Origin of the sequence: Georgenia yuyongxinii (assembly GCF_006352065.1) — a bacterium.
In the GTDB taxonomy this organism is placed as follows: domain Bacteria; phylum Actinomycetota; class Actinomycetes; order Actinomycetales; family Actinomycetaceae; genus Georgenia; species Georgenia yuyongxinii.
In genome coordinates, this window is sequence record NZ_CP040915.1 from 3,082,357 (window position 1) to 3,140,027 (window position 57,671).

44 protein-coding genes (2 of these 44 only partly in view) are annotated in these 57,671 nt (G+C 72.5%); 18 read left to right on the top strand and 26 right to left on the bottom strand.

Annotation, left to right across the window (positions count from 1 at the left end; translation table 11 throughout):
- Positions 1-324, top strand: the 3' portion of a protein-coding gene (locus tag FE374_RS14020; protein ID WP_139929813.1) for a hypothetical protein. It extends 636 nt beyond the left edge of the window; 324 of the gene's 960 nt are visible here — the last part of the coding sequence; its start codon lies beyond the left edge, outside the window; it ends in the stop codon at positions 322-324.
- Between the two features lie 859 nt (positions 325-1,183).
- Here FE374_RS14020 and FE374_RS14025 read toward each other — a convergent pair.
- From FE374_RS14025 to FE374_RS14035, 3 genes are all read right to left on the bottom strand, one after another.
- Positions 1,184-2,158 (bottom strand): cation diffusion facilitator family transporter, encoded by a 975-nt coding sequence (locus tag FE374_RS14025; protein WP_139929815.1) that lies wholly within the window; start codon positions 2,156-2,158, stop codon positions 1,184-1,186.
- Positions 2,159-2,234: 76 nt separating this feature from the next.
- Positions 2,235-2,468 (bottom strand): Trm112 family protein, encoded by a 234-nt coding sequence (locus FE374_RS14030; RefSeq protein ID WP_139929818.1) that lies wholly within the window; start codon positions 2,466-2,468, stop codon positions 2,235-2,237.
- Between the two features lie 97 nt (positions 2,469-2,565).
- A complete protein-coding gene (locus FE374_RS14035) occupies positions 2,566-2,979 on the bottom strand; it encodes a DUF3499 domain-containing protein (RefSeq protein WP_139929820.1) in 414 nt (137 codons plus the stop codon).
- A gap of 184 nt (positions 2,980-3,163) precedes the next feature.
- Between FE374_RS14035 and FE374_RS14040 the strand changes: the two genes are divergently transcribed.
- The 4 genes from FE374_RS14040 to FE374_RS14055 all read left to right on the top strand — a co-directional run bounded on the left by FE374_RS14040 (position 3,164) and on the right by FE374_RS14055 (position 6,720).
- Entirely contained in the window at positions 3,164-3,628 is a 465-nt protein-coding gene (locus FE374_RS14040; protein ID WP_139929822.1) for a metallopeptidase family protein, read from the top strand.
- Between the two features lie 175 nt (positions 3,629-3,803).
- Positions 3,804-4,454: an alpha/beta hydrolase gene (locus FE374_RS14045; RefSeq protein ID WP_139929824.1), complete on the top strand. Its 651-nt coding sequence runs from the start codon at positions 3,804-3,806 to the stop codon at positions 4,452-4,454.
- Between the two features lie 106 nt (positions 4,455-4,560).
- Positions 4,561-5,346, top strand: a complete 786-nt coding sequence (locus FE374_RS14050) for a hypothetical protein (RefSeq protein WP_139929826.1) — start codon at positions 4,561-4,563, stop codon at positions 5,344-5,346.
- A 93-nt stretch (positions 5,347-5,439) separates the two neighbouring features.
- On the top strand, positions 5,440-6,720 hold the full coding sequence (locus FE374_RS14055) for an alkaline phosphatase (RefSeq protein WP_139929828.1): 1,281 nt from the start codon (positions 5,440-5,442) through the stop codon (positions 6,718-6,720).
- A 47-nt stretch (positions 6,721-6,767) separates the two neighbouring features.
- Here the strand turns inward: FE374_RS14055 and FE374_RS19250 are convergent, their stop codons facing one another.
- From FE374_RS19250 to FE374_RS14065, 3 genes are read right to left on the bottom strand one after another with little or no spacing between them, the layout of a single operon-like run.
- Positions 6,768-8,441, bottom strand: a complete 1,674-nt coding sequence (locus FE374_RS19250) for a DUF5719 family protein (protein ID WP_168205692.1) — start codon at positions 8,439-8,441, stop codon at positions 6,768-6,770.
- Positions 8,438-12,094 (bottom strand): glycosyltransferase family 2 protein, encoded by a 3,657-nt coding sequence (locus FE374_RS14060; RefSeq protein ID WP_139929829.1) that lies wholly within the window; start codon positions 12,092-12,094, stop codon positions 8,438-8,440. Before FE374_RS14060 ends, FE374_RS19250 begins: the two co-directional genes overlap by 4 nt.
- 11 nt (positions 12,095-12,105) lie before the next feature.
- Positions 12,106-12,426: a WhiB family transcriptional regulator gene (locus tag FE374_RS14065; RefSeq protein ID WP_139929830.1), complete on the bottom strand. Its 321-nt coding sequence runs from the start codon at positions 12,424-12,426 to the stop codon at positions 12,106-12,108.
- Between the two features lie 340 nt (positions 12,427-12,766).
- Between FE374_RS14065 and FE374_RS14070 the strand changes: the two genes are divergently transcribed.
- Positions 12,767-13,582: a TIGR03089 family protein gene (locus tag FE374_RS14070; protein ID WP_139929831.1), complete on the top strand. Its 816-nt coding sequence runs from the start codon at positions 12,767-12,769 to the stop codon at positions 13,580-13,582.
- On the opposite strand, the gene FE374_RS14075 is transcribed toward FE374_RS14070, so the two are convergent.
- The 3 genes from FE374_RS14075 to manA form a co-directional block, all read right to left on the bottom strand.
- Positions 13,583-14,779 carry a glycosyltransferase gene (locus FE374_RS14075; RefSeq protein ID WP_139929832.1) on the bottom strand — a complete coding sequence of 399 codons (1,197 nt, stop codon included), beginning with the start codon at positions 14,777-14,779 and terminating at the stop codon, positions 13,583-13,585.
- 43 nt (positions 14,780-14,822) lie between these two features.
- Positions 14,823-16,901, bottom strand: a complete 2,079-nt coding sequence (locus tag FE374_RS14080; protein WP_139929833.1) for a S8 family peptidase — start codon at positions 16,899-16,901, stop codon at positions 14,823-14,825.
- A 120-nt stretch (positions 16,902-17,021) separates the two neighbouring features.
- Positions 17,022-18,224 carry a mannose-6-phosphate isomerase, class I gene (gene manA / locus FE374_RS14085; RefSeq protein WP_139929834.1) on the bottom strand — a complete coding sequence of 401 codons (1,203 nt, stop codon included), beginning with the start codon at positions 18,222-18,224 and terminating at the stop codon, positions 17,022-17,024.
- Positions 18,225-18,286: 62 nt separating this feature from the next.
- Between manA and rfbA the strand changes: the two genes are divergently transcribed.
- Complete coding sequence (rfbA, locus tag FE374_RS14090) at positions 18,287-19,156, top strand: glucose-1-phosphate thymidylyltransferase RfbA (protein WP_139929835.1); 870 nt, start codon at positions 18,287-18,289, stop codon at positions 19,154-19,156.
- Between the two features lie 28 nt (positions 19,157-19,184).
- Here rfbA and rfbD read toward each other — a convergent pair whose 3' ends face one another.
- Positions 19,185-20,033 carry a dTDP-4-dehydrorhamnose reductase gene (gene rfbD, locus FE374_RS14095; RefSeq protein WP_139929836.1) on the bottom strand — a complete coding sequence of 283 codons (849 nt, stop codon included), beginning with the start codon at positions 20,031-20,033 and terminating at the stop codon, positions 19,185-19,187.
- 347 nt (positions 20,034-20,380) lie between these two features.
- Between rfbD and FE374_RS14100 the strand changes: the two genes are divergently transcribed.
- From FE374_RS14100 to FE374_RS14115, 4 genes are all read left to right on the top strand, one after another.
- On the top strand, positions 20,381-22,315 hold the full coding sequence (locus FE374_RS14100) for a SpoIID/LytB domain-containing protein (protein ID WP_168205693.1): 1,935 nt from the start codon (positions 20,381-20,383) through the stop codon (positions 22,313-22,315).
- A 105-nt stretch (positions 22,316-22,420) separates the two neighbouring features.
- On the top strand, positions 22,421-23,038 hold the full coding sequence (locus tag FE374_RS14105) for a dTDP-4-dehydrorhamnose 3,5-epimerase family protein (protein WP_139929838.1): 618 nt from the start codon (positions 22,421-22,423) through the stop codon (positions 23,036-23,038).
- The gene (locus FE374_RS14110) at positions 23,035-23,946 is read left to right on the top strand and encodes a glycosyltransferase family 2 protein (protein ID WP_139929839.1); all 912 of its coding nucleotides are present in this window, start codon (positions 23,035-23,037) and stop codon (positions 23,944-23,946) included. Before FE374_RS14105 ends, FE374_RS14110 begins: the two co-directional genes overlap by 4 nt.
- Before the next feature lie 209 nt (positions 23,947-24,155).
- On the top strand, positions 24,156-25,544 hold the full coding sequence (locus FE374_RS14115; protein ID WP_230978324.1) for a polysaccharide deacetylase family protein: 1,389 nt from the start codon (positions 24,156-24,158) through the stop codon (positions 25,542-25,544).
- 4 nt (positions 25,545-25,548) lie between these two features.
- Here FE374_RS14115 and FE374_RS14120 read toward each other — a convergent pair whose 3' ends face one another.
- The 6 genes from FE374_RS14120 to FE374_RS14145 all read right to left on the bottom strand — a co-directional run bounded on the left by FE374_RS14120 (position 25,549) and on the right by FE374_RS14145 (position 32,896).
- Positions 25,549-26,751, bottom strand: coding sequence for a M15 family metallopeptidase (locus tag FE374_RS14120; protein WP_168205694.1), 1,203 nt, complete (start codon positions 26,749-26,751; stop codon positions 25,549-25,551).
- 287 nt (positions 26,752-27,038) lie between these two features.
- Positions 27,039-28,022 (bottom strand): excalibur calcium-binding domain-containing protein, encoded by a 984-nt coding sequence (locus FE374_RS19580; protein ID WP_223173546.1) that lies wholly within the window; start codon positions 28,020-28,022, stop codon positions 27,039-27,041.
- Positions 28,023-28,169: 147 nt separating this feature from the next.
- Entirely contained in the window at positions 28,170-29,348 is a 1,179-nt protein-coding gene (locus FE374_RS14130; protein ID WP_168205695.1) for a CAP domain-containing protein, read from the bottom strand.
- A 205-nt stretch (positions 29,349-29,553) separates the two neighbouring features.
- Positions 29,554-30,576, bottom strand: coding sequence for a lysylphosphatidylglycerol synthase domain-containing protein (locus FE374_RS14135; RefSeq protein WP_139929842.1), 1,023 nt, complete (start codon positions 30,574-30,576; stop codon positions 29,554-29,556).
- Positions 30,576-31,754, bottom strand: coding sequence for a glycosyltransferase (locus FE374_RS14140; RefSeq protein ID WP_139929843.1), 1,179 nt, complete (start codon positions 31,752-31,754; stop codon positions 30,576-30,578). The genes FE374_RS14135 and FE374_RS14140 overlap by 1 nt, the downstream gene beginning before the upstream one ends.
- The gene (locus tag FE374_RS14145) at positions 31,751-32,896 is read right to left on the bottom strand and encodes a glycosyltransferase family 2 protein (protein WP_139929844.1); all 1,146 of its coding nucleotides are present in this window, start codon (positions 32,894-32,896) and stop codon (positions 31,751-31,753) included. The genes FE374_RS14140 and FE374_RS14145 overlap by 4 nt, the downstream gene beginning before the upstream one ends.
- A 218-nt stretch (positions 32,897-33,114) precedes the next feature.
- Here FE374_RS14145 and FE374_RS14155 point away from each other — a divergent pair, with 218 nt between their 5' ends.
- Entirely contained in the window at positions 33,115-34,635 is a 1,521-nt protein-coding gene (locus FE374_RS14155) for a hypothetical protein (RefSeq protein ID WP_179957321.1), read from the top strand.
- On the opposite strand, the gene FE374_RS14160 is transcribed toward FE374_RS14155, so the two are convergent.
- Positions 34,632-37,481 carry a YfhO family protein gene (locus FE374_RS14160; RefSeq protein WP_139929846.1) on the bottom strand — a complete coding sequence of 950 codons (2,850 nt, stop codon included), beginning with the start codon at positions 37,479-37,481 and terminating at the stop codon, positions 34,632-34,634. The genes FE374_RS14155 and FE374_RS14160 overlap by 4 nt on opposite strands.
- Positions 37,482-40,070: a glycosyltransferase gene (locus FE374_RS14165; protein WP_139929847.1), complete on the bottom strand. Its 2,589-nt coding sequence runs from the start codon at positions 40,068-40,070 to the stop codon at positions 37,482-37,484.
- Positions 40,071-40,192: 122 nt separating this feature from the next.
- Between FE374_RS14165 and FE374_RS14170 the strand changes: the two genes are divergently transcribed.
- Together FE374_RS14170 and FE374_RS14175 are read left to right on the top strand one after the other, a co-directional pair.
- On the top strand, positions 40,193-40,552 hold the full coding sequence (locus FE374_RS14170; protein ID WP_139929848.1) for a hypothetical protein: 360 nt from the start codon (positions 40,193-40,195) through the stop codon (positions 40,550-40,552).
- The gene (locus FE374_RS14175) at positions 40,549-42,057 is read left to right on the top strand and encodes a glycosyltransferase family 2 protein (protein WP_139929849.1); all 1,509 of its coding nucleotides are present in this window, start codon (positions 40,549-40,551) and stop codon (positions 42,055-42,057) included. The genes FE374_RS14170 and FE374_RS14175 overlap by 4 nt, the downstream gene beginning before the upstream one ends.
- Positions 42,058-42,182: 125 nt before the next feature.
- Here the strand turns inward: FE374_RS14175 and FE374_RS14180 are convergent, their stop codons facing one another.
- From FE374_RS14180 to FE374_RS14205, 6 genes are all read right to left on the bottom strand, one after another.
- Positions 42,183-42,758, bottom strand: coding sequence for a hypothetical protein (locus FE374_RS14180; RefSeq protein WP_139929850.1), 576 nt, complete (start codon positions 42,756-42,758; stop codon positions 42,183-42,185).
- A gap of 827 nt (positions 42,759-43,585) precedes the next feature.
- Entirely contained in the window at positions 43,586-45,028 is a 1,443-nt protein-coding gene (locus FE374_RS14185; protein WP_230978325.1) for a glycosyltransferase, read from the bottom strand.
- Positions 45,028-46,230 (bottom strand): ABC transporter ATP-binding protein, encoded by a 1,203-nt coding sequence (locus tag FE374_RS14190; RefSeq protein WP_230978326.1) that lies wholly within the window; start codon positions 46,228-46,230, stop codon positions 45,028-45,030. The genes FE374_RS14185 and FE374_RS14190 overlap by 1 nt, the downstream gene beginning before the upstream one ends.
- The gene (locus FE374_RS14195; protein WP_230978587.1) at positions 46,227-47,051 is read right to left on the bottom strand and encodes an ABC transporter permease; all 825 of its coding nucleotides are present in this window, start codon (positions 47,049-47,051) and stop codon (positions 46,227-46,229) included. Before FE374_RS14195 ends, FE374_RS14190 begins: the two co-directional genes overlap by 4 nt.
- A gap of 124 nt (positions 47,052-47,175) precedes the next feature.
- Positions 47,176-49,152, bottom strand: a complete 1,977-nt coding sequence (locus FE374_RS14200; RefSeq protein ID WP_139929852.1) for a DUF6541 family protein — start codon at positions 49,150-49,152, stop codon at positions 47,176-47,178.
- Positions 49,153-49,269: 117 nt separating this feature from the next.
- Positions 49,270-51,489: a peptidoglycan recognition protein family protein gene (locus tag FE374_RS14205; RefSeq protein WP_139929853.1), complete on the bottom strand. Its 2,220-nt coding sequence runs from the start codon at positions 51,487-51,489 to the stop codon at positions 49,270-49,272.
- 187 nt (positions 51,490-51,676) lie between these two features.
- Between FE374_RS14205 and FE374_RS14210 the strand changes: the two genes are divergently transcribed.
- From FE374_RS14210 to FE374_RS14225, 4 genes are all read left to right on the top strand, one after another.
- A complete protein-coding gene (locus FE374_RS14210; protein WP_139929854.1) occupies positions 51,677-53,005 on the top strand; it encodes a UDP-glucose dehydrogenase family protein in 1,329 nt (442 codons plus the stop codon).
- 177 nt (positions 53,006-53,182) lie between these two features.
- Positions 53,183-54,178 (top strand): dTDP-glucose 4,6-dehydratase, encoded by a 996-nt coding sequence (gene rfbB / locus FE374_RS14215; RefSeq protein WP_139929855.1) that lies wholly within the window; start codon positions 53,183-53,185, stop codon positions 54,176-54,178.
- Between the two features lie 584 nt (positions 54,179-54,762).
- Positions 54,763-55,095, top strand: coding sequence for a hypothetical protein (locus FE374_RS14220; protein WP_139929856.1), 333 nt, complete (start codon positions 54,763-54,765; stop codon positions 55,093-55,095).
- A 126-nt stretch (positions 55,096-55,221) separates the two neighbouring features.
- On the top strand, positions 55,222-56,217 hold the full coding sequence (locus tag FE374_RS14225) for a cell wall-binding repeat-containing protein (protein ID WP_168205696.1): 996 nt from the start codon (positions 55,222-55,224) through the stop codon (positions 56,215-56,217).
- A gap of 121 nt (positions 56,218-56,338) precedes the next feature.
- Here the strand turns inward: FE374_RS14225 and FE374_RS14230 are convergent, their stop codons facing one another.
- Entirely contained in the window at positions 56,339-57,205 is an 867-nt protein-coding gene (locus tag FE374_RS14230; RefSeq protein ID WP_139929858.1) for a glycosyltransferase family 2 protein, read from the bottom strand.
- Positions 57,206-57,277: 72 nt separating this feature from the next.
- Positions 57,278-57,671, bottom strand: the 3' portion of a protein-coding gene (locus FE374_RS14235) for a DUF6541 family protein (protein WP_139929859.1). The gene runs 1,682 nt beyond the window's last position; 394 of the gene's 2,076 nt are visible here — the last part of the coding sequence; its start codon lies off the right edge, out of view; the stop codon is at positions 57,278-57,280.

A 57,671-nucleotide genomic window follows, 5' to 3' on the forward strand; every position in this document is an offset into this window, starting at 1 on the left:
CTCCCTCGGTCGCAGCTTCAGAGCAGGGAGGTGCTGGACGGGCACTGGCTGCGTGCAGACTGCCGCTACGTGAAGTACGGCGTTCGCGTCGAGCTCGATGGCCAGCTCGCGCACCCCTTCGGGCGCACGGACCGCGACGTCTGGCGGGACAACGCCGCCCTCATCCTCGCGAGCGAGCTGACCCTGCGGTACCGGTGGCGCCACGTGGTCATCACGCCGTGCCACGTGGCCCGGCAGGTGGCGATCGCCCTGCGCTCTCGCGGATGGTCAGGCACGCCGCGACCGTGCGGTCCGGGGTGTGCGGTCGTGGGCATTTTCCGCTGACGAGACACGGGAGCGCAAGCCAGCGAGCGGCTGTGGTGGCCGGACATTGTCTGCCCGGGCAGGCGCACCTTCATGACGAAGCCATGGCGCGGTTGTCGGGGCTCTCGGCTCGCTTCGGCGACCGCAGCGGCGCGTGCTCGCGGCCCCACGCGCATGACGCCGACGCGGATGTCGGAACGCCGACCCGGATGTCGGAACGCCGACCCGGATGTCGGAACGCCGACCCGGATGTCGGAACGCCGACCCGACAGCCTGGTAGTACATCGCTAAGGCACAGCCTGAGGAAAGTACTACCAGCCTCGCCAGAAGCGCCCACCCGCCAGGCGGGGACGGGTCCTGGCGCTTGGCACGTCCCGGCGCCGGCGGCGGGCCAGCGTCTACGGCTGCCGAAGGCCGACCCTGAGCGTCGGCACCGCGAACGACCGCGAAGCTCCGGAGCTCCGTGCCGAGCAACGCGTCACGGCGGCTCCACGAAGCTGCCGGACGCCGAGGCCGGACAGCCTGGTAGTACTTTCCTCAGGCATAGCCTGAGAAAAGTACTAGCAGCCCTCAGAGGGACGCCGGCAGCACACGCCCGAGCCCGGACGCCGGCAGCCGCTCACGCCCCAACCCCCGGCAGCCGCTCACGCCCAACCCCCGGCAGCCGCTCACGCCCCACCCCCGGCAGCCGCTCACGCCCCAATCGCCGGCAGCCGTCCGGCCGGAGCCCCGGCAGCCGCTCACGCCCAAGCCCCGGCAGCCGCTCACGCCCAACCCCACCGGACCTCCCGGAAGGGTGCGCGAATGACGTCCCACCCAGATGCACGAATTTACGGAGCGGCGGCCCGGAGGAATAGCGGTCGGCCGTGCGAAACGCCCGTCAGTGCCCGGCTGCATCCTTGGGCGCAGCCGCTTCCTCGGTTGCGTCGGCCGTCTGTGCCCGCGCGGCGTCGTACAGGTCCGGCTCGAGGTAGATCTGCGCCTTGAGCGGCACCGCGGCACGCACCCGCTTCTCGGCCGCGTCGATCGCGGTGGCGATCTGCTCGGCGGTGGCGCCGGCGGGCACGGCAACCTTGGCGGCCACCAGCACATCGTCGGGACCCAGGTGCATCGTGCGCATGTGGATGACCCGCTCCACGCCGTCGCCCGGGATGGCCTCCTCGATGGCGCGGTGGTGCTCCGGCGCGGCGGACTCCCCGATCAGCATCGAGTACATCTCGATGGCCAGGAAGATCGCGATGACAACGAGCAGCAGCCCGATGGCCGCCGACCCGACGGCGTCCCACCGGCCGTCGCCCGTCGCGAGCGTCATGCTCACGCCGAACAAGCCGAAGACCAGGCCGACGAGGGCGCCGAAGTCCTCCAGGAGGATGACGGGGATCTCCGGGGCACGGGACGCCTTGACGAACTCCATGAGCGAGTGTTTCCCGCGCACGGCGTTCGCTTCCTGGATCGCCACCCAGAACGACCGGGTCTCCAGCCCGATCGCGACCACCAGCACGGTGACCGGCACCCACTGCCACGCGGTGATGGGGTGCGGCTCTGCGAACTTGTGCCACGCCTCGTACAGCGCGAACAGGCCACCGACGGTAAACAGCACGATCGAGACGATGAAGGCGTAGACGTACCGGGCCCGCCCGTAGCCGAACTGGTGCACGTCAGACGCCCGGCGGGCGGCACGGCGACCGCCCACGAGGAGCAGCACCTGGTTGCCCGAGTCCGCCACCGAGTGGATCGCCTCGGCCAGCATCGAGCTCGACCCGGTCAGCAGGTACGCGACGAACTTCGAGATCGCGATCCCGACGTTGGCGGTCAGCGCCGCGATGATCGCCCGGGTGCCACCACTGGCAGACATGAACCACTCCCCTCGACGCGGACCGTCAAGGCCCGGGGCTCAGGCTAGTGGCACGGCGGGGAGTCGGCGCCTTGCGTCAGTCCTCGCTGGGGACCCGCTCGGCGTGGCGGGCCTCGGACTCGAGCAGGATCGGCACGCCGTCACGCACGGGGTAGGCCAGCGGGTTCACCTCGCTGGTGGAGACGAGCTCCGGCTGACCGTCGGGGCCGACGCCGTCGACCAGCTCCGCACCGGTGACCGGGCAGCGCAGGATCTGCCGCACCCACGGGTCGATCGCGAGGGTCTCGGTGTGGGCGACGTGCTCGTTCATGCCGGTCTCTCCTGCGGTCGGGGACCTCGCACAGGTTGAGGCGACGGTCGCGGTGCGGGACGAGCCTACCGTCCGGGGCGCCGCGAGCCGGAAGCCGTTACTCGGCCTCGCCCTGCAGCACCCGCAGGTGTCCACGGCGGGCGATCTCGCCGTCGGCCAGGGGCTCGGGCAGGTGGTGTGTGACCGGGGCGGGGGCGGCGGAGCCCGGCCGCTTAGCGGGCACGGCGGGCTGCGGCCTGGCCCGGGAGGCCTCGCGGACGGCGTCGGCCAGGGCGACCAGATCGTCGTTGGAGGGGCTGGCGGGCTTGAACTCGGTGGCCAGCCGCACGACGTCCCAGCCGCGCGGCACGGTCAGGCGCTCGGCGTGCACGTCGCACAGGTCGTACGCGTGCGGCTCGACCGTGGTCGAGAGCGGGCCGAGGACCACCGTGGAATCGGCGTAGACGTACGTGAGGGTGGCCACGGCGGCTCGATCGCAGGCGGACCTGCTGCACTGGCGGACGGCTCTCACGACAGTCGACGCTACATCGTTCCGCGCCCCGTCCGGCGCACCCACGCCGTGAGAGCCGTTACCCCGGACGGTGGTCGTCGGCAACCGGAGCGTCGACGGTGCCGTCGCCAGGACGCGGGTCCCGGCCCCGCCCTCACCCGGGATGCGGCGCGATGCGAACGGCCGCGTCGATTAGCCTCGGGGGATGCCCGACGCCGACCCACCCTTGCCCGCACTGCCCGTGCGGCGTCCGGCGCGCCGGCGTGACCGGCACGGCCGGGGCCTGCGGGGCCCGCTCATCCCGCCCTCGCTCCCGGGCTGGCGCACCCGCGCAGACCGGTTCGACGACGTCGTGCTGCGCGCCGTACGGCGGCTCGAGCGCCGGTGGGCGAAGCAGCTCGACGGGGTGGAGTTCGCCGTCGAGGAGGTTCCGCCGTCGGACCCGGCGCCGTGGGAGCACCGCACGGTGGTGCTGGGGCGCTACTTCCCCGCCGACCCGGCCGCCGGGCTGGCGCACCGGATCGTCGTGTACCGCCGGCCCGTGCTGGCGCGCTGCGAGGACGAGGAGGACGTCGAGGGGCTCGTGCGCGTCGTGCTCGTGGAGCAGGTTGCGGGCATGCTGGGTCGGGCACCTGAGGACGTCGACCCTGAGTACCCCGTCGAGGACTGACAGCCAGAACGAATAGCCAAGGTCGACCCATCGGTGGTCATCAGCGGCTAATATCGGGCACACCTTTCGTGCAGAAGGCGTCCTAATCACGCGCAGCCGCCGATCGGGACAAGGAGCTGTTCTCGGACGGAAATCCGGGGTCAGCCATGCCTACGCAACAGCCCGGGGAGGCGACATGACGGACCGCCCGTCGCAGCCCGCGATCGAGCGGTGGGGCGCCCCCCTCAATCTGGCGACGACGGCGGTGCTCGCCATGCACGGCCGCGGCCAGAGCGTTGCGGACATGCGTCGGTTCACCCAGCGCGTCGCCGAGCCGCGCGCGGCCTACTTCGCGCCGGTCGCGCCGGAGGGCTTCTGGTTCCCGGGCGCGCTCACCGACCCGATCGAGCTCAACCAGCCCGACCTGGACGACGCGCTGGAGATGGTCGAGCTCGCGCTGACCCAGATCACCCGCTCAGGTTTCGCGCCGGCGCGCACGGTCATGCTCGGCTTCTGTCAAGGGGCGAGCGTGCTCGCCCACCACCTCGTCGCGGCGCGGTTCTCCTACGCCGGGGCCGTGCTGCTCGCCGGCGGCTACCTCGGCCCGCGCGGCACCATGGCGCCCGCCGAGGGCCGCTGGGACGACCGGCCCGTGTTCCTGGGGCTGGCCGAGGACGACCCGACGGTGCCCATGCACCGCGCGGAGGAGACCGCCGACGCGCTGTGGATGCGCGGCGCGGACGTCGAGCTGCGGGTCTACCCCGGCGACGAGCACACGATCAACGAGGACGAGACCATCGCGACCCGGCAGCTGCTCGCGCGGGTGCGCGGGGACCTGGCGGCGTAGGCCCGCGGGTGCGCGGGGACCTGGCGGCGTAGCGGCGCGCCGGCGGCTAGGTGCCTCACGGCAAGGTGCGTAGCCGCGCCGACCGGCACGGGAGCACAATGCCGGTATGACGGCGGACGCGGCCGGGCACGCCTGGCCTCCCGACGACGCCTCCCGGCTCACCGACGCGCAGAAGTCCCTGCGGGCGCAGATGCTCGCGACCGAGCACTGGAGCCTTCTGGCCTCTCGCAGCACCACGCAGAGCGAGGTGCTCACTCGTATCGCGATCTTCCTGACCCTCGTCTCCGCGGGGCTCGTGACGCTCGGCGTGCTCGGCAACGCCACGCAGTTTCGCGGCTGGTTCGGCGGTGCCGCGCTCGGCGTGCTGCTCCTGCTCGTGCTGCTCGGGCTCATCACGCTGCTCCGCGTCTACAACGTCGCGACCGAGGACCTGATGTACGTCCTCGCCATGAATCGTCTCCGGGGCGCCTATCTCGACCTCGACCCGGGGCTCGAGCGGTACTTCCTGATGTCCGCGGACGACGACCGGCTGGGCGCCGAGCGCACGTACCACTACTTCTTCAGCCGCGGCGCGAGTCACATGTTCGCGAGCTCGATGATGGTCATCACGGTCGTGACCGCCGTGGTCACCGGGCTGTTCGCCGGCAGCCTGGCGGTCGCGCTCGGCGGCGCGGTGGTGGTTGCCCTGGCGATCGGCACCATCGCCGGAGTGGTCTTGTTCGTGGGATTCCTGATGCGCGGGTACCGCCTGTATCTCCGGTCGTACGCGTCGCACGTCCCGCTTCGGCAGACCCGGCCCCCAGCCCGGCATGAGCAAGCCGACGAGCCGACCAACCAGCCGCCCCCTCCGCCTGACCGCCGGCCCTTCTCTTCCAGCTCGACCACGGCGTAGCCTCGACGGCGTCCGCACCCGGCTCGACCGGAAGGACCCGGCTCGACCGCACGGACCGACCCCTGACCACAGCAGCTCATCGGGACGGCAACCATGGCACTAAGAGGAACCTCGCGCACCGGCCTGCTATACGCCGGAGCCGTCGTCGGCGCCGTCGCGCTCGGGCTCGCCGGCACCGGCGGCTCATCCGGGGACGACGAACACGGTGGCGGCCACCACCACGACCGCGCGCGCAACGTCATCTTCATCCAGGGCGACGGCATGGGGATCGCCCACCGCGAGCTGATCCGGCTGGCCACGCTCGGCAAGGACGGGCAGCTGGCGATGGACTCTCTGCGCTTCGCGGGGTGGACGCACACCGACTCGGTCGACCCCGAGGAGGCCGTGACCGACTCGGCCGCCGGCGCCACGGCATTCGCCACCGGTGTGCGCACCTACAACGGTGCCATCGGGGTGGACGCGGACGGCCACCCGGTCCCAACGCTCCTCGAGCACGCCCGCGACCTGGGCAAGGCGACCGGCCTCGTGACGACGGCGCAGGTCACCGATGCGACGCCCGCGGCCTTCGGCGCCCATGTCCCCGACCGCGGCGACCACAGCGAGATCGCCCGGCAGTACATCGAGGAGTCCCGCCCCGACGTCATCCTCGGCGGCGGCGAGGACTGGTGGTTCCCGGCCGGCGACCCGGGCGCCTGGCCGGACCACCCGGACGAGGACGCCACCGAGGAGAGCCGGAGCACGCACGGCAACCTCGTCGAACAGGCCCAGCACAAAGGCTATGAGTACGTCAGCACCGCCGAGGAGCTCAAGAAGGCCGACGGCGACCGGCTGCTCGGGCTCTTCGCCAACCAGGAGATGTTCCAGCAGGCCAACGAGGGCGAGGGTGACGTGTACGCCCCGCCCGTGCCGCTGATGGACATGGCTGCGAAGGCGCTCGACGTCCTCTCCGAGGACCGCGACGGGTTCTTCCTCCTCATCGAGGAGGAGGCCATCGACGAGATGGCGCACAACAGCAACACCGCGCTGACCATCAAGTCCGGGCAGGCGCTGGACGAGACGGTCGCGATGGTTCTGGACTTCGCCAAGCACCACCGCGGCACCCTCGTGCTCGTCGTCGGCGACCACGAGACCGGCGGCCTCGCGATCGAGAACGTCGACGCCGAGGACGAGTCCGGCGAGGGTCAGAGCGCCGAGGACGGGCCGTTCCCGCTCGCGGGCAGCGACCTGGAGTTCACGGTGGACTGGACCAGCGGCGCGCACACCGGCGCGGCCACCCCGCTCACCGCGGAAGGCCCGCACGCCGTCGAGCTGGCAAGGTCCCAACCCAACACCGCGGTCTTCGACGTGCTGCTGGAGGCGATGCGCGGGCACTGAGCCCGATCAGTGGTGGCGGCCGCGGGGCCGTCTGCGTCGTCTGCGGGTCAGCGCACGTCCACCCGCACCGCCCGCTCGGCGTGCGGGTCGGCCACCGTGGGCAGCACGGAGATCAGCTCACCGTCGGGCGCCTGGACGGTGAGGACGACGGCGGCCACCACACCGTCGGCGGCGCTGAGCTGGACGGCGGCGACGGCGCCGCCCAGGTCCCCCACCGGCGTCGCGACCGTGGCCTCGGCCGGGACCGTCACGGTCACCGGCTCGCCGCGCGCGCCGGCCCGGGTGGTGGGCACGAGCTCGACGTCGACCGGTACCTCGGCGGGGTTGCTCAGCGTCACCGTGGCCGTCTCGACGAGCTCGCCCAGAGCCGGCACGGGCAGGATCCCGGTGGTGCGCGGCTCCGCGGCGGCCGTCCAGGCCCGGTCCACCGGGGCGACGTCCGGGTCCAGCTCGCCCGGCGTGCCGGTGCGGGCGAGCACGACCGCGCCGGTGACCGGCCGGTCGGCCTCGATGCTGACGGCGTAGGCGCCCGGCGCGATCCCGGCCAGGGACAGGTCGAGGACGACGCCCGGGTCGAGAGCGACCGCCTCGGCGCCGGGCAGCTCCGTCGCGCCGTCGGGCCCGAGGAGCCGGACCTTGGCGGTGGCGACCTCCTCGCCGGGGTTGACGAGCCGCACGGCGGAGGTGGCGGCGTCGTCGAGGTTGGTCTCGCCGAGCAGCACCCCGGGGATGGTCAGGGCGAGGGCGGGCGCGGTGGCGGGCGCGACGACGTCGACCCCGGCGGGCACGAAGCCTTTGAGCCGGAGGTCCTGGACCGCGGCGGTCACCTCGCCGCCGGCGGCGTCCACGCGCAGGGCGAGGCGGGGGTCGCCGGTCAGGGCGCCTTCGAGGAGGACGGCGGTCTGCGCGCCGGGCGCGATCACGATGCCGGTGAGCAGGGGTGCCTGGGCGACCCCGAGGGAGGTCCACGCGGTCACGTTGACGGTGGCGGGGGTGCGGCCGGGGTTGGTGAGGACGAGCTGGGCGCTGGCGCCGGGCTCGGTGGCGCCGCCGACGAGCCAGGTAGTAGTCGCGGGGGTCTGGCAGGCGGTGGCGCTCAGGCCGCGCAGGTCACCGCCGGTGGTGCGGGCGAGGGTGGCGCCGGCGAGCAGGGCGCTGGTCTCGCCGGCGGGCTGGGCCTGGACGATCGCGCTGCCGGTCGCGTCGGTGCGCAGCACGCGGGAGTCCCCGGCGGGCTGGAGCTCCTGGGACGCGCCACCCAGGGGTATGTACGCGGCCTCGGCGGCGGGTGCGTCGCCGCGCGGCAGGGTGAGCAGCTCGGTGCGGGTGGTGGGGGTGACGTCGGCCTGGCCCAGGGTGGGGTCGACCGCCATGCCGTGCCCGCTCGTGGGCGTGGGCGGCCCGGCGCAGACCACGGTGACGGGACCGGCGGGCACATCGACGAGCGGGGCGGGCACGGCGGTGGCGTCGGCGGGGGCGTAGTACTGCCCGGCGACGACGGCGCCCGCGGCGGCGGCGAGGAGCAGGACCGCGGAGGTGGTGGTGCCGATGCGCCGCAGGGCCCTCGTGCTGCGCTTGGGGCGCGAGCCCGTAGTGGGCCGCGAGATGTCATCTTCTCCGCGGGCGCTCTCCCGCGAGATGTCATCTTCTCCGCCAGATGTCATGACATCTCGCGGAGAAGATGACATCTCGCCACCCTTGTTGGAGTTGGGGTTGGTCACTCGGCCTCCCGCCGGCGTCGCAGGGGCAGGGCGAGCAGCACGGTCAGGCCGAGCACGACACCCTGCACCCACGTCCACGCCGCCCCCTGCGGGCTCTCGTGCGTGACGGTCAGCGTGCCCGTGTGCGGGGGCAGCTCGAACGCCTGCCGCCAGCCCTCGGTGGTGGCGCGCAGCGGGCGGCCGTCGTACCAGGCGCGCCAGCCGGGGTCGGACCGCTCGGCCAGCACGAGCGTGCGGCCCTCAGGCCCGCGCGGCAGCACCGTGCGGATGTCCACCGCCCTGGCGTCGAGGTCATGCACCCACGCGCCGTCGGCCACCACACGCGCCCGCGCCACTGACTTCGTGGCCCCCTCACCGTCGCCGCGGGCCACGCGCCAGATGACCCCAGAGGCGTTCTCGGTGATCCGCTCGAGCCCGTCCGTGGCGTCCAGCCGCGCGATGAGGTCGGTGCGCTCGGCGGTGGTCGGCTCGGTGCCGGCCGGCACGTGCACCGGCTCGGGCGGGACGACGACGATGCCGACGGCGTGCGCGCCGAGCCGGACCGCAACGTCTCCAGCGCCGCCCACGGTCAGGGCTGCGACGAGGTTGGCGAGCTCGGCGTCGGCGGCGTCGGTGCGCTCGGTGACCTCCGCCGTGGGAGCGCCGCTGAGGTCCAGGGCGGCCGCGACGGTGGCCGTCTCGGTCACCTGGGCGCCGTGGCCGCGCCAGATCTCGGCGCGCACGGTGTCCCCGGCGGGCCTGAGCGCGAGCACCCGCGAGCGCAGCACGGAGGACTGCATCTCGGCGGCCACGGCGGGCACGGGGGCGCCGGCGCGGCCGTGGACGGCGAGGACCGTGGTCGGCGCGTCGGAGGTACGGACCGCGGCCAGCCAGCCGCCGGCGGTGAGCAGTGGCCCGGCGAATGCCAGGACGCTCAGCACGCCGGCACCCACCTGGGCCCAGCCGAAGCTGCGGGTGGCCAGGGCGGCCCTGGCCCCGTCGCCGGCGCTGACGGCCGCGACGAGCAGGCCGAGGACGGCCAGGCTCAGGCCCGACCCCGCCCAGCCGCGCACGATCTCGGCGGCCCCGGTCGTCCCGGTGCCGAGGGCGACGTCGGTGCGGGCGCTTGCGAGGGCAGCGACCAGGCCGACGACGGCGACCAGCCAGCCCGCCCGGACCGCCCGCACGCGGCCGCTCCCCCGCAGCAGCGCGGCGAGGGCGGCGAGCAGCAGGCTGACGCCGCCGGCGACCAGGGCCCACTGGCCGATCACGCCAAGCGCACCGTTCGCGTCGGCCAGACCCGGGAAGCCCGGCGGCTCAACCGGCCAGCCCAGCACGCTCAGCCACGCGGCGCCGGGCACGGCGGCGTAGGCGGCGCCCGGGTCGGCGAGGAGCAGCCGCCAGCTGCCGGCGTCGACGTCGACGTCGGAGAGTGCCGCCACGAGCACCGGCCCGAGCAGCGCCAGCGCGGGGACCGGGACGAACAGCACCCAGCGGCGGCGGCGCGGGACCACCAGCGCGAGCAGGACGGCGAGCACGATGCCGGCGGGCAGCAGCACGGGCGCCCCGGCGGCGGCGACGGCGAAGGCCAGGGCGGCGGCACCGGCTGCGGTGACGGAGCCGGCGCGGTGCCGGTCCGGCTGGGCGGCGGGGTCGGTGGAGGGCGTGGCCGGCTCGGCGGCGGGGTCGGAGGAGGTCGTCGTGGCGGGGACCCGCACCCGCTGGGCGCCCACCAGCCCCGAGAGGATGACGTCACGACGCTCGGCCCCGACGGTGCGCGCCACGCCCAGCGCCACCCAGGGCAGGGCCAGGTGAGCGAGCACGGCTCCGAGCCGCCCCTGCCCGGTGGCCAGGAGCAGCGTCGGAGCGAGTGCCCACACCAGCGCCGCCCACCCGCGCAGGGCCACCGAGCGGGTGGCCGCGCCGGCGGCGAACCAGGCGCCCAGGCCGGCGAGCGGGACCGCGACCAGCACCAGGGCGGTGATGAGCGCGTTGGCGTTCGCGCCAAACGGGGCCACCAGCAGCATGGCGACGGCGAGGACCTGCTGGAAGGGGTCGGCCGGGCCGGGGTGGCCATCGCCTGTGGGGATCCAGCTGGCGCGGGCGACGGCCCACACCTCGGTGAACGTGGCATCGGCAGGCAGCAGGGCACCGCCGGTGAGCGCGCCGGCGAGGACCGTCGGGAGGTACGCGACCAGCGCGGTCACGGTGAGCAGGAGCGTGACGAGCGTCAGGGTGACCCGGCGACGCCGGGCCAGGGCCGCCTTCTCGGCGATCTCGAGCTCGCTGGGCGCCTCGGTGACGTGGCGTGTGGTGCTGAGCAGGCGGCGGGCGTCGCGCTTGGCGGCGCGGATCTCCCGGCCCGTGGTCAGGAGCGGGCGCAGCGCCCGCGCGGGGATGCGGCGGGTACGGCGGATCTGCCGGCGGGCGCGCCAGAGCGCGCCGGGGCGGGCGAGGACGGCGAGGACTGCGGCGATCTCGGGTCCGGCGAGGGCGAGCTCCTTGGTCGCCACACGGCCGAGCGCGCGCAGCGGGGCGAGCACCAGGAGCACCACAGCAAGCAGCGGCACGAGCGGGCCGGGCGCGGCCAGCAGGGCGTTGTAGACCTGGGCGCGGCGGCGCGGGTGGAACGAGCGGCGCACGTCCACGGCGGGCGGGGCGGGCACGGCGACGGCACCGGTCGAGCCTGCGGCGCCGCCCGGACCGCGCGCGGGGCCGACCGGGTCCGGCGCGCCGCCCTCGCTGCGCAGCCCCAGGTAAGAGGCCCGCGCGTGGTGCACGATCGCCGTCGGGACGACGACCACCCGGTACCCCGCCAGGCGCGCACGGCGGCACAGGTCCAGGCCGTCGCCGAACGGGCCGAGCACGGGGTCCGTGCCGCCCAGCTCCGTCCACACGTCCAGGCGCACCAGCGCCCCGGCGGTGCCGACGGCGAGGACGTCCTCGCGGTGGTCGTGCTGGCCCTGGTCGATCTCACCGGGCTCGATGTCCGCGACGCGGCGCCCGGTGCGGGTGGTGCGCAGCCCGACCTCGAGCAGCCGGTCCGGCTCGTACCAGTCACGCTGCTTGGCGCCGGCGACGGCCACGGACCGGCCGGACTCGGCGGCGTGCAGGAGCTGGTCGAGGGCGGCGGGGGCGGGCGCGGAGTCGTCGTGGAGCAGCCACAGCCACTCCGCCCGGGCCTCGCGGTCCGGCTCCCCGCCGTGGGCGCCGACGGCGCGCATCTCCCCGGTGGTGACCGGGCTGAGCTCGCCCGTCACACCCGACCAGGCGCGCGAGCCGGTGACGCCGACGAGCGAGCGGGACGCCGTCGCGCCGACGAACCCGCGCCGGGCCGCCTTGGCCGCGGCCCGCTCGACGAGCGTGGCGTACTCAACCAGTCCTTGGCGGACGGCGTCGCCGAATGTGCTCGCGGTCGGGGCGTGCACGACGCGGACCCGGGTGACGCCGTCGAGCCCGGCGTCGGTGACCGCCTCGTGGAGCGGGATGCCGGTGCCGAGCTCGCGGCCGGGAGCGCCGACGTCGACGACGAGGACGACGTCGGGAACGTGGGTCTGCCCCGCGATCCCGGCGAGGGTGCGGGGCAGGTAGGTGGAGACGCCGGGGCTGACCACCACGGCGAGCGTGGCCGGCCGGGCCGGGTGGTGGGACGAGGGGAAGAGCGGTGCCGCCATGCTGGCGGGCGTCAGACCGCGCGGCGCTTGAGCTTGCGACGCTCCCGCTCGGACAGGCCGCCCCAGATGCCGAACCGCTCGTCGTTGGCGAGCGCGTAGTCGAGGCACTCCGCGCGCACCTCGCAGGAGGTGCACACCCGCTTGGCCTCGCGGGTGGAGCCGCCCTTCTCGGGGAAGAACGCCTCCGGGTCGGTCTGCGCGCACAGCGCCCGGTCCTGCCAGCCGAGGACGCCGTCGTCCTCGTCCTGGAGCAGGTGGAGGACGTCGCCCCCGACCCGGTCCGGCGCCTGCAGTCCCGAGGTCAGCGGACCATCACCGAGAATGTTCCACATAATTTCTAGTTCCCCTCGTACCGCGACCGAATCTCTCATCAAGCTCTCACCGAATTACACGCGTGTCATCCGTTCCCGTCAAGCGGTTCGGTGCTATCGGGGGCCGGCAATTTGTGCTCAAGCCCGAGGAATGCGGCGTGTCGCCCGCGTGTCGCTGCCGCGGTGACCGAATTGTTATGGACAGGTGACGACGTGTTCCGGAAATGCGCACGCTGCCAGGAAGATCTCGCACGCGGCCAGGAGGGATGTGACGAGGATATCGGCCGGTCGCGTTCCCACACCTTGGACGGCGGGCACGAGGGCCCGGGACGGGCTCGGACGAGCCCTTAGGCTGGCGGGCATGAGCTTTCCCGAGACGCTTCCTGGCCAGCTGCTCACCTCGTTCACCGGTGGGGACACGACCAGCCCGCGCCTGACCTGGTACGGCGCCGACGGCGAGCGGACCGAGCTCTCCGGCCGCGTGCTGGCCAACTGGGTCACCAAGGCCTCGAACCTCCTGGTCGAGGAGGCCGACGCCGAGCCGGGCACCAAGGTCGTGCTCGACCTGCCCGTGCACTGGCGGGCGCTGGTGTGGGCGCTGGCCTCGTGGACCTGCGGCGCGCAGCTCCTGCTGCCCGGCGCGGAGGACGTCGTGGAGGACAGCGAGGAGGGCCCCGACGTCGTCGTCACCCACCGCCCCGGCGAGGCGCCGGGCGAGGACCACGCCGACCTCGTGCTGGCCGTCGCGCTGCCGGCGTTGGCGCGGGAGTGGGACGGCGAGGAGCTGCCCTCGGGTGTGGTTGACGCCGCCGCCGAGGTCATGACGTTCGGGGACGTCCTCGGGTACGTCAGCGAGCCCGAGGACGACGACGTCGCCCTGGTGGGTGACGACCTCGAGGCCACCTTCGGCGAGCTCGCCACGTGGGCCGCCGGGACCGGCGAGCTCGCACCCGGCGCGTCCGACGGCGAGGACGACGAGGAGGACGAGCCCGACGAGCACGGCGACGTCCGGCGCGCGGTGCGGGTGCTCGTCTCTCCCCGCGGGATGGAGCAGCTGCTCGAGCAGGCGCTGGCGGTGTGGCAGGCGGGCGGGTCGCTCGTGCTCGCCGAGCCGGGCACGCCGGCGGACAAGCTGGCGCGGATCGCGGACGAGGAGCGGGTGGAGCTGCGCTGGTAGCTACCGGCCGCCACCTCCGGCGAGGCGCAGGAGGATGTCCCGGTACCGGGCCCCGACGGCGGTGATGGAGTACTCGCGGGCGCGCTCCGCGGCCGCCTCACCCAGGCGCCCGCGGACGGTGGGATCGCCTGCCAGGCGCGCGATGGCCTGCCGGAGGCGGTCCTCGTCGCCCGGCGGCACGAGGAGGCCGGAGTCGCCGTCGGCAACAGCCTCGTTCAGCCCCGGCAGGTTCGACGCGATGACCGGCAGGCCGGTGCTCATCGCCTCCAGGAGCACGACCGGCAGGCCGTCCTGGTCTCCGGAGGCGGCCGGCACCGACGGCACCACGACGACGTCCGCCGCGGCGTAGGCGGCACGGACCTGCGTGCGGCCGAGCTGCCCGGCGAAGGTCACCGGCAGGCCGGTCGCCTGCCGCTCGAGCGGGGCACGCAACGGCCCGTCCCCCACGATCGTCAGCGTGACCGTCCCGGGCGCCATGGCGCGCAGCGCGTCCAGCAGGACGCCCACGCCCTTCTTCTCCACGAGCCGGCCCACGAACAGCAGGCGGCACGGCCCGTCGGCCGTCGCGGGCTCGCGGGGCGTCCCTGGGGGCAGCGCCGCCCCCATCGGCTCGACGCTCACGGGGAGGTGGTCACCTGCGAGCGCGCGGACGGTCTCGGCCATCTGCTCGTTGACGACGGTGATGTGGCCGGCGCGGCCTGCCACCCACGCCTTCAGCCTTCGCAGGACGGAGGTGTCGAGCGCGTACAGGTCGCCGCCATGGGTGGTCACCAGCCGGGGCACCGCCTGGCCGACCAGCGTCGCCACCAGCCCCTGCGGCACGATCCAGTGCGCGTGGACCACGTCGGGCCGGAAGCGGCGCACGGCTCGCCGGGCCGCGAGAGCCTCGGCCAGCACGAAGGCGGGTACCTGAATCCACCGCGACCGTCGGGCCCGCAAGTTCTCGATGATGGCACCGACGGCGAGATCCTCCCACCGGCGCGGGAAGTAGGGGAACCGCAGCACGCGCACACCTGAGACCACCTCACGGGTGGGAGCACCCGGCACGCGCGGGACGAGGACGAGGGTGTCGAACACCTCGGCCATCTCCACGGCGAGGTCGCGCACGAAGGCCGGGGTGCCGTCGTCGTCGCATCCAGGAAAGGTCGAGGCGAGGACGAGCAGGCGCGGTCGCGTCGCTGCGTCAGGCGGGTTCATGGCCGCACTCTCCCACGGGCCTTCGGCGCCGTTGGACGGTTCGCTAGCTGCGGCGGACACCGAGGGTGTCCTTGCCGTCCGCGTCCCAGTCCCCCACCAGCACCTCGTCCCCGGCGCGGCCGTACGCGACGGTCACGTCGGCGGCGCCGGACGTCATGGAGTTGCGCAGGTGATACCAGATGCCGCGGCGCACCCCGACCGTGTCGGCCCCAACGCCGTCCCAGTCACCGACGATGAGAATGTCGCCGCTCCGCCCGTACGCGACGATCTTGTCCGCCGGGCCGGAGGTCATGGTGTCGCGCACATGCACCAGCGGGCCGCGGCGCACGGCAAGAGTGTCGGTGCCGTTTCCGTCCCAGTCCCCCACCAGCACCTGGTCCTCGGGCCGTCCGTAGAGCACCACCTCGTCCGCGGCGCCCGGGGTGAGCGAGTTCCTGATGAAGTAGTGCGCGCCGCGACGCACGGCAAGAGTGTCGGTGCCGTCACCGTCCCAGTCCCCCACCAGGACCACATCGCCGGGTCGTCCGTACATGACCACGCGGTCGGCGCCGCCCGTGGAGTTGGCGTTGCGCAGGTGGTACGCCTTGCCGCGGCGCGCGGCCATGGTGTCGGCGCCGTCGCCGTCCCAGTCACCGACGAGCACCTCGTCGTCCGCCCGCCCGAAGTCGAACCGAACATCCGCGGTTCCCGTGAAGGCGTTGTTGAGCAGGAAGTCCGCGGGCTCGTCGGGACGTCGGGATCTGCTCGGCGGCGCCGTGCCGCCGGCCGCGGATGCGGGTGCGGCGTAGAGCAGCCGCTTGGGGTCCCCCGCCCACCCGGGGCCGGGGTCTACCGCGGTGGCGCCGGCCATGATCGCGGCGGCCACCTGCGCCGGGGTCAGCTGCGCCGCCGCACCGAGGAGGCGCGCCGCCACGCCGGCGACATGCGGGGCCGCCATCGACGTGCCGGTGCCGTGGGCCGCGGCCGTGTCGGAGCCGGCGAACGCCGAGAGGATGTGGTCTCCCGGCGCGTAGATGTCAGCGCAGCCGCCGTGGTTGGACACGGCCAGGCGCCGGTCGTCCCGCGTCGAGGCGATGACGGTGAGGGCCTGAGGGGCGCGGGCGGGGCTGACCTGGCAGGCGGGCACACCGTCGTTCCCGCCGGCGGTCACCACCGTGATGTTGTCCGCGACCATCGCGTTGACAGCGGCGTCCAGCGCGCTGCTCGGCTCGCCGGCGATGCTCATGTTGACGACGGCGGGCCTGGCGGCGTCGTGGTCCGCCACGATCCACCGCGTGGCCTCGATGACCGCGGAGTCGGTGCCCTCGCCGGCACAGTCCAGCACCCGCACGGGCACCAACGTGACGGCCTTCGCCACACCGTACGCGTCGCCGCCGACGATGCCGGACACGTGGGTGCCGTGCCCGTTGCAGTCCGACGTGCCGCGCCCGTCCGCGATCGCGGTGTACCCCCGGCCCACCCGACCCGCGAACGCGGTGTGGGTGGCGCGGATGCCGGTGTCCATGACATAGACGGTCACGCCCGCGCCCGTGGTGTCGAACGAGTAGCTGCCGTCCAGGCCTCGCCGCTGGTCAATGCGGTCGAGGCCCCACGGCGCACCTTCCTGACGGCCGCTTGCCCGGACGTCGCCGGCCGTGACGAACGCGTCGTCGTGCGTGGGCACCGACACGGTGCGGTCGGGCTCGGCCCACTTCACGTGCGGTGAGCTCGCGAGCTGCGCGGCGATCTCCTCGGCCGCCTCACGGCTCACCGGCTCGCCGAGCTCGACCGTGCGCAGCCCGAGGCCGAGCTCGTCGCCGGGCACCAGCTCCGTGTCGGGCACCTCCGCCGCTCCCGTGGCCACGCCGGGTGCCTCGGTCAGCGCCACGCCGGGCTCATAGGCGACGATGAGGTCCGTCACCTCGCCCGCGCCCGACGGCGGAGCCCCGGTGGAGTCGGTGGCGACGGCTGCGCCAGGGACCGCCAGGCCGTCGGCTGCGCCGGCGGGCACCACTGCCGCACCGGCAGGCACGGCGCCCGCCGCGGTGAGCAGCATGGAGGCCACCAGTCCGGCAGCGACGACGGCGCGGCGCACCCGCCGAGGAAGCCGCTCCGGCTGCCGGCGGTCGTCGGCCGCGGCCATGCGCTCATCCCTTCAGCAGGTGGAGGCGCCGGAAGGTGGAGGCGCCGGGCGCCTCGAGGTGCCCAGGACCTCGCCAGGCTAACCGGAGCGATGGCGTCCGAAGATGAGCGACACCCGCTCTCAGGGGACGTCCGCCTGGACGAGCGTGCCGGTGCCATGGACGCTTACAGGGCCCTCGTCCGAGCGGACGAATATCGCCTCACCGCGCTCGAGCACCGTGCGTTCACCATCGGCGCCCACATCCACCCGGCCGTCGAGGCACAGGAGGATGCGCGGGCCCCGCCCGGGCAACGGGTGCGGCGAAGCATCCGGCAGGTCGGCGAGGTCGGTGACCGACAGCTCGAAGTCGTCCACCGGGGCGTAGTACACGCGGGTCGCGCCGTGGAACACCTCGGGAGCGGGCCGGATCGGCGGGGCGGCCACGTAGTCCACGCACTCGAGCATCTCCGGGACGTCGATGTGCTTCGAGGTCAGGCCGGCACGCAGGACGTTGTCCGAGGACGCCATGATCTCCACGCCCAGCCCCGACAGGTAGGCGTGCACGCCGCCGGCGGGCACGAACAGCGCGTCGCCTGGCTGCAGGGTCACCGGGTTCAGCAGCAAGGAGGCCACCACGCCGGGGTCGCCGGGGTAGGTCTCCGCGAGCGCCACCACGGTGCCGTCGGCGCGGGGGGACGGCGAGCCGTTGACCAGCCGTTCGGCGCACGCCCCGGCGACCTCCTGGACCTGGGTCAGCGAGGGGCGAGTGGCCTCGTCGAGCAGGGTGGTGAACACGGTCCGCACGCCCGCTGCCGTCGGCTCCGCCCGGAGCGCGGCGTGCAACCGACGGGCGAGCGGGGTCTCCAGCCCCGCGAACAGCTCCGCGGCGCGGCGCGGCGCGCGGAACCCGCACATCGCCTCGAAGGTGGTCAGGGCGTAGACCAGCTCCGGCTTGTGATTTGGGTCGCGGTAGTTCCGCTCAGGCGCGTCCCGGGGGATCCCGGCGGCGTCCTCGGCGGCGAACCGCTCCCGGGCACGTTCGAGGCTCGGGTGGACCTGCAACGACAGGGGCCGGGCCGGGGCGATGAGCTTGAGGAGGTAGGGCAGGCGGGGGCCGAACCGGGTGACGACGTCCTCGCCGAGCGTTCCCATCGGGTCGGCACCGATGAGCGCTTCGAGGTCCGCCGGCGCGCGGGGGCTGAGGACGGGTGCCGGGGCGGCCGGATGCGCACCGAACCAGAGCTCGGCCACGGGTGTGCCGTCCGGCCGCTCCCCCAGCAGCTGCGGGATCGAGTCGGCCGAACCCCACGCGTAGTCGCGCCTGACGCCCCGGAGTCTCAGCACCCTCGTCCCTTCCTTTGCATCCGAATCTCACCGTAACGCCGGCCGTAGGCAAGAATGGACGGATGCGCGGAATCATTCTCGCCGGTGGATCCGGCACGAGGTTGCACCCGATCACCCAGGGCGTGAGCAAGCAGCTCGTCCCGGTCTACGACAAGCCGATGGTCTACTACCCGCTGACCACGCTGATGCTGGCGGGCATCCGGGACGTGCTCGTGATCACCACACCGCACGATGCCGACTCGTTCCACCGCCTGCTCGGCGACGGCTCCCAGTTCGGCATCTCCATCTCCTACACCGTCCAGGAGGTGCCCAACGGGCTGGCCCAGGCGTTCGTGCTCGGCGAGGAGTTCGTGGGCACCGACTCCGCCGCTCTCGTGCTCGGTGACAACATCTTCTACGGCCCCGGCATGGGCACCACCCTCAACCGGTTCGGCAACATCGACGGCGGCGCGGTCTTCGCGTACCACGTGGCAGATCCCACGGCCTACGGGGTGGTGGAGTTCGACGAGAACTTCAAGGCCATCTCCCTGGAGGAGAAGCCTGCGCAGCCGAAGAGCTCCTACGCCGTACCCGGCCTGTACTTCTACGACAACGACGTGGTGGAGATCGCCAAGGCGCTCGAGCCGTCCCCCCGCGGGGAGTACGAGATCACCGACGTCAACCGCGCCTACCTCGAGCAGGGACGGCTCAAGGTGGAGGTGCTCCCCCGCGGGACGGCGTGGCTGGACACCGGCACCTTCGACTCCCTGGCGGATGCGACCTCGTTCGTCCGTACCGTCGAGGCGCGGCAGGGCCTGAAGATCGGCTGCCCCGAGGAGGTGGCCTGGCGCCGGGGCTTCCTCACCGACGACGAGCTGCGCGAGCGCGCCGAGCCGCTGCGCAAGTCCGGCTACGGCGAGTACCTAATCAACCTGCTCGAGCACCGCATCTGAGCCTGTGGTCGGCGGCGTCGAGCGGTGCTCAACCGAGGTCGAGCACCGACGGCGCCGCCGCTTGCCAGCGCTCTCGCCAGTTCCCGATCGGCGAGACGCCGGCAGGCTCCAGCGCCTCGTGCCCCAGGACCGAGTAAGCCGGGCGCGGGGCCGGGCGGACGAACGCCTCGGAGCTGGTCTCCTTGACCATCTCCGGGTCCTTTCCGAGGGTGGACACGATCTCGCGTGTGAAGCCGTGCCACGACACCTCTCCTGCCGAGGTGGCGTGGTAGGTACCGGACGGGGCCGTCGCCTCGACGAGCCGGACGATGAGGTCGGCCACGTCGGCGGTCCAGGTCGGCTGCCCCACCTGGTCGACGACGACCTGCAGCTCGTCCCGCTCGGCCGCCAGGCGCGCCATCGTCTTGGGGAAGCACCCGCCGTGGGCGCCGTAGAGCCAAGCCGTGCGCACGATGAGGTGATCGTCGGACTCCGCGCGCACCGCCCACTCCCCCGCCCCCTTCGTCCGGCCGTACGCCGACGCCGGTGACAGGGGCGTGTCCTCGCGGTAGGGAGATGAAGCACTGCCGTCGAAGACGTAGTCGGTCGAGACCTGGACCATCCGCGCACCGGCAGCCGCCGCCGCTCGCGCGAGGAGCTGAGGCCCGACGGCGTTGAGGGCGAAGGCTGCCGATTCCTCGGTCTCGGCGGCGTCGACGGCGGTCCACGCCGCACAGTTGACGACGACGTCGACGTCGTTGACCACTGCGGCCACAGACTCCGGATCGGTGATGTCGAGCTCGGCGCGGCCCAGCGCGCGCACCTCATGCGCGCCGTCGAGCCGCTGCACCACGTCGGTGCCCAGCATTCCCATCGCTCCCGCTACCAGCCAGCGCATGCGTGTCCTTCCGTCGAGATGCCCCGAGCAGACTAGCCACTGTGCCACCACGGACCGGGGAACATCCGTCAGGCATGACCTGACGGAGTCGCCCCGATCCTGGAGGCGGGCAGAGTTGCCCCGATCCTGGAGGCGGGCAGAGTTGCCCCGATCCTGGAGGCGGGCAGAGTTGCCCCGATCTTTGAGGCGGCCCGACGCCGGGAGGCCCGGCCCGCCCCGTCAGCGGCCCTCCGCCGCCACGCCGACCCGAACCCCATCCCGGTCGACAACCGGCCGTTATGGTGGCGCCAACGGCCCGGTGCACCGCACGTGCACGCCTCCGGATCCCTCGTGAAGGACGACGACGCATGCGCGCACTTCGACACCTGCTTTCCTCCGCCCTCGTCCTCGCGCTGGCGGTGGTCGGTCTGATCGCGATGCCCGAACGTGCCGCGGCCGCGGAGGAGCGGTACTCCGCGCCCTCGAGCGGCTACTGGAACATCACCGGCCGCGGCTGGGGCCACGGCATCGGCATGTCGCAGTGGGGCGCCCTAGGCGCCGCCCAGCAGGGCCGTGGATATGCCGAGATCCTCGACTTCTACTACCCCGGCACCTCGATGAGCACGCTGGGGAACTCGCTCATCCGGGTGGCGCTGACCGCGTACACCCCGACCGCCAGCGTGACACTCTCCGCCCCCGCCGGTCAGAAGCTGTCCATCGGCAACGCCGGTCAACAGCCCGCACACACCGGCACCGGCCGCTACTCGGTGGTCCGCACGGCGGCAGGGTACGTCGTCGAGCGCCGCGACAAGATCAACGGCCCCGTGCGCGACAGGTTCACCCTTCCCGGCAAGGACCTCGAGGTCTCCTCCGGCGACGGCGCCGCGGTCTTCCCGCGCCAGGACGGGACCGACGGCACGTGGTACCGCGGGACGCTGCGGCTGGTGGGCAGCGGGAACGTCGCCGGCGCCTTCGACGTGGTCAACCACCTCACGCTCGAGGACTACCTGCGCGGCGTCGTGCCGCGTGAGTCGCCCTCCGGGTGGCACGCCGAGGCGCTGAAGGCCCAGGCCGTCGCCGCCCGCAGCTACGCGCTCACCGAGAAGAAGGCCGGCCACTTCGACACCTGCGACACCACGCAGTGCCAGGTCTACGGCGGCCGCGCGGCCGTCGTCGCCGACGGGGTGGACTTCAAGCCCGCCGCCAAGGAGGCCGCCAGCACCGACGCGGCCATCCGCGCGACCGCCGGCCAGGTGCGCTGGCACAACGGCGCGGTCGCCTTCACGCAGTTCTCCTCCACGAACGGCGGGTACTCGGTCAAGGCCAGCAACCCCACCCGGCATCCGTACCTCGTGGCCCGGCCCGACCCGTGGACCGGCACCGCCCGGGGCGACTCGCGCACGTCCTGGTCCGCCCGGCTCAACGTCGGCACCGTCCAGGCGCAGTGCCCGCCCGGCGGCACCCTGCGCACCCTCGTGATCACGGGCCGCGACGGCAACGGGCCCCTCGGCGGGCGGATCACCGGCGCACGCGTCGAGTGCTCGAACGGGTCCAAAAACCTCGCCTCGTTCACGCTCGGCATGCTCTCCCGGTGGTGGAAGCCGACGGCCAGCCCGGAGCAGCAGTACGGCTTCTTCCTCAACGACGCCTGGACCACCACGGCGAACCACGTCTTCCAGTACGGCCGAGACACGGACGAGGTGCTCGTCGGCGACTGGGACGGCGACGGCGCCGACACCCTCATGGTGCGCCGCGGCGCCACGTTCTACGTCTCCAACGACCTCGCGGGCGGCAACGCGGAGCAGGTCTTCACCTACGGCCGGCCCGGCGAGACCATCCTCGTCGGCGACTGGGACGGCGACGGCGTGGACACCCTGGCGGTGCGCCGCGGCGCGCAGTACTTCATCAAGAACTCCATGGGCGGCGGTGGCGCCGACGCCGTGATCACGTACGGTCGGGCCGGGGACACCGTCCTCGTGGGCGACTGGGACGGCAACGGCACCGACACGCTCACGGTGCGCCGCGGCCCGGAGTACCACGTCAAGAACGCCATCGCCGGTGGCCGCGCGGACCAGGTCGTGGTGTACGGCCGCGGCGGGGACGCCGTCGTCGTCGGGGACTGGGACGGCAACGGCACCGACACCCTGGCCGTGCGCCGCGGGGCCGAGTACCACGTGAAGAACTCCATCAGCGCCGGCCCGGCCGACCGGGTGCTCGTCTACGGGCGTGCGGACGACGTCGTCCTGGTCGGTGACTGGAACGGTGACCGTGCCGACACCCTCGGGGTGCGCCGCCTGCCCTGACCGGGCCCCACCCGAGCGGGGCCCGGCCACGTCGGCCGGGCCCCGCGCGCGTCGGTACTGTGGAGGCCGCCGGGCGGCTGCCCGGAAGCGACGAGGGAGAGTGACGTGGAGTTCCGTGAGCTGACGGTCCCCGGTGCGTGGGAGATCACGCCGAAGCAGTTCGGCGACCCCCGCGGGGTCTTCCTCGAGTGGTTCAAGGACAGCCCCTTCGTCGAGGCCGTGGGTCACCCGCTCGACCTGCGCCAGGCCAACGCGTCGGTCTCGGCCGCCGGTGTGGTGCGCGGCATCCACTTCGCCGACGTCCCACCCTCGCAGGCCAAGTACGTCACCTGCCCGTCCGGCGCCGTGCTCGACATCGTCGTCGACATCCGCGTGGGCTCCCCGACCTTCGGTCAGTGGGACAGCGTGCTGCTCGACGACGTCGACCGTCGCGCCATCTACCTCTCGGAAGGGCTCGGGCACGCGTTCTGCTCCCTCGAGGACGACTCGACCGTGATGTACCTGTGCTCCGCTCCGTACGCCCCGGGCCGCGAGCACGGCATCAACCCGCTCGACGCGACCGTGGGTATCACCTGGCCCGACACCGGCCGGAACGGCGAGCCGCTCGAGCTCCTCCTCTCCGAGAAGGACACCGCCGCGCCCGGTCTGCGGGAGGCCGAGGAGCAGGGCTTGCTGCCGCGGTTCGACGAGGTCCAGGACTTTCTCGCCTCGCTGCGCCGGTGAACCCGACCGTCGGCGCCGTCGTCGTCACGTACCGGCCCGACCTAGTCCTCACCGTGCCGCTCCTGCGGGCGCTGGCGGACCAGTGCGCGCACGTGGTGGTGGTCGACAACGGGTCTCCCCAGGACGCGCGGGAAGGACTGGCGGCCGTGTGCGCAGAGGTCGGCGCCGAGCTCCTGCCGCTCGGGCACAACGCCGGCATCGCCCGCGCCCAGAACCTCGGGACCGACCGGGCGCGTGCACTGGGTGCCGATCTCGTGCTGTTCTCCGACCAGGACTCCCTGCCCGCACCGGACATGGTGAGCCGACTCCTCGACGGCTGGGCGCGCGCCGCCTCCCGGGGGGTGCGTGTGGGCGCGGTCGGTCCGGTCTCATCCGACACCCGCTCGACGACGGAGCAGATGGTTTACGTTGCCCGCCGCTGGGGCCCGCGCCGCGCCCGTCCCGAGGAGGCCCACGACGGCCTGGTCGAGGCGGCGTTCCTCATCGCGTCCGGCTGCCTGATCGACGTCGCGGCCCTCGACGAGGTGGGCGGCATGAACGAGGCCTGGTTCATCGACCACGTCGACCTCGAGTGGGGGCTGCGCGCCCGACGCGCCGGTCTTCGTCTCTATGCCGTGCCGGACGCCCGCCTCGACCACGAGCTGGGCGACCGGCTCACCAAGCTGCCCGGCCGCGCCCAGGAGGTGCACGTCCACTCCCCCGTGCGCACCTACTACCTCGCCCGCAACACCGTGCTGCTCATCCGCTCGGGGCTGATGACTCCGGCGTGGCGACTGGGCTACGCCGTGTGGCTGGCCAAGTACGTGGCGTTCAACGCCCTCCTCGCGGCGCCGCGCCGCCGGCGGATCGCCCTCATGGCCCGTGGCCTGCGCGACGGCGTGACCGGCCGGACCGGTCCGCTCGCCTGATCGTGCGCTCGGCCCTTCGCCCGCCGGGCTGATCGTCCGCTCGTCCCTTCGCCCGCCCGGCGGCACCCCGTGCGACCGGGGCCTCTCGCGCGTACGGGGAATATGGGTCGGGCCCGGCGCGATCACAGTAGGGCAACGACACACCGCACCCATTGCTGCAGGCCAGAGCCGAGGTCGACCATAGGAGCACCTCAGCCCGGGAGCTCGCCATGACCGCGCGTCAGCCGATCCGCCGTCGAATCCTCCTCGCTCTGCTCAGCACCCTCGCACTGGTGCTGGCGCCAGCCGCGCTCGCCGCGGCGGCGGACCAGGCGGTGTCCGTGCGTGATGCGCGGTGGAGCGTGCAGGGCGGTCCCACCTTCACCTACGGACGCGCGGGGGACGTCCAGGTCATGGGTGACTGGGACGGCAACGGCACGGCGACCCCCGGCGTGGTCCGAGACGGCGTCTGGTACCTGCGCAACACTCTCGGTGGTGGCGCCGCGGACCGCACGGTCGCGTTCGGCCGGGCCGGCGACGTGCCTGTGGTGGGCGACTGGGACGGCAACGGCACCACCGGGATCGGCATCGTGCGCGGCACAACATGGCACCTGCGCAATGCCCTGACTTCCGGACCGGCGCAGTTGACGGCCAGCTACGGACGCCTCGGCGACGTGCCGGTCGCCGGGGACTGGGACGGCAACGGCACCACCGGCATCGGCGTCGTCCGCGGCGCCACCTGGCTGCTGCGGCAGCTCCCCTCGGGCGGAGCCGCACAGCTCACCTTCAACTACGGCCGCGCCGGGGACGTGCCGGTCACCGGCGACTGGGACGGCAACGGCACCACCGGCGCCGGCGTCCTGCGCGGTGACACCTGGCTCCTCACCGACCGGCTCTCCGCGGGCCCTGCGACCCGCACGTTCACCTTCGGCACGTGCGGCGACGCCGGGCTCAGCACCTCGTCCGCCGTCACGGCACCCGCGGTGCCAGGTTCGCTCAGAGCGAACGAGTGGACCACACTCCCGACCGGCAGCCGAGTCGTGGCGCTGACCTTCGACGCCGGCGGCAACGCGCAGGGCCTGCCGTCCATCCTCGACACGCTCGCCCGGACGAACACCCCGGCCACCTTCTTCCTCACCGGGGCGTGGACGTTGCAGAACCCGGCGCTTGCCCGGCAGGTCGCCGCGCGCTACCCCGCGGGTAACCACTCCGTGAACCACCCCGACTTCACCACCCTCTCGGACGCGGCGGTGCGGGACCAGGTGGTCGGCGCCCACCAGACGATCCGCACCACCACGGGCGCCGACCCCCGGCCGTGGTTCCGGTTCCCGTTCGGCGCGCGCGACAGCCGGACCATCGGGCTCGTGAACTGCCTGGGCTACGGCTCGGTGCGGTGGACGGTGGATTCCCTCGGCTGGCAGGGCACCTCGGGCGGGCAGTCGACGACCTCCGTGCGCCAGCGCGTGGTCAACGCGCTCACACCTGGAGAGATCGTCCTCATGCACGTCGGCTCACACCCGACCGACGGCTCCACGCTCGACGCCGCCGCGCTGGCCGGCATCATCAGCGACATCCGGGCGCGCGGGTACCAGTTCGTCACGCTCGAGGCGTTCGGGTGAGAGGTCAGCGGCGGTAGTCGAAGTGCCACGGCTCGGGGACCGAGCCGGTCTCCCAGTGCCAGGGCATGTTGTACCAGCCAAAACGTGGCCCGTTGGCCCGCAGCCACGGGTACGGTTCCTGGCCGAACTCGATCTCGGTCCTGCCGCCGAAGTCGACGGCGAGGCCGTAGCCGTGCGGGGACGTGCCCGGTCGGGCAGCGACGGGCGGGCCGGTCTCCTGCCACACGTGCAGCTGGTCGGCGTAGGAGCGGTAGGTGGTGAACGGCGCGCCGTTGATGGGCAGCGGCTTGCCGAAGCGTGCCTCGTAGGCTCGGTGGAAGGCGACCAGGTCGTCCACCGCCCGGCACTGGATGGCGTGCGTCGGCAGGAACGGGATCGGGCACAGCAGCGAGTGGCTGAGCCGGCCGTTTCGAGCGTCGTAGTCACCGGAGACGGCGTCGACCCCCGCCAGGTTGGTCACGGCGCCGTTGGCCGTGCGTTCGAGCGCGGGCCGCAGGCGCTGGATGCCGAGGGAGTCGACGCCGTCGCCGTTCCAGTCCCCCACGAGTGTGGTGTCGGTCGACCGGCCGTACACCACGGTGCGGTCGGCCTGGCCGGCGCGGATCTCGTTGGCGACGAAGTACTGGGCGCCGCGGCGCACGGTGAAGGAGTCGTCCCCGTCGCCGTCGAAGTCTCCGACGTAGACGTCGTCGTCGCTGCGGCCGTACACGGCCACGCGGTCCGCCGCCCCGGCGGAGATGGTGTTCTTCACGTGGTACACGGCCCCGCGGCGCACGGCGAAGGTGTCGGTGCCGTTGCCGTCCCAGTCGCCGATCAGCACCGTGTCGTCGCCGCGTCCGTAGACGGCGACGACGTCGGCCCGGCCGGCCGTGAGGGAGTTCTTGACGTGGTACTCCGCACCCCGGCGCACAGCGAGGGTGTCGACGCCGTCGCCGTCCCAGTCCCCCACGAGGACCGTGTCGCCGGCCCGGCCGTACGTGAAGGAGTGCTCCGGGGCGCCGGTCGAGTTGGAGTTGCGCACGAAGAATGTCCCACCGCGACGATAGGCGAGGGTGTCGACGCCGTCGCCATCCCAGTCGCCCACATAGAAGTAGTCGGTGATCTCGCCGTAAGTGAAGACGGTGCTCGCCTGGGCGGCGAAGGTGTCGGAGAGGTAGAAGTCGTTGCCCCACCCGTCGGACTGGCCCTTGGCGGCGGTGGTGGTCACCCCGGTGACCATGGTTCCCAATACGAGGAGGGCCACTGCGGACGCGCTCCCGATCCGTCGCAGTTTCATCTCCGGGCCCCCATGTTCGCGCTGACGAGTCACCGAGAGGTTAGGACGCCTCCGGTCCGTTTCACGGGACGCGCCGGGAGGCGTGTCCGGGCGGCGGGAGCGAGCGCTGGCTCCCTCCCGCCGCCCGCCGATGGCCGTCGGCTGGTCGCCGGTGGCCAGCGGCCGGTCGTCGGCCGCCGGTGGCCTTTCGCCGGTGGCCAGCGCTCAGCGCTCAGCGCTCAGCCGAAGTAGCTCTCGCAGGCTTCGCCGTCCTTGTCGGCGTCGAGTCGGTGCACGTCGCCGCGTCCCTGTGCCTTCCAGTAGTCGAGCGTCGCCTGCGCCTCCGCCTTCGTGCGGAAGTCGGGGCAGTCCAGGTCGGGCGAGCTCGGCCGGTGGGCAGGCTTCGGCGCGGGAGCCGGGGCCGGCGCGGGCGCGGGCTGGGGCGCGGGTCGGCGGATGCCGAGGGTGTCGGTGCGGTCGCCGTTCCAGTCGCCCACCAAGGTGGTGTCCGTCGTCCGCCCGAAGACCACGGTCCGGTCCGCCGAGCCCGGCCGGATCGCGTTGGCCACGAAGTAGGTCGCCCCGCGGCGCACGGTGAACGAGTCGTCCCCGTCACCGTCGAAGTCGCCCACGTAGACGTCGTCGTTCGCCCGGCCGTACACGGCGACCTGATCCGCCCGGCCCGCGCTGATGGAGTTCTTCACGTGATACTCCGAGCCACGACGCACCGCGAAGGTGTCCTTGCCGTCCCCGTCCCAGTCCCCGACCAAGATCGCGTCACCCGCGCGGCCGTACACGGCCCGGTGGTCGGCCGGACCACCCGCGAGGGAGTTCTTCACGTGGTACTCCGCGCCACGACGAACCGCGAAGGTGTCGGAACCGTTGCCGTCCCAGTCCCCCACCAGCACCACGTCACCAGGACGGCCGTAGGTCACCACCTGGTCCGCGTTACCACCGGCGTTGGAGTTCTTGATGTAGAACGTCGCACCGCGCCGCAACGCCAGGGTGTCCGTGCCGTTGCCGTCCCAGTCACCGACGAAGACGTCGTCGGTGGCGCTGCCGTAGCTGAACTCGATGTTCGCCTTGGCCGAGAACGAGTCCGACAGGAAGTACTGGTTCCCGGATCCGCCGATCTCGCCGCCCTTGGCTCCGGCCGGCGCGGCGATTAGCACCGCCGTCAAGCATGCGGCCCCGGCGGCCGCGATCATGCGTCGTGCACTCATCTGTGGTTCCCCTTCGATCCCCATTGCGTGGCACAGTTGCCCCGCCGCGTCCGCATTCCGATCACCGCTGATCGAGCGAGTCGTGTACGGACACCTGTTGCCGATAATAGTCGCCCGCTTCGGTCGTGCCCGCGCCCACAACCACACTCAGCGGCAGGTGTAACCGAACCGCTGGGTGTTGTAGAGCTCGCCGCCGACGACCACCGTCCCGGTCGCGACGAAGCCGAGCTCGGGGTTGAGGATGTTGGCGCGGTGACCGGGTGAGGCCATGTACCGCTGCATCGCCAGCTCGGGCTTGCTCGAGTAGCTCGACCAGAAGATGTTCTCGGCGTAGCCGCTCGGGCAGCCGGCTCCGGCAGCGTCGTCCCACAGGGTGCGACTAGTGGCGTGCTGGAACGAGTCGGTCCGGGCCATCCAGGACGAGTGGGAGAGGGCGCCGCCTCGTAGCGGTGGCCAGTACGCGAGGGGCGGCAGGCCGTGCCGGGCCCGTTCGATGTTGATGAGCCCGACCATCTGGGCGTCGTAGGCCTCCTGGGCCCCGGAGACCGTGCCGCCGATGTGCTGCACGGTGGATGCGCGCCGTAGGCCCAGGGTGTCGGTGCCGTCGCCGTTCCAGTCCCCGACCAACGTGGTGTCGGTGGTACGGCCGTAGACGATCGTGCGGTCCGCCGAACCAGGACGGATCACGTTGGCGACGTAGTACGTGGCGCCACGGCGCACGGTGAACGAGTCGTCCCCGTCACCGTCGAAGTCGCCCACGTAGACGTCGTCGTTCGCCCGGCCGTACACGGCGACCTGATCCGACCGGCCCGCGCTGATGGAGTTCTTCACGTGGTACTCCGAGCCACGGCGCACCGCGAAGGTGTCCTCGCCGTCCCCGTCCCAGTCCCCCACCAGAATCGCGTCCCCGGCTCGGCCGTATACCGCCTTGGCATCCGCCGGACCACCCGTGAGGGAGTTCTTCACGTGGTACTCCGAGCCACGACGAACCGCGAAGGTGTCGGTGCCGTTGCCGTCCCAGTCCCCCACCAGCACCACGTCGCCGGGACGGCCGTAGGTCACGACCTGGTCCGGGTTTCCACCGGCGTTGGAGTTCTTGATGTAGAACGTCGCACCGCGGCGCAGGGCCAGCGTGTCCGTGCCGTTGCCGTCCCAGTCACCGACGAAGACGTCGTCGGTGGCGCTGCCGTAGCTGAACTCGATGTTCGCCTTGGCCGAGAACGAGTCCGACAAGAAGTAGGTGTCCCCGCTGCCGCCGACCTCCTGCCCCGCAGCGGTGGCGGGCGCAGCGGTCGACAGGCCGGTCATCACGAGACCGGCAACCATCAGCGTCCTGAGGCACATCCTGCGCGGCACATCTCCCCTTGCAGCGTCGAGTGGCTACCTGGGATATCGGTCGCACTCTGACGCGGATGAGGCATCGGAGGGAGACGCTCGCCCTCAGCGACAAGCGCCGTCACGCGGGCGGACTGGCTGGCTGGCGCGCCGGCTCGCGCGCGGGCTGGCTGGCTGGCGGACTGGGGAACTTTCGTCAGGCCAGGCCTGACGGATCTTCCCCGATACGGTCGCCAGACGCACCAGCACGGCCACCCGGCGCACCAGCACGGCCGCCCGACGCAGCGTCAGCACCTTCCACCCCGGCCCGGCGTCGCGCCAGCACCGCGCCGGTGAGCCCCAGCAGCAGGTCGGCAAGTGTCAGAAGCACGCGGCTCAGCAGCACGACGACGACTACGGAACCAGCGCCGAGCTGACCGAGCAGCATCGCACCGAGCACCGCCTCACGAGCACCCACGCCGGCCGGGACGACGATGATCAGGAACCCGACCGTCCAGGCGAGCGCATACCCGCCCACGGCCAGGGCGTAGGTGGCCGGCGTCGGCTCCATCCCGACCGCTGTTGCCAGCAGCCAGACCTGCAGCCCTGCGAGGAACCAGGAGATCAGGGCCCACCCGCTCGCGGCGGCGATGCCGCGTGCGGTGAGCGGTTGCTCGAGCGGGGGCCGGCGCGTCAGGCGCAGGGCGAGGTTGAGCAGTCGGTTGAGCACCGGCGGGACGAGCATGACCAGAACGAGCGGCAGTGCCCAGACCACCCAGCCGTACCGGTCGGTCACCCCGCCCGGTGCCAGTGCCACCGCCCCGGCGGCGAGTGCGAGCGCGGTGACGATCGAGACGAGGATCGAGACCGCCATCACGGAGACCGAGCGCCGCCGCGGGATCTGGTGGTCGGCGCCCATCTCGGCCGCCGCCACGATGTTCCACACCCCGCCCGGCAGGTACTTGCCCACCTGCGAGACGAAGAAGACTGTCGACGACGCGCGAACCGTCAGCGGCGATCCGAGATCGTGCAGCACGGCACGCCAGGACAGCATCGTGAAGAACACGTACACGACACTGAGCGCCAGCGTGGCGGCGAGGATGCCGCCCGGGATGGCGCCGAGCGCGTCCCGGACGTCGTCCCACTGCGACGCGACCGCCCACGCGGCGGCCCCGAGGGCGAGGAGGACGAAGATCGTGCGCACGGCGCGCGTCCGGAGCAGCTCGAGGAGGCGTCCCATCACCGCTCCAGCGCCGCGACGAGCGGGCGTACCACGGCCTGAGGGGTGAACCGCTCAGCCGCCACCACGGCGGCGCGACGGCGCAGCTCGGCAAGCCGTGCCGGGTCTCCGGCGAAAGCGGCCAGGGTGTCCGCGAGCGCCTCGGCGTCACCCGCCGGCACGTAGGCGGCGGCGTCACCGAGCGCGCGCCGTTGGGGGGCGGTGTCCGAGGTGACGACGGCCGCCCCGGCCGCGGCGCCCTGGTAGACCTTGTTCGGTACCACGCGCAGTGCCTTCGGCGTCGTGCCGAAGATCCCCAGGCTCACGTCGTGCTGTGCGACGACAGCCGGGAGCTGGCTGCCGTCGACCCAGGTGTGCCAGGTCACCTCCGGCAGGCCGTCGACGTCGCGGTGCACCGCCGCCACGTCTTGGCCCGACCCGATGAGGGTCGCTCGCACCTCGACGCCGCGCTGGTGCAGGAGCCGCAGTGCGCGCCCGATCACCGGCGCCCCCTGCAAAGGTGTGAAGAGGCCGAAGAACACCACGGAGAGCGGACGCAGCTGGACGCCCGCCGCAAGCTCGGACGGCGGTGCCGCCGCCGCCGGACCCGCGGCATCGGGCGAGCTCGTCGCGCCGTCGCGCGCGGCCGCGAACCACACACCCGTCGCACCCACCGGGACGACGACGGCCTTGCGTCGTTCTGCCTCGGGCATCAGCTCGCGGTGCTCGTCGGTGTCGAGCACCACCAGCGAGGCCGCGGCGATCGCCAGCCGGTCCAACCGCCCGAGCAGGCGCGTGCGCAGCCCGTGTCCGGCGCCCCGGTCGACCGCCGTGTCGGCCGCGAAGACCAGGTGGTCGAGCACGATGGTGCGACGTGGGAACAGCACTCGGGCCAGGAGCACATCGAAGTGGCCGAGATAGCCCACGAGCACGGCGTCGGGGCGGCGACCTGTCCGGCGCGTACGGGACCGCAGGCGGAGGGCACCGACGGTGAGGCGCCCCCAGAGCGAGGCAAGCCGCGCAGCGAGGACCGGAAGACGCCAGGGCTGGCGCAGCATCTGCACACGCTGCGCGGTGGTGAGGTCGAGGGGATGGTTCAGCTCGTCGACCGTGACGCCGCTGTCACGCAGCCCATCGATGAGGACCTGAACCCGAGGATGCTTCGCGACGTCGTAGGTCCCGAAGGCCAGGACTCTCACCGTGAGGCGACCGTCTCACCCGTCGCGGTGGTGGCCGGCCGCGCCCCCGGGACGGCGTCCGCGGGGGCGGCGATGGTGACTGGCCGCCCGGACCTGCGGGCACCGTCCGAGGACACGACGTTGCCGGCGGTGACGACGGCCACCGGACCAAGGTGGCTCAGCCCGTCCTGGTGCGCGACCTCGAGAAGCGTGACCTCGGCGGCGGGCCGGTACTGGATTTCCTTCAGCCGCTCGAGGGACTCCTCGAGCAGCACGCGGTTGGTGCGCAGCAGGTCGGCGATGATCAGCAGCGCGTAGCACAGCAGCGCGCCGACCAGCATGGCCGTGCCGAAGATCAGGGACTGCACGTGCCCGCCGGCATCCCCCTGGAGCCAGAAGAGGAAGAACCGCACGAACGGGATCATCGCCGCGACCAGCATGACGCTGCCGAGGGTCCCCAGGATCATGTGCGGCTTGAACATCAGGTAGGACCGGGTGATCGCGGTCCCCGACTTGAACATGTGCTGCCAGATGTTCTTGAACAGTCGGGACTCGCGGGTCTTCGGGTTCGTGGTGATCGGCAGGGACGCGATGCGCAGACGCTTGTTCCCCGCCTGGATGATCGTCTCCATGCAGTAGCTGAACTGCGTGACGACGTTCAGCCGAATGAGCGAGGACTTCGAGTACGCGCGGAACCCGGAGGCGGCGTCGGGCAGCGCGGTGCCGGCGGCCTTGTTGACCACCTCGGAGCCCACCCGCTGCATGGCCTTCTTGAACGGGGAGAAGTGCGCGATCTTCGAGGTTTGCCGGTCGGCGATGACGATGTCCGCCTGGCCGTGGATGATCGGCTGGACGAGGTCCGCAATGCGGTCCTGCGGGTACTGGTTGTCGCCGTCGGTGTTGACCACGATGTCTGCCCCGTGCGCCAGGGCGTAGTCGATGCCGTCACGGAACGAGCGGGCGAGGCCCATGTTGCGGGCATGCCGCACGAAGTGCACCACCCCGTGCTCCTCGGCCACCTCGATGGTGCGGTCGGTGGAGCCGTCGTCGATGATGAGGATCTCGATCGAGTCGATCCCGGGGATCTCCCGCGGGATCGACGAGAGCACCAGCGGCAGGGTCTCCTCCTCGTTGAGGCAGGGGACCTGGACGAACAGCTTCATGTTTTCCTCGCTCACCTCGTGCGGCACGCTCTCGGCGCGCCGCCGGCGCAGCCGTCGACCCGAGGGATAGGGACAGTGACAGACGGTCGTGAGTCTAGTCGGGACCGCACCGGCGTGGCCGGGACAGTGTCGTCGCACGCGTCACACCGGGAGCGGGCCGGCCCTGGGAGTGGTGACGCTTGACGGCCCGCCAACGGGCGAACAGTAGCCTTCACCCCATGACGGACCAGCAGGAAACCGAGCTCCAGGCGACGACGGCGCAGCCTCCGTCGCCCGTCGGCAGGGCTTATCGCGTGAGCGGGACCCGGCCCGACCCCGCGCCGGCGAAGGACGCCGGGCCGGCCGTCCCCGGGCCGGCCGTCCCCGGGCCGGCCGTCCCCGGGCCGGCCGTCCCCGGGGCGCCGGCCCAACGGAGCGCGGGCGGCCGGGCCTGGGCGGTCACAGCCGTGTGGTGCCTGGTCCTGGTGCTCCTGAGCGTCGGCGTCTCCGCACTCGGCACGCTCAACGGCCCCAGCCTCTCCGCGCTCGACGAGCACACGCATCTGGACTACGCGTGGAAGATCTCTCACGGGCAGGTTCCTCGCGCGGGCGACACCCTGAGCCCGGAGATCCGCGAGGAGTGGGCGTGCCGCTCGCAGGACAACCTCGCCCAGCTGCTGCCCGCGTGCGGGTCCTCCTCGTCGGCCGCCGACTTTCCGTTCGACGCCGAGAACTACAACACCTGGCACCCGCCGGTGTACTACGCCGTCACCGGCGTGCTCGCGCGCGCCATCACCGCCCTGCCGGTGGACCTGACGTTCACCACGGCCGCCCGCCTGCTTGGCGGCGCGTGGCTCGCCGCCGGCCTGGTGGCGCTGTTCGGGGTGCTGCGCATGTGGCGGCTGCCGCACTGGCTCGCCGCCGCGGCCGCGGCGCTGGTGGCCGGCATCCCGGGGGTGGCGCACGCCGCCAGCACCGTGACCAACGACGCCCCGGCCGTACTGATCGGCGCGGGCGCCGCGTGGGTGCTGACCCGCGTGGTGCGGGACGGGCGCACCGGATGGGCGTTGCCGGCGCTCGTGGCACTGCTGGCGGCAAGCACGAAGCTGATGAACGCCGTCGCCATTCTTACGGTGGCCGGGGTGCTCCTGCTGTGGGCGGTTGGCCTCTGGCGAGCCGGGCACCGTCCCAAGGCGTACCGGCTGCTGCTGATCACCGGCGCCGTGGTCGCGGCCGTGGGGCTCGTGGCCTTCGGGTGGGGCGCGCTCCAGGGCGCCCGCACGCCGGCGGGGTGGACGAACCCGATCGGTGGGACGAACACCGCCCCCGTCCACGGGCTCCCGCTCGACGAGTGGGCACCCACACTGATGAGCGCCTTCGGGCTTGTGCAGAACTACTACCTGCAGCCCGCCGTGACCTCGACCCTCGTGGTCGCGGTCGTCGGTCTGCTGGCTGTGCTGTTCACTGCGGCCCCGCTCCTCGGCCTGGTCGGCTTCGCCAAGGGCACCCCGGAGCGGATGGCCGGCTGGGCGACGTTGGCGGGCACGCTGGCCGTCCCGCTCCTCGTCCAGGTCCAGGAGTTCCTCCGCGGCGGGGAGTACTTCGGGATCGTCTCCTCCCGCTACGCCGTCACGCTCATCCCGCTGACCGTCATCACGCTGGCGCTCGTGGCACACCGCCAGCAGTGGCGGGTCGCGTCCGTCGTCGTGCCCGTGGTCAGCGTGGGCGCCGTCGTGCTGAGCTTCGCCACGGTCTTCTAGCGGGCGCTGCCGGCCGGCTGGCCGGCATCGCCGTCCCGCCGGGCGGCATCGCCGTCCCGCTGGGCGGCCCTGCGGTCGCGGCGGGCGAGCCAGACCCAGGCCGCGGCGAGCGCGAGCGCCGTCGCACCGGCCACCCACGGACCCACGCCCCAGCCCACCGGCCGGTACGCGAGGTCGATCACGTGCTCGCCGGCAGGCACCGGCACGCCCTTCATGGCGTGGTCGGCACGAACGATCGGGACCTCCCGGCCGTCGACGGTGGCGACCCAGTCGTCCTGGAAGCCGTCCGCCACCACGAGCATCCCGGCGCCGTCGGACGTGACGCGCACGCGCTGGAGGTCGTCGTCGTCCTGTTCCACGAGGACGACGGCGGGCGCCCCGTCGAAGGCGTGGGCGGCGGCGTCCGACCCGGTCAGCAGCACCGTCGTGGGCGCGACGTCGGCCATGAGCTCGGCACACTCCACGGCCGTCTCGCACGTCTCAGCGCCCGACGCCCACCGGAAGCGCGGCAGTACGCTCTCGCGCTCGTAGACCTGGGCGTCCGCGGTCTGCACGAGGGTCAGACCGTCGTCGGGGGCCACGATGACGCCCGCCCAGGCCGCGCCCTGCTGGTCCGGGAACCCGCCCGCGGCGCGCACCTCGAGGTCGGCGCCACCCTCGGCGCGCACGGTGACCGTGTAGGGCTCGGTCGTCGTGGCGAGGTGTTCCCCGGCGACGGCGACCGTGACGGTGCCGGTCTCGTGGTCCCGGAGCCGGCGCGAGCTCTCGGCGAGGACCCGGCCGTCGGCGGCAACCGCCTGGGCGACGAGGCGGCCGGTGTCCCCCGACTCCGGGACGTCACCGGTGGATCCGACGAGCTCGACGACGGCGCCGCGCACGGGCGTCCCGGCGGGCACGACGCGGGCGGCGACGGCTTCCTGCAGCACCACGCTGCGGGCGTCGTCCTGCTCTCCGTCGCCCCAGAAGGACCCGAGCGGCACCATGGTGGTGTCGGCGACGCCGTAGCGGACGGCGAACCGGTCCATGACCGGGCCTTCGAGGGCGCCCAAGGTGCTGAGCGAGTGGGAGGTCGCCGAGGCGAACATGCCGGGATCGGCCTCGAGGAGCAGGGCACGCCACTCCTCCGGGGTGAAGGTGTGCCCAGAGAGGGAACGCAGCCCGTGGACCTGGCCGGCCCCGCCCCAGTACGCGCTGTGCACGCCGACGAGGCGTTCCCGGCCCAGGTTGGCCCGCAGGAAGGCGTCTGTGCTGGTCTCGCGGTACGCCAGCTCCGGGTCCACACGGGGCCACATCGCGTGGGCGAAGGTGAGCCCGTCCACCGCCAGCAGGACCGGGATCGCGGCGACGGCGACGGCGCGCCACCGGACCCGCGGAGCCATCGCCCACGCCCAGGCCAGCGCGACGCCCGCGCCGCAGAGGAAGCCGAGCAGCACGGTGCCGCGCACCTGCTGCCACTCCTGCGGACCCGGTGCGACGGAGTATGTCGCCCAGGCGGCGGCGCCGAGCAGGACCGGCCCCGCCGCCACGGCGAGCCAGCGCCACCAGCGGCCCTGCCCGGCTGAGCGGGCGACGGCGTCGAAGCCGACGGCGGCGAGCATGGCGAGCATGAGGCCGCCGACGGCGCGCATGCGGTGCAGGCCGGAGCCGCCCATCAGGGGCAGCAGCTGGAGGAGGTAGTTGAGCGGTCCGCCCAGGAAGGTCGCGGCGAGGGCCACCAGGCCACCGACGAGGAGGAAGGTGCGCACACCCCGGCTGAGCCATGCCCCGACGGGCAGCACCACGGCGGCCAGGCACAGCACGACGGCGCCGGCGCCGACGAACGAGATGCCCTCGACGGGGATGTAGCTGCCCCAGCGTGCGTCCCCGCTGTGGCACGTGCCCAGGGCCTGGGGATAGGCGATGGTGAGGATCTCGCCCAGCCCGATCGTCGCGGTCCAGGCGTTCGCCCGGCGCTCGAGGTCCACGGTGCCCATGAGCTGCTGCGCCCAGGGCACCACCTGGAAGCCGACGAGCAGCAGCGCCACCGCTCCCCCGCCCGCGGCGAGCAGCGGGGCACGGCCCCAGCGTTCCCAAGGACCGCCCCGGGCGGCGCGGCCCGTCGTCCGGTTGAGCACCACCAGCCGGACGACGGCGTAGGCGGCGGCGAGGTAGACGGCGTGCACCGCGATGGCCGGGAATCCACCCAGCACGATCGCGGCGACCACGAGCGGCAGCGGCAGGGCGGAGCGCACGGTCCGGTCCTGGACGAGGCGCTCCATCGCCCAGAACAGCAGCGGGAAGAACGCGGCGGTGCGGGTCTGTGGCCAGTTGGTCCACATGACCATGAACGAGCCGGTGGCGTAGAGGAAGCCGCCCACCACGCCCGCCGGCACGGAGAGCCCGACCCGACGCGCCCACAAGACCGTGCCGGCCAGGATCGCGGCGACCTCGAAGAGCTTCATCCACCCCTGGAACGCGGCATCCGGCATGGCGAGCGTCGCCTGGAAGATCGGGGAGACCACCCCCTGGAAGGGAGCGGCGGCGAGGATCGTGCCGGCCGAGGCGTAGTTGTCCCACAGCGGTGCCGGATCCCCCGCGGCGAGCCGGTCGCGGTACACGAGCTGGTGCGGGAGGGAGGCGTCGATGGTGTCCGAGACGCAGGTGTTGACCACCTGCTCGACCGTGCTCGTCTCTGCCCAGGGCGCGCGCCGCTCGATGAGGTCGCCGGCGGCGAACAGCCGCAGGCCCAGGAGGGAGGGGCCGAGCAGCACGACGACGAGCAGCACCGGGGCCAGCCAGGCCGTCCAGCGCGCGGGGGCCCGCTGGACGTCCCGCGCCCGGTGGTCTGGCTCCTCCCCCGACCTCACTCAGCGTCCCAGCCGGCGGCGCGCCACGCCCACGGCCCGGACGGCGACGGCGCGGGCGCCCTCCGCGCGGTAGACCCGCCGTGCGGCGGCGGCCTTGCCGAGCAGCGGCGCCGCCCGGCGGGCCAGCGGGTGCCGGCGCACGCCGGCGCGCAGCCCGTCCGCGGTGGGGACGGCATAGGGCTCGACGAACGCGTCAGCGGCGGAGAGCGGCTCGTCGTCGACCACCGGCTCCCAATCGGTGGGGCGGCGCGCCCCGTGCAGCCGCACGTGCTCGGCGGCGGCGAGGAGGTTGTCGAGGTACACCGGTCCCTGGACGTGCGGGGACCAGCGCAGCAACGCCTCGCGCCGCGCCTGGGTGCCGATGCGGCGGCGCAGGGCGACGTCGTCCAGGAGCGCCGTGATCGCCTCCTGCCACTGGCTCGGGGACGTGGCCAGGAACCCGGTGCGGCCGTGGTCCACGGACTCGCGGAACGGCTGGGTGGAGGACGCCACCACCGGGGTCTCCACCAGGGCGGCCTCGAGCCACTTGATGGCGGACTTCGCCTCGTTGAACTGGCTGGCCTCGGTCAGCGGCGCGAGGCAGACGTCCACGTCGCGCAGCAGGCCGGGCAGCTCGTGCCAGGGTGTGAACGGCAGCCGGTGCACCCTGCCCGCCACCTGCTCCAGGGCGGCGGTCGGCTTGAGGTGGCCACCGAGCCAGAGCTCGACGTCGGGATGGGCCCGCATGACCTCGAGGACGGCGGGCTCGACGTACGCCCAGTCGGCGTCGTGGGTGGTGGTGCCGGAGAAGTAGCCGATCCGCAACGGTCCGGGGGTGCGCTCGCGCTGCACGGCGGCGTCACTGGCCTGCGCGAGCAGGGTGCCCACGCCGTTGGCGAAGCGGCGGGCGGGCAGCCCGGTCACCGCCGTCGCGTGCCGGCACAGCTCCTCGGTGCTGCCGATGAACACGTCCGCCAGCTCCATGGTGGTGCGGTACCGGGCGACTCCGCGCCACCACAGGGCGATCTCCTCCTCGGGCAGCCCGGCCAGGCCGTGCACCTGGCTCTGCAGCGAGGGGTCGAAGATGAGGTCGTCGACGTCGAAGAGCACCGGGACGCGCCGCTCCCGCGCCCGCACCTTCTCGACCAGGTCGACCACCTGGGCGGTGGCCGGCACCCGGTAGAAGACGACGGCGTCAGCCTCCTCCACGAGGTGGGTCAGCTCGGGGTCGCGGTAGTGCCGCACGTCGACGTGGCGGCCGAGGGCGCGCAGCGCCTCGGCGGGCAGGTGCGCCCGGTAGCGCAGCGGCGCTCCCTGGATGCCGACGACGAAGAGGATCCGCTGCATGAGCTGGTCCGCGGCCGCTCGCACGGGCCGTGCGTCGGTCTCGGGCTGGAGCGAGGGCGCAGCGAGGAGGTCCTCGTACCGGCTGATCAGCCCGGCGGCCTGGTCGGCGAACGAGCGCATCGGGGTGGCCGACCCCTCGCCCTTCATCGCCGCCACCCGGGACGGCTCCTCGATGATCCCGCGCAGCGCCGCGGCCAGTGCGGTCGCGTCCGCGGCGGGCACCACGAGCCCGTTGCGGCCGTGCGCGACCGCTTCCTCGGGGCCGAGCGTGTCCGAGCACACCACGGCCAGCCCGGCGGCGAGCGCCTCCCGGGTGAGGATGGAGTGGGACTCACGCACCACCGAGGGGAGCACGAGGACGTCGTGCGCGGCGAGCACGTTCCCAAGGTCCGCGGGGCGGTAGGCCGGACGCAGCCGGACCTGCGCCGGCACGTCGCCGGCGGCAGCCTCGTCCACGCCGTACAGGTCCAGCTGCCACCCCTCGGTCCCGGCGAGCTCACGCGCCGCCGTCCGCAGGATCGTGAAGCCCTTCATCGGGTCCGCGCCCCCGGCGTACATCAGCCGCAGGGGTGACCCGACCGGTCCGGGCGGCGCAGTGACCACACCGGCGGGAACCGTGGCGTCGAGCTCGGCCAGGCCGTTCTCGTCCACCTGCAGCTTCTCGGCGGGCACGCCGTTGGCGATGAACACCCGGGCGGCGGAGGCGGAGGGCGCGAGGACGAGGTCGGCGGCGGCGAGGTCGGGCGCCAGGCGGGCGTTGCGCTGCTCGAGCCAGGCGTGGTCCACCTGGCACGGGCACGCGCCGCAGCTGACCACGAGGGAGCAGGGCCGCAGCTCCTTCGTGGCGAGGAACTGCCGGGCGCAGAACCACCAGAAGTCGTGCATCGTGACGACCACCTGGGCCCCGGCGTCCTTGGCGGCCCGCACGAGGGAGCCGCCGAGGGTCTGCAGGGAGTGCAGGTGGACGACGTCGGGGCGCACCTGCGCGAGCCAGTCCCGGAAGTCGGCCTCGACGTCGGGGTTGACGGTGTTCTTCGGGTCGTCCCAGGCCGTCCATGGCGTGATGACCACCCACCGGACGGTGACGTCGTCGTCCTGGTCGGTCCAGGTCTCCAGCGGCGGGCGCGCGGCGTCGAGGTAGCCGGCGTAGACCAGGCTCTCGTGCCCGGCGGCGGCCACCGCCCGCGCGATGCGGTGCGGGACCAGGGTGCCGCCGCTGACGAAGTTGGGCGGGAAGTGGGCGGAGACCTGGGCGACGCGCATGGTCACGCATCGTAGTTCGGGGTCCGATGGCGCCCGCACCGCGACCGCGACCGGGATGCCGGCGTCCGGGGGCGCGTCGGGTGTTCCGGGGGCCGGGGTCGCGATGCCATAGCGTTGGGCGCATGTCCAGCCACCCACCCGTCCCCGCGCCGGACGCCTACTGGCGCGAGCACCTGCGGCCGCAGGACGCCGCCGCCCACGCCGCCGAGGCGGACCGTGCCGCGGCGCTGGAGATCGACGGCCTGCACGAGCGTTGCGCCGAGCTCACCGCCGCCCTGACCCAGGCCCGCGCCGCCATCACCGTGCGCCACCAGCTGCTCACGGACCAGTCGGTAGCACTGGAGAAGGCCCGAGCCAGTGCGGACCAGGCGCAGGCCGCGCTGACGGAGGTCCTCGGCTCCCGGCGCTGGCGGGCAGCCGGCGCCGTGGCCGCCCTGGCCCGTGTCCCGCGCGCCGTCCTCAACCGCCTGCGCGGCGCATGAGCACCGTGCTGCTGAGCGTCGTGGTCGCGGTCGGGCCGATCACCGACCAGGTCGACGACGCCCCTCGGACCGCCCGCGAGGACGCCGTCGCCGCGACGGAGGGCTCGTTCGAGGCGCAGGGCGACGGCCCGTGGGAGCTGGTGCTCACCGAGGGCGCCGGTTCTCTGGCCGCTCGGTTGAACGCCGCCGTGGCACGCACGACCGGCCGGTTCGTCGCCGTCGTCGAGGCGGGCGACCGGCTCGAGCCCGGTGCGCTGGCCGCCGTCGCCGGCATGATCCGCGCGCGTGAGGGCGGCGCTCAGGAACCGGGCGTCGTCTACACGGACGAGCAGTGGGAGGGCGAGGGGGCCGCCGGCATCTTCATCAAGCCCCGGTGGGTGCCGCGCTACCTGGAGGGTTACTCCTACCTGGGACGGCTGTGCTTCGTGCGCCGTGACCTGCTCGACGCCGCGGGTGCCTGGCGCGACGACCACGCGCCCGTGCGGGAGTGGGACCTGCACCTGCGCGTCACCGAGCTGACCGACGACGTCGTTCACGTGCCGGTGCTCGGCGTCGCCCGCGTGAACCCGCCGGCCGACGACGTCGAGGCGCGCGAGGCGGGGCGGAGAGCGGTCACCGCCCGCTATGACCGGCGTGGCGTGGCGGCCACGGTGGAGCTGACCGGTGAGGGGGACGAGCCGGGCGGCTTCGTCCGCGTGTGGCGCGAGAGCGGCACCCCACTGGTGTCCATCGTCGTCCCGACGGCCGGCGGGCGGCGGCGCGTGCGTGGTCAGGACCGGGTCCTTGTCGAGAACCTGCTGACCTCGCTGCTCGCGCGCACCACCTACCCGGCCTGGGAGATCGTGCTGGTGCCCAGCGAGGGCACGCCCGAGGACGTGCTCGAGCGCTGCACCGCGCTGCTCGGGGAACGGCTGCACGTTGCTCCCGTCGCCGGCCCGTTCAACTTCTCCCGGTCGGTCAACACCGGCGTGGCCGCCGCGGCAGGCGAGCTCGTGCTCCTGCTGAACGACGACACGGAGGTCCTCGAGCCGCGCTGGCTGGACCGCATGGTCGCCGTGGCCGCCGAGGAGGGCGTGGGCGCGGTCGGGGCGAAGCTCCTGTTCGAGGACGGCCGCATCCAGCATGTCGGGGTCACGTTCGACAACGCCGGGCAAGCTGGGCACGCGTACATCTTCGAGCGTGAGGACGCCGGCCACTTCGGGTCCAAGGTGGTGGACCTGGACTACCTCGCCGTCACCGGCGCATGCCTCCTGGTGCGGCGGTCGGTGTACGAGGAGGTCGGCGGCTTCACCGAGGCGCTGCCGCTGAACTACAACGACGTGGACTTCTGCCTCAAGGTCGTCGCCTCCGGCAGGGGAATCGTCTGCACGCCGTTCGCCCGTCTCTACCACTACGAGTCGAGCACCCGGGACACGACGAAGACTGCCGATGAGGCCCAGGCCATGGACTGGTGGTACCCGCGAACGCTGACTGACCCCTATGTGAACGTCCGCGGCCTGGGCTGACGGCTGGTTCCCGCCACCGGCAGCGGGAGCCGCCCACAGCGACGACTCGCGACCCGCGCCGGGGTACGGGATAACTTCGACCACGCCCGCGCCGGGGAAACTTCGTCAGGCTCTGCCTGATGGACTTACCCCGATCGAGGCGCCCCGGCACGCCAAGACGGGCCTTCCACCAGGCCTGCCACGGCGCACCCGGGACCACATGGTCTGGGCGTGTCCTGCCACCCACGCGAACGCAAGGCGATCGCTACCTGGCGGGCCACCTCGCACGGCGTCACGACGACGTGTCGCCACCGGTAGCGCAGCGTCAGCTCGCTTGCGCTGATCGACACCGCGTTGTCCCGCCAGACGTCCTTGTCGGTGCGACCGAACGGGTGGGCCAGCTGACCGTCGAGCTCCACGCGGACCAGCAGGCCCTTGTACACGCAGTCCGCGCGCAGCCACAGACCGTCAAGCACCTGTCGCAGCTGGAGCCGCGAGACAGGGAGACCATGAGCACGCTCGATGCGGTGATAACGGTACTCGAGCGTGGACTCGACACCCCTGGCGATCACCTCCAGGAGCTCGCGCAGGAGCGCTCGGTGGCGAAGTCTGGGCCGTGCGTGGACCGCACGGCGAAGCTGCTCGAGGTCGGTGTTGTGCTGCAGCGCGCCGCACACGATGCTCACGACGCTGTCCTCGTCCGCGGCCTGGTGATCGGCCATGTCCAGCACCGTGTCGATCATGTTGACGGCTCTCAGCCGCCCCCATGACAACGGCATCCGTTTTCGGCGGCATACGCGCAGACCGGGCTGGCGCCTGACCTTTCGGCTGTGCGTCACACTGACGTGGATCACGTTGCCCGGTCGGTCGAGCAGTCCGCGGTGGAACGCGGCGCTCGCATGACTCAGTGCCGCTCCTGGCCCGGCGTACAACAGCGCTGCCCGAGCACGGCTGTGCCATGACAGGCGCCCGGTGTACACGACAAAAACCCCGGGGAACACCCGCTGCCAGCGCTTCGAGTCGACCTGGCGCGAGATCCAGTCCGGGGAGCCCCCCAGAGCGAGGACCTGCGCACGGGTGATTGCACCGTCCTGTCGCTGAGCCAGCTGATCGATCTTCTCGACGTTCGCTCGAGGAGCCATCACGCCAGGGTGCGGCCGGCGCCCACCACCAGGTGATCGACCCTCGCGATCCTGTGGATGAGCTGGCAAGACCGGCCCGCCTACGGCTGGGCCGGCAACCTGGGGCGTCCCGGAGGGGAGCCGGAGCATCGGCCAGCGAGGCCGAGTAGCGCCCTGCTCCGGTCTGGTGGGGCCCGAGCCGGATGATGGAAGGGCCAAGCCGGAAGATCGGGGAACATCCGTCAGGCCTTGCCTCACATTGTTTCCCCGATCGGGCCGACGGGTGTGGCAGCGCCGGAGGCGGGGCGGGAGCCAGGCAGCGCGCCGACGGGCCGGCAGGGAGCCGGGCAGCCGCCGCAGGTGATGGTCCACCGGCAGCCACCGCCCAACAGCTCCGCGCGGCACCTTGGCGCCCCGGCGCGGACGAGTCAGCGGCCCCGCCGCTTCGCCATCCGCCAGCGGATCTTCCCGACGACTGCCCGCGGCCCGCCCTCGCGCAGGTAGTGCAGCACGGCGAGGGCGTCCAGCCGCGCCCGGGTGTACCAGGGCAGCGTCCCGAACTCGGGTCCGCGCAGCCGGTCGGCGTCCCGCGCTCGTCGGGGGGCGCGGCAGAACGCGAGCAGCGGCTCGAGCACCACGGGCCAGGTGTACCGCTCGGCCACCCGCGCCACGTTCGCCCGCGCGGCGGCGTGTGCGTCGTCGTCCAGGAGGAGAAGCTCCAGGGCGTCGGCGAGCGCGTCGACGCCCTCGGTGGGCACCGTGGCGCCGAGGCCCTCGGCGGCGACGAGGTCGCCGAAGGTGTCCCCGGCCGAGCACACGATGGGCAGGTCGGCCCACAGGTAGTCGAGGATCCGGGTGCGGAAGCTGAACGCGGTCTCGATGTGCTCGAAGTGCGCGCTGACGCCGATGTCGGCGTCGAGCAGGTAATCGGCGCGGCGCTCGTAGGGCACCCAGTCCTCGTTAAAGAACACGTGGGTGCCGGTCAGGCCCAGCTCGTCGGCGAGGCGACGGGTGCGGGTGGCCATCGCCATCTCGGGCACGTCGGGGTTGGGGTGCTTCATGCCGAGGAAGTACAACCGCACCTCGGGCACCCGCTCACGCACCCGGTCGACGGCGCGCAGCACCGTGACGGGGTCGAACCAGTTGTAGACCCCGCCGCCCCACAGGACGACCTTGTCGTCCGTGCCGATGCCCGGCACCACGCCCTTGATCGCCGGCGCCTGCCGCTGGGGCGGCGTCGCTGCGGTCCCGAACGGCACCACGGTGAGGAGGCTGCGCAAGGAGGGGTCGGCGTCGTACGTGTCCGGGTTGATCCGGCCGGCGACGCCGAGGTGACCGAGCCAGAGGTCACGCTGCTTCTCCGAGGCACACATGAAGAGGTCGCCGCGCGCGGTCTGGGCGGAGAGCTCGCGCAGCGCGTTGGCGAGCGACGCGTTCCGCTCCTCCACCGGCTTGTAGCGCTCCACCTCGAGCGACTCGAGGTGGAAGGGGTCGTACAGGTCGAGCACGAGTACCTGCGGGCACTGCTGCAGCCACGCGAAGGTTTGCATGACGAAGCCCTGGATGATGACGACGTCGGCGCCGTCCACCTCGGCGCGGAAGTCCCCGACCGTGATGTGGGCGGTGTCGAAGCCGACGCCGGGGCGCTCGCACGCACCGAAGGTCACCAGGCGCACACGGTGCTGCTCGGCGGCCAGGGCGGTGGAGATCTCCCAGGCACGGATGGCCGGCCCTGCCATCCGCTCGGCGAGGGTGTCGAGCGTGACGACGAGGATGCGCTGGGCGCCGATGCGGGCGTCCGCATGCTCCGCACGCGCGTCCGCCGGCGCGACGACCTCCCTCGCCGCACCCATGTCCCCCGCCGCGCCCATCAGCGCGCCTCCACGTCCGCCGCCTGCCAGCGCGACGGCGTGTGCATGTAGCCGCCCCACCAGCGCTGCTGGCCGCTCTCCACGCTGAACTTGGCGCTGTCGCGGACCTGGTCGTACACGTGCTGGGTGGTGGAGTCGGTGATCGAGGTGACGACCACATAGCTGCCCGGGGCGAAGGCGACGGCGTCGGCGTGGCAGTCGATGTAGCCCGGCCCGTGGACGGTGCCGAGCCGGGGCCCGTGGTCGAAGGTGTTCGACGCCCACAGGTACGTGCCGTCGGAGCTCTCGATCGCGCACCCCATGACCGGGTTCTCCACCGGCTCGTGCGCGTCGTAGTGGATCCGCACGGTCATGTCCTCGCCGGAGACCACCGGGCTGCCCGAACCCTGCCGCCCGAACACCTCCACCCGGCCGACGGTGAGCTCGCCGGAGCCCCAGTGGGTGCGGCCGTGCTCGTCCAGCCGGGTGGAGTCGTGGGTGGAGTCCATGTAGGACTCGAGCACGCCGGCGGCCGGGCCGACCGCCTGCAGTTTCCCGCCGGCCAGCCACGCGGCCTGGTCAGCCATGGTGCGAAGCGACGGCATCGAGTGGCTGACCACCACCACGGTGCGGCCCTCGCGCCGGAAGTCGGCGAACTTCGCCGCGCACTTCTCCTGGAACGCGGCGTCACCGACGGCGAGGACCTCGTCCACCAGCAGGATCTCGGGATCGACGTGGATGGCCACCGAGAAGCCGAGCCGCACGTACATGCCGGACGAGTAGTTCTTCACCGGCTGGTCGATGAACTGCTCGACGCCCGAGAAGCCGACGATCTCGTCGAACTTCGAGTCGATCTCGGGCTTCGTCATGCCGAGGATCGAGCCGTTGAGGTAGACGTTGTCCCGCCCGGACAGCTCGGGGTGGAACCCCGAGCCGACCTCGAGCAGGGCCGCCACCCGTCCGCGGGTGACGATGCGCCCCGAGTTGGGGTACAGGATCTTGGCCATGCACTTCAGGAGGGTGGACTTCCCGGAGCCGTTGTCCCCCACCAGCGCGAAGGTGGAGGCCTCGGGGATCTCGAAGGAGACGTCCTTGAGGGCCCAGAAGTCCTCGTGCACCGAGCGCCGCCGGCGCATGACCGCGGCCTTGAGAGTCTGGTTGCGCTCGTGGAAGATGCGGAACTTCTTCGAGACGTCGTCGACGGTGATGGTGGCGGTGCTCACAGTGCCTCAGCCAGCCCCTTCTCGCTGCGCTTGAACAGCGCGTAGCCCAGGAAGAACGCGCCCAGGCTCCAGGCCGCGCAGGCCAGCGCGGTCGACAGATCGGGCCAGCGGTTGTCGTACAGGAGGTTGCGGAACACCTCGGCGAACTGGCCGATGGGGTTGAGCAGATACAGGTCCAGCAGCGTCACCGAGCCGAACAGCGGGCCCAGGCGCTCGGACTGGTCGGCCACCAGCGAGACCGGGTAGACGATCGGCGTCAGGTAGAACCACACCTGGAACAGGATGCCCACAAAGTGCTGGGTGTCTCGGAAGTGGACGTTGGCCACGGACAGCATCAACGAGACCCCGGTGGCGAACAGCGACATGAGCGCCATGAACACCACGACGAGCGGGAGCCACACCAGCGCGTTCGAGCCCACGATCAGCAGGGCGAGCACCAGCACGACCATCTCGATGGACCAGCTGAACATCCACGAGAACGAGTTGGCCACCAGCAGCGCGATGCGGGGGAAGTAGACCTTCTTGATGAGGTTCTCGTTCCCCACCAAGGTGCCCATGCCGCCGTTGACGACGTTCGTGAAGAACGTCCACGGCAGCAGGGCGCAGAGCAGCCACAGCGCGAAGATGTTGAGGCCGCTGGGGTCACCGGGGTCGGGCTGGACCCGGATGATGAAGGCGAAGACGACCGTGTAGATCGCCATCGCGGCCAGAGGGTTCGCCAGCGACCAGAGCTGGCCGAGCGCGGTGCGCTTGTACTTGCCCTTGATCTCACGGCGCGTGAGGTTGAGCACGAGCTCGCTCGAGCCCTGCAGGTCCTTCACGATGCCCAACGGCTGCCGCCTCCCTCTCCGGTCCCGGTCACCAGGAGAACCCGGCCCACCGCTCCGGACAGATTACGGCACGGCAACGGCCGTCCTCCCGAGCGGGTGGGAGCTGTGTCGGGACTCACCCGCACGCCGTGATCCGGTACACCCGCGCCGGCCCGCCCTCGGCGACGAGATCGAACCCGGTGGTGGTGTCGACGTCGTACAACCCTGGGGAGTCCTGCGCCCACGCCTGAGGCCCGGAGTCGTCGGCGTAGAAGTACTCGATCCCGTCCTCGGCAACGATCTCGCACACCTTCGGATCCGACCGCAGCTGGCCGAAGTGGGCCTTGAGGTACGACTGGTCGGGGTCCCAGCTCGAGGGGTTGACGTGCGGGATGAAGGCCACTGCCCCGCCCACCGACTGGACGAACGCCGCCCCGTTGCGCGGGTCCCCGAGCACGACCGCGTCGTCCGGGAGCACGTCGTCGAGCGAGCGGATCATCGTCAGCTCCTCGGTCGAGGCGTGCGCGGTGGTCAGGATTCGGTCGGGCTGGAACCCCCAGGCCGTCCAGCCGTTCTGCCGCTCGTCGTACCGGAACGCGCCGGAGGTGACGAATGCCAGCGCCAGCACACCGACCATGACGACCGGGGCCAGCCAGTCGCGGGTGCGGCCGTGGCGCGCACCCGCCCGGGACTCGGCGAGCAGCCGCTGCGCGGCCCGTCCCAGCGCGACGACCCCCAGCGCCCCCAGGACGGCCGCCACCGTGGGCAGCATGGCGAAGGTGCGGTCGGCGGACTTGTACCAGAACCCCGCCAGGTCCCGCAGCACGTTGTTCGGCCCTGCAGCCACGACGTAGATGCCCAACGTCAGCAGCCAGGACACGGCCAGCCACCGGGTGCGCACGGACATGGCGGCCACCACGACGCCGATGAGCACGAGCGCCGCCACGACGACGTTCGCCCACGGACTTGTCCACCCGATGGTGGTGGAGAACGTCAGCCCCCGGAACAGGGCGAGCCGACGCGACCCTTCTACTGCCGGGAAGGCCGCCATCGCCTGCAACGCGGGCACCGTGTAGACGGCCACCACGAGCGCGAGCGCGACCGCGGGGGCGGCGCCGGCCGCGACGACCGCGGCGGCGCGGTGCCCCAGCCGCCACTGCCGGAGCCCCCGTCGGGCGCCGACCTGGCCCAGGTAGGGCAGCACGAACAGCCCGAGCACCGCCAAGCCGGCCGGCTGGGCGGCCACCACCCCGGCGCACGTGACGACGGCGGCCAGCCCGCCTCGCAAGGCGTGACCCGGCGACCGGTCGGTCCGGGCGCGCTCCACCACGCCCACGACCAGCGCGACCGCGCCAGGGGCAAGCGCAATCGCGAGGCAGTAGGGGAACATGCCCTGCAGCACCAGCAGGTTGGCCGGGAAGATGAGGAAGGAGGAGGCCACCACGGGCGCCACCGCCGCAACCGCGCCGTCGCGCGGAGCGACCGCACGGGCGAGGGCCACGATGCCGACCAGCCACACCGCCAGGGCGGTGAGCAGCATGAGCATGTTCGAGGCCACCACCACGGAGGACAGCCGCGCCCCGAGCGCGACCATCGAGTGCCACACCGCGGGGTAGAAGACGCCCGTGCTCGACCCGTACATCGGGTCCAGGCCCCCGAGGGAGGAGGCGTTGCCGGTGCGCAGGACGGTCTCGGCGGCGTTGAGGTGGAACACGGGGTCGTAGATCTGCTGGACGGCGTCGGGCCGCCCCATCCCGTTCAGGTAGGCGCCGGCCTGCACCCCCGCGCCCACCGCGAGGCCGATCCCTACGAGCGCCCACGAGCGGGGCGTCAGGGGTGGGAGCGACACCGTGCCGGGTGGGAGCACCCGTCCCAGCAGCGCGCACAGCCCGAGCACCACCGCGAGCAGGAGGACCACCGGGGCCGGGGTCCACGCCACGCCCACGACGTCGAGCACGACCGCCCCGAGCGCGAGCACCGCGACCACCGCGGCGGGCGCGCCGGCGACGGCGAGGACGCCGCGGACCCCGAGCAGTCGCAGACCGACCCATCCCGGCAGGTACAGGAGGGCCAGGAGCACCGTCGCCGTGGGTAGTGCGTCGATCCAGCTCATCGTTTCCGTCTTCCGGGCCGGGCCGAGCGCCAGGTCCGCGATCGATCATGCCCGATGGCCGGCCCTCCGTGGTGCGGGCACCCTCGACGACGGCGGCTCACCCCCGTGCCGGCATCCCTACGGACGGCGCACCCCCAGGGAGTCGGTGCCGTCACCGTTCCAGTCGCCCACCAGGATGAGGTCCTCGGCGCGGCCGTAGACCACCTCGAAGTCGGCCGGACCTGTCGCCACCGTGTTCTTGATGTAGTACCGGGCGCCGCGGCGCACGGCGAGGGTGTCGCGACCGTCGCCGTCCCAGTCGCCGGTGAGCACGGTGTCGGCGGGGCGGCCGTAGGCAACCGTGTAGTCGGCCACCCCGGTGGCGACGGAGTTCTTCACGAAGTAGATCGACCCGCGGCGCACACCGAAGGTGTCGCGCTTGTCACCGTCCCAGTCCGCGACGAGCACCTCGTCCCCGGCACGCCCGTACGCCACCACCTGGTCCGCCGGCCCCGAGGTGATCGAGTTGCGCACGTGGTAGATCGCGCCGCGGCGCACGGCGAAGGTGTCGGTGCCGTTGCCGTCCCAGTCCCCCACCAAGATGTCGTCACCCGGGCGGCCGTAGGCGATGACGGTGTCGGGCTCGTTGTAGGTGTTGGAGTTGGAGATGTAGAACGTGCGGCCCACCCGAGCGGCGAGGGTGTCCACGCCGTCGCCGTCCCAGTCGCCCACGTAGATCTGCGCGGACTTGTCCCCGTAGCGGAACTGGGTGTCCGCCGTCGGCCCGAAGTCGTTGTTGAGGTAGAAGAGCTGCAGAGCCTGGCTGTCGACGGCGCGGGTCAGGCTGGGCAGCCAGGACTGGATCGCGTTGCCCGGGCACGTGGTGGCGCCGACGTCGCGGTGGCCGAAGATGCGTGCGAGACCGCGACCCTTGGGGGTGTAGGCGGTGCCGGGCGAGGTGATGCCGCTGGGCGTGTCCAGGTCGATGCCGGCGCGGGCGAACTGCCAGGCGATGACGTTGGCCATGGAGTTGAAGATCTCCCGCGGCGGGCTCACCTTCGTGTAGTCGCCCATCGCGGAGATGCCCAGGGTGCCGGTGTTGTACCCGCCGGCGTGCGCCCCGATGGTCATCTTCCCGGCCGGCGCGGCGAGCGAGCCGGTGCGGCCCTCGAACACCCGGCCCCACTTGTCGACGAGGAAGTTGTAGCCGATGTCGCCCCAGTCGCGGGTCTCGGCGTGGAAGAAGTAGATGCCGCGCACGATCGAGGCGGACTGGGCCGGCGTGTAGTCGTTGGTGCCGGCGGTGTGGTGCACGACGGCAGCCTTCAAGGTGGCGTAGCCCGGCCGCCAGGACATGATCTTGGGGTCCGCCCCCCAGCCCGCGCGGCTGGTGATGGTGGGCCTCGGCACCGTCGCTGCGGCGGGCATGACGCCGGCCATCTGCGCGGCGGCGGTGACGCCGGAGGTCCACGCCGCCGTGCTCGTGGAGGACGAGGGGCCCAGCGCGGCGGAGCTCGCCCCTGTCACGGCTGTGCCCAACGACACCGGTGCCACGGTGGCCGCCGGCTGGGAGACGTCGCCGAGCAGACTCCGGAACGCAGCGGGCTCGGTGGTGGCGGTGGGCTCCTCGGTGGGCAGCTCGGCCGGGGGCTCAGGGGCCTCGGTGATGACCTCTTCGGCGGGCTCCGGGTTCGCCGGGATGAGGCTGAGCTCGAGGCCGGCCGGGAGGGCACCGGCGTCACCGGTGACCTGGAGCTGAACAGCGTCCGCGCCGCCCGTGACGAACGGGTCGGTGCCGGCCTTGACGCCCGCTCGCGCCTCGCCGGAGTCGAGGGCGTCCTCCGCCTCGGTCTCCAGCCACTGCGACCACTCGCCGTCCTCGAGGACGCGCAGGAACACTCGCGCACCGGTGGGCAGGCGGTCCTGGGCGTCCCAGGTGAGGCCGGCCACGAGGAACTCCTCGGTGGCGATCGGAGGGGTCAGGACCGCGATCTTGTCGAGGTCCGCATCCGGGTTCTGGGCGGTGGTGGTGGCGGCGGTCAACGTGCTGCCGGGCGCCGCGTCCGCCAACCCGCCTAGGCGCACCGTGGCGAGCCCACGACCGGCCCCGCCGCCGTGCAGGCCGGCTGCGGCCAGTGCCGCAGCCGAGCCGGCCGCACCGGTCGCACCGGTCGCACCGGTCGCACCAGTCGCCGCCGGAGCATCCGTGCCGAGCTGCTCCAGCCCTTCCTCGGCCACCGCAGTGCGCCGGCCTGCAAGGTCGGTGAGCGAGATCACCGTGACCGGCGCGGCCGGTCCGGGGTCGTCCGGAGCGGTGTCGAGCGGCAGGGGCAGGTCGTCCGCGGAGGCCTCGGTCACGGGCGGCGCGGCCGCGGCGGAAACAGCGGCCGGCGCCCCCATGGGGGCTAAGAGCAGGAGCGACGTCCCAAGAAGGGCAGTGGTACGGGGAAAGAGCAAGACGATCGACCTCGCATGGGGAAGACAGGCGCGAGGGGCCCGACCTCGGACCCAGCAGGCCCCCCGCGTTCGACGGTACCTTGACCCCATGCAGATTTCGGTTATTGGTTGCGGCTATTTGGGTGCCGTGCACGCGGCGTGCATGGCCGAGCTCGGTCACGACGTCGTCGGCATCGACGTGGACGCCGCGAAGGTCGCGTCGCTGTCCGCGGGACGAGCGCCGTTCCACGAACCAGGCTTCGAGGAGGTCCTGGTCCGCAACATCGAGGCCGGGCGCCTGCGCTTCTCGACCGACTACGCCGACCTCGCCGACGCCCAAGTGCATTTCATCGGCGTCGGCACCCCGCAGGTGCCGAGCGGTTACGCGGCGGACCTGCAGTACGTCGACGCCGCGGTGGACTCCGTGATCCCCCACCTCAAGGCCCACCCGGACGGCCCGACGCTGGTGGTCGGCAAGTCGACCGTGCCGGTGGGCACCGCCGCCGCCCTCGCGAAGCGGATCGCCGCCGCCGGCGACGGCGTCCATCTCGTATGGAACCCGGAGTTCCTGCGCGAGGGCTTCGCCGTGCAGGACACCATCGCGCCCGACCGCATCGTGTACGGAGTGCCCGCGGACGAGTCGGCGGCTCGTGCGTCCCAGGCGGTGCTCGACGCCGTCTACGCGGACCTGCTGGAGCGGGACATCCCGCGCTTGGTCACCGACTACGCCACCGCCGAGCTGGTCAAGGTGGCGGCCAACTCCTTCCTCGCCACGAAGATCTCGTTCATCAACGCCATGGCGGAGCTGTGCGAGGCGACCGGCGCCGACGTCACCCAGCTGGCCGAGGCCATCGGATTCGACGACCGCATCGGCAAGAAGTTCCTGCGGGCCGGGATCGGCTTCGGCGGCGGGTGCCTGCCCAAGGACATCCGGGCGTTCATGGCCCGCGCCGGCGAGCTGGGCGTGGACCAGGCGCTGACGTTCCTCCGCGAGGTCGACGCCATCAACGACCGCCGCCGGGACCACGCCGTCGAGCTTGCGCGCCGGGCCGCCGGCGGCACGTTCCTCGGCAAGAAGGTCGCCGTCCTCGGTGCCGCGTTCAAGCCGGACAGCGACGACATGCGCAACTCCCCCGCGCTGGACATCGCCAACACGATCGCCGGTCAGGGCGCCGAGGTGGTCATCACCGACCCCGCCGCGGGCCCGAAGCTCGCCGAGCTGCGGCCGGACATGAGCGTGGCCGAGGACGCGCACGCTGCCGCGGCCGGCGCCGACGTGGTGATGCTGCTCACCGAGTGGCGTGAGTTCCGCGACCTCGACCCGGTCGCGCTCAAGGCCGCGGTGCGCACACCGTGGATCATCGACGGACGCAACGCCCTCGACCCGGCCACCTGGCGTGCCGCCGGCTGGACCTACAGCGGCATCGGCCGCCCCTGACCCGCCCACTTCTCCGCGAGACGTCAAGTCCTCCGCGACATGTCATCCTGCCCGGCGCGCTGCCGAACTCGCTGACGTTCCTAGCCACGGCTGACATCGGGTGCGGCGCCCACTTCGGCTGACGCCGCACCCCGGCGTTACCCTGACCCGAGCATCCGTACCGACCAGGAGGCCTTTGTGCGTGTCCTCATCACCGGTGGCGCCGGCTTCATCGGCGCCAACTTCGTCCACCAGACCCTCGAGGACCGGCCCGACGCCGAGGTGACGGTCCTCGACAAGCTCACCTACGCGGGCAACGCCGAGTCGCTGCGTGCGGTCACGGACCGGGTCAAGCTGGTCGAGGGCGACGTCGCCGACGCCGATACTGTCGACCCGCTGGTTGCGGAGTCGGACCTGGTGGTCCACTTCGCGGCAGAGTCGCACAACGACAACTCGCTGAACGACCCCTCCCCCTTTGTCACCACCAACCTGGTGGGCACCTTCACGCTGCTCGAGGCGGTGCGCCGACACGGCACCCGCTACCACCACATCTCCACCGACGAGGTCTACGGCGACCTCGAGCTGGACGATCCCGCGAAGTTCACCGAGCACACTCCGTACAACCCGTCGTCGCCGTATTCGTCCACGAAGGCCGGCTCGGACCTTCTGGTGCGCGCGTGGGTTCGCTCGTTCAACGTGGCGGCGACCATCTCGAACTGCTCGAACAACTACGGGCCGTACCAACACATCGAGAAATTCATCCCGCGCCAGATCACCAACCTCATCGACGGCGTGAAGCCCAAGCTCTACGGGGCCGGTCAGAACGTGCGCGACTGGATCCATGTGCGCGACCACAACACGGCCGTGTGGCGCATCATCGACGCGGGCCAGATCGGCGAGACCTACCTAATCGGTGCCGACGGAGAGAAGAACAACAAGGAGGTCGTCGAGCTCATCCTCGAGCTGATGGGCCACGACTCCCATGACTACGAGCACGTGGCCGACCGGCCCGGCCACGACCTTCGCTACGCCATCGACAACACCAGGCTCTGTGAAGAGCTCGGCTGGGAGCCCGAGTTCAAGGACTTCCGCTCCGGCCTCGCCGACACGATCACCTGGTACAAGGAGAACGAGGCGTGGTGGCGTCCGCAGAAGGCGGCCGTCGAGGAGAAGTACGCAGCCCAGGGGCAGTAGAGCGCCTCCTTCCTTCTCGGGAGTCAACAGTCAACTGATTTCCAATGCTGAGGGAGATGAACGAGCGCCTCTCCCGGAGGCAGACGCAACGGTGAGGAAACGACGGCGTACAGCCGTCATTTCCTCACCGTTCCGCTCTTTGCGCCGAAAATTTCATGCTCGCCCGCCCCGGGCAAGTGACGAGGACGCCCGACACCAATTCCAAGAGTCGGTAACAGATCAAACGCGGCGGGGAAGGCAACCCACCGCGACGATCTTGGGTGCTCTGTCGGCGACGGCGCCGCGATGTGCCACACAGTGGCGCCAGTTTGACCTTGACCAGCGGTGGGACGAGGGACTCGAAGTGCGTCCGCTGACTGTTGGTCGAACCCACCAGAGATGCCGAGACCGCGTTCTGATGCCGAGGCCCAACCGAGGGGACCGCGCCAACGTCGCACCAACGGTGGCGGGCGGCAGGTGGACTTCGCCGAGTTGCGGCAGAACGAAACCGGGCCATTTTCGCATTTCGGATGCTCAAAACCATCACAAACCGGACGGTGCTTGGTAGTTATAGGTGTCACCTGTTCCCCTCCCAAGGAGCTCAGATGACACTCTCCAAACGAAGTTCTCAAGTCCGGCAGGTTCTTACCGCCGGGGTCGTCGCCGTTCTAGCGATGGTTGGACTTGCCTCCGCAGCTGCGGCAGCTCCTGACGGCGACCCACCTAAGTGGAGCGGTGTATCTGTCGACCAGAAACGCCACGCCAATGGCTCCACTTCCGTCACCGTCAGCATCCAAATCTCCGACGCCTCTGGTTTTGACACGCCTTCGATTTTTCTCTGGGAGCTGCCCGAGAAGAAGGCCATGGTCAGCTTCGGTGCGCAATCGGTGCATGACGAAATGGTTATCGGCGGCGTGGTTGTCCAGGCCACGTTCTGATACCAGTTCACAATTCCTGCCGGTAAAAGCGGCGACTGGATGATCGTTCTAGAGAGGCTTCACGATAAAGCGGCCTCACCGAACGCCCGCGATGAGGTGGGGGTCGGAGAGATTACTGTCTTGCCATTGGGTTCCGAGCCCGGTGACACAAACGAGCCCGACGACCCCGGTCCCACCATCCCAGACGACCCCACCTCACCCGTCTCCCGCCTCGGCGGTGCGGACCGCTACGAGACTGCCGCGAAGGTCGCGGGCAGGTACTCCCCCGGCGTGGAGGTGGCCTATGTCGCCACGGGCATGGACTACCCCGACGCTCTGACCGGCGCCGCCCTGGCTGGGAAGAACGACGGCCCAGTCCTGCTCACCCGGCCCAACAGCCTCCCCACCGCAACCGCCGACGCGCTGGCGCGGCTCAAACCGCGTCGCATCGTCGTTCTCGGCGGCCCGGCGGCTGTCTCCAAGGCGGTCGCCGATCTGCTACGCGCCTACTCCACGGCCAACACCGCAGACGAGGTCACCCGCCTCGCAGGCGACGACCGGTACGGCACCGCCGCCGCGGTAGCCGCCAAGTACCCCGAGCGAGTCGCGGTCGCCTACCTCGCCACCGGGACCGACTACCCCGACGCCCTCACCGGCGCGGCGCTGGCCGGACACACCGGCGGCCCGGTGCTGCTGACGCGATCCGACAGTCTCCCCACCGCAACAGCCGACGCGCTCGCCACCCTGCAGCCGCGTCGCATCGTGGTCCTCGGCGGCCCCGGAGCAGTCTCGAAGGCGGTCGTCGACCGGCTGCCCGCCTACGCCACGGCCAACACCACCGACGAGGTAACCCGCCTCGCCGGCGAGGATCGGTACGGCACCGCCGCCGCGGTCGCCGGCAAGTACCCCAAGGGAGTCGAGATCGCCTACGTCGCCACCGGGACCGACTTCCCGGACGCCCTCACCGGTGCGGCCCTCGCCGCCTCCACCGGCGGGCCAGTGCTGCTCACGCGACCCGGCACGCTACCGGCGTTCACCGCCACGGCGCTCGGGAACCTCGCGCCCAGGCACGTGACCATCCTGGGTGGCACCGCAGCCGTCAGCACCACGGTGGAGAAGGCGGTGGCGGCACTTCTGAAGTAGCCGTACGAGCCGGCGGGCCCGACCGGGGCCCGCCGGCCCAACCGGCGTGGCCGGGGCCCAACCGCGGCCCGGCAGCCCGCGGGCCCGAAGCCCACATATCCCGAAGCCCACAGGCCCGCCACTACCTCCCGCGCGTCTCCCACCACGCCCGCGTCCGGAGCCCCAGCGTGATGGCCCACCGCAGCGGTGCCTGCCACCACGCCGCGTAGCGCCCGTGCAGGTACTGCTCCGCGCTGCGGTGGTGGGCACGGATCATCGCGGTGGGCCGCTCGCGCCAGCTCGCGCCCTGGTCGTGCACCACCGCGGCCGTCGGCACGTAGAGGTTCTGCCAACCCGCCCGGCCCAGCCGGTCACCGAGGTCGACGTCCTCGAAGAACATGAAGTAGCGCTCGTCGAAACCCCCGAGCGGCGCGAGGGCCTCGCGGCGCAGCAGCAGGCATGCGCCGGACAGCCACCCCACGGCGTGCTCGCTCGCCTCCACGACCTCCTGCTGGCGCCGGTACGCCCGCGACCACGGGTTGCCCGGCCAGAACCGCGCGAACACCGCGTGCCCGGCACCCTGGGTCAGCGAGGGGATCGCCCGGGCGGAGGGGTACAGCGTGCCGTCGAGGTTGAGGATGCGCGGTCCGAGCGAGCCCGCGCGGGGGTGTCGCGCGCCGGCGGCGAGCAGCTCGTCCAGCGCCCCCGCGTGCCACACGAGATCGGGGTTGGCCACCACCACCCACGGCTCCTCGCCCTCCCGCGCGCCGAGGTTGGCGGCGGCGCCGTAGCCCAGGTTGCGGCCGGGGCGCAGCACGGTGGCGCCGTACCGGGCGGCGACGTCGTCGACCACCGACGGGTCCGAGCCGTTGTCCACCAGCACCAGCGTCACCGGCCGGGACGTCGCATCGGCGAGCGAGCGGGCGAAGGCCTCGAGCTCGTCGCCGGGGTTGAAGGTCACACTCACCACGCGCACCGCTGCGTCCGCGTCCGCCCCTGTCCCGCTCATCGGGTCCAGGTTAGTGCCCCGAAGCACGTGCCCGACGACGCAGCTCGCCCCGCGTGGTGACGTGCCGCGCCCTCAGCACGCCGTCAGCCGCCACACGCGCGCCGTCCCACCCGAGTCCACCAGCTCGAACCCGCTCGAGGTGTCGAGGGCGCGCATGGCTGCGGTGCGCTCGTGCACCTTCGCCCCGTCTGCCGCACCGGCGTTGTCGGTGTAGACGTGCGTGACGCCGAGCGCCGTCGCGGCACCACACACGGCCGGGTCGGTGCGGATCTGGTCCAGGGAGCTCTCCAGCGTGCGCGCGTGCGCGCCCTGGACCGCGCCGAGCTGGGGAAAGACCACGTCCACCCCCGCCAGCGCGGGCAGGTAGGCGGAGCCGTTGAAGGGGTCCCCCAGCACCACGGCGTCCGCGGGCAGCTGGTCGGGCAGCCGCTGCATCATGGCCAGCTCCGCCTCGGTGAGCATCGTG

Excerpts from the sequence above, each read along its gene's own strand:
- FE374_RS14025 (WP_139929815.1), bottom strand. The coding sequence starts at position 2,158 with ATGTCTGCCAGTGGTGGCACCCGGGCGATCATCGCGGCGCTGACCGCC.
- FE374_RS14030 (WP_139929818.1), bottom strand. The coding sequence starts at position 2,468 with ATGAACGAGCACGTCGCCCACACCGAGACCCTCGCGATCGACCCGTGG.
- FE374_RS14040 (WP_139929822.1), top strand. The coding sequence starts at position 3,164 with ATGCCCGACGCCGACCCACCCTTGCCCGCACTGCCCGTGCGGCGTCCG.
- FE374_RS14045 (WP_139929824.1), top strand. The coding sequence starts at position 3,804 with ATGACGGACCGCCCGTCGCAGCCCGCGATCGAGCGGTGGGGCGCCCCC.
- FE374_RS14050 (WP_139929826.1), top strand. The coding sequence starts at position 4,561 with ATGACGGCGGACGCGGCCGGGCACGCCTGGCCTCCCGACGACGCCTCC.
- FE374_RS14055 (WP_139929828.1), top strand. The coding sequence starts at position 5,440 with ATGGCACTAAGAGGAACCTCGCGCACCGGCCTGCTATACGCCGGAGCC.
- FE374_RS14060 (WP_139929829.1), bottom strand. The coding sequence starts at position 12,094 with ATGGCGGCACCGCTCTTCCCCTCGTCCCACCACCCGGCCCGGCCGGCC.
- FE374_RS14065 (WP_139929830.1), bottom strand. The coding sequence starts at position 12,426 with ATGTGGAACATTCTCGGTGATGGTCCGCTGACCTCGGGACTGCAGGCG.
- FE374_RS14070 (WP_139929831.1), top strand. The coding sequence starts at position 12,767 with ATGAGCTTTCCCGAGACGCTTCCTGGCCAGCTGCTCACCTCGTTCACC.
- FE374_RS14075 (WP_139929832.1), bottom strand. The coding sequence starts at position 14,779 with ATGAACCCGCCTGACGCAGCGACGCGACCGCGCCTGCTCGTCCTCGCC.
- FE374_RS14080 (WP_139929833.1), bottom strand. The coding sequence starts at position 16,901 with ATGGCCGCGGCCGACGACCGCCGGCAGCCGGAGCGGCTTCCTCGGCGG.
- rfbA (WP_139929835.1), top strand. The coding sequence starts at position 18,287 with ATGCGCGGAATCATTCTCGCCGGTGGATCCGGCACGAGGTTGCACCCG.
- rfbD (WP_139929836.1), bottom strand. The coding sequence starts at position 20,033 with ATGCGCTGGCTGGTAGCGGGAGCGATGGGAATGCTGGGCACCGACGTG.
- FE374_RS14100 (WP_168205693.1), top strand. The coding sequence starts at position 20,381 with ATGCGCGCACTTCGACACCTGCTTTCCTCCGCCCTCGTCCTCGCGCTG.
- FE374_RS14115 (WP_230978324.1), top strand. The coding sequence starts at position 24,156 with ATGACCGCGCGTCAGCCGATCCGCCGTCGAATCCTCCTCGCTCTGCTC.
- FE374_RS19580 (WP_223173546.1), bottom strand. The coding sequence starts at position 28,022 with ATGAGTGCACGACGCATGATCGCGGCCGCCGGGGCCGCATGCTTGACG.
- FE374_RS14130 (WP_168205695.1), bottom strand. The coding sequence starts at position 29,348 with ATGGTTGCCGGTCTCGTGATGACCGGCCTGTCGACCGCTGCGCCCGCC.
- FE374_RS14135 (WP_139929842.1), bottom strand. The coding sequence starts at position 30,576 with ATGGGACGCCTCCTCGAGCTGCTCCGGACGCGCGCCGTGCGCACGATC.
- FE374_RS14145 (WP_139929844.1), bottom strand. The coding sequence starts at position 32,896 with ATGAAGCTGTTCGTCCAGGTCCCCTGCCTCAACGAGGAGGAGACCCTG.
- FE374_RS14155 (WP_179957321.1), top strand. The coding sequence starts at position 33,115 with ATGACGGACCAGCAGGAAACCGAGCTCCAGGCGACGACGGCGCAGCCT.
- FE374_RS14165 (WP_139929847.1), bottom strand. The coding sequence starts at position 40,070 with ATGCGCGTCGCCCAGGTCTCCGCCCACTTCCCGCCCAACTTCGTCAGC.
- FE374_RS14170 (WP_139929848.1), top strand. The coding sequence starts at position 40,193 with ATGTCCAGCCACCCACCCGTCCCCGCGCCGGACGCCTACTGGCGCGAG.
- FE374_RS14175 (WP_139929849.1), top strand. The coding sequence starts at position 40,549 with ATGAGCACCGTGCTGCTGAGCGTCGTGGTCGCGGTCGGGCCGATCACC.
- FE374_RS14180 (WP_139929850.1), bottom strand. The coding sequence starts at position 42,758 with ATGGCCGATCACCAGGCCGCGGACGAGGACAGCGTCGTGAGCATCGTG.
- FE374_RS14185 (WP_230978325.1), bottom strand. The coding sequence starts at position 45,028 with ATGGGCGCGGCGGGGGACATGGGTGCGGCGAGGGAGGTCGTCGCGCCG.
- FE374_RS14200 (WP_139929852.1), bottom strand. The coding sequence starts at position 49,152 with ATGAGCTGGATCGACGCACTACCCACGGCGACGGTGCTCCTGGCCCTC.
- FE374_RS14210 (WP_139929854.1), top strand. The coding sequence starts at position 51,677 with ATGCAGATTTCGGTTATTGGTTGCGGCTATTTGGGTGCCGTGCACGCG.
- FE374_RS14220 (WP_139929856.1), top strand. The coding sequence starts at position 54,763 with ATGACACTCTCCAAACGAAGTTCTCAAGTCCGGCAGGTTCTTACCGCC.
- FE374_RS14230 (WP_139929858.1), bottom strand. The coding sequence starts at position 57,205 with ATGAGCGGGACAGGGGCGGACGCGGACGCAGCGGTGCGCGTGGTGAGT.